Raw genomic sequence first — 57,671 nt, forward strand, 5'->3', positions numbered from 1 at the left:
CATTGAGCTTGCCGAGCGACCGCCGTTGTTAGCCGTGCCGCTTGTGAGGTTGGGTTGTCCGAGCGCAACCGTTGCCGCCGCGCCCGTTAGCGCCGTTGCCGCACTCGCAAATCGCAGAACGCGGTGGTTGTTTTCGTCAGCCACATACAAGTTGCCCGCCCCGTCGACCGCCACGCCTTATGGAAGAATCATCGTGCTTGCCGAGAGACCGACGTTGTTTGATGTGCCGCTCACAAGGTCGGGTTGTCCGAGCGCAAACGTTGCCACCGCGCCCGTTAGCGCCGTTGCCGCACTCGCAAAACGCAGAACGCGGTGGTTGTTTGCGTCAGCCACATACAAGTTGCCCGACCCATCGACCGCCACGCCGATTGGAAAATTCATTGAGCTTGCCGAGCGACCGCCGTTGTTAGCCGTGCCGCTTGTGAGGTTGGGTTGTCCGAGCGCAACCGTTGCCGCCGCGCCCGTTAGCGCCGTTGCCGCATTCGCAAAGCGCAAAACGCGGTGGTTGTTTTGGTCAGCCACATACAAGTTACCCGACCCGTCGACCGCCACGCCGGATGGAGCATTCATTGTGCTTGCAGAGAGACCGCCGTTGTTTGCTGTGTTGCTGAACAAATCGGGTTGTCCAAACGCCGCTTCCGCCGCGCTACCGGTCATCATTGCCGCCGCGCTCGTAAAGCGCAAAACGCGGTGGTTACTTTGGTCAGCCACAAAGACTTTGCCCGAAACAGGGTCGACCGCTACGCCGCTTGGTAAGTTAAAGCCCGCGCCGTCAAGACCGTTTGTCACGCCTGCTGTAAAGCCGCCTTGTCCCAAGACAACATTTGCCGCCTGTCCGGTTGTAAATTGCGCGGCTGCATTTTCTGCGATGAAAAGCAGTAATGAAATCAATAACATTTTTTTCATACTCAAGTAGTTTAAGTTTATTTAAAGATGAACGTACGGTTGTATTTGATTAGATATTCCTTCGAGATTAATGAATTACTCAAACAATAACCCAATTAATCTAAAATCTCTATTTGTGTTTTTCCATTTTGAAAATTTAATCTTCAAAAAACACGATTTGTATCGAGTCATAATGACCCTCTCTAAGACTCGCTTTGTCTTTGCTTAAAACATACTTTAAAACACCCTTAACCAAAGATTTACTTCACCAGCACCATCTTCTTTGTCTGCACAAATAAATTCACCTGCGAGCTTGCCGAGCTTACTTCAAGCCGGTAGAAATAAATCCCGCTTGATACATTGCTTGCATTAAAATTGGCTTGATAGCTTCCTGCGGCTTGGCTTGCGTTCACAAGCGTTGACACCTCTCTTCCCAACACATCATAGACCTTGAGGCTCACTGCGCCTGCCACCGGAAGTTGGTAGCCAATCGTTGTGCTTGGGTTGAACGGGTTGGGGTAGTTTTGACCCAAAGCGTAAACTTTTGGCCTCGGCATAACATCTATCTTTAATGTAACGGGTTCGTGCGCTGTCACCCTTCCCGAAAAGCTTACATCCTTCAATTGATATCGATATGTTTTTTCATAGACTGCCGTAGAATCAATAAAAGTGTATTCACCGGCATTTGTAGTTGTTCCTTTTCCTTTGAGTGAAGAATGTGTTGAGAATGAAGCCAAAAGAATCTCATCGCGGTAGATCGAATATCCCGTGTTTTCAAATTCTGATGCCGTTTTCCACTCCAATTTTGCTCCGTCTCCGGTTGCTTTTGCTTTGAAGGATAAGAGTTCAACCGGTAGAGGATTATCAACCACATTTCCTGAAATTGCAAATTCTCCGAAGCCCGTCATTCCGATTTGCGTTAGGATGGGAGAAAGAACTGTTCCTGAATTAGCAACACCTGTTCCGATACCGACATCACTCCACGATCCCGAAACCAGTCTCTTCGCAATTCTTAAGGTACTGAGGTTTGTAACTCCCAACATATTGTTGCTATTTAGTGTGAGGGTGTAAGTACCGGGTGAACCGCTTGAGGTGATTTGCCAATAAAACGGAGCAACGGTGGACACTTCTTGTCCAACCAGCGTTAGAGGTAAACCGGTTATGCCGGCAGAAAAATTGAAATATGAAAAACTGAGTGTACCTGAACCTGTCCCCGAAGTAAAGGCCACGGATGCTGAGCGATTATCACTGCCATTCAAATAAGGAAAACTGTAAGTATTGTCCCCATTGAATGCTCGGATGAGCGATCCACTACCCGAAACCGAACCGCTTCCTAAAATGGCGCTTGCCGCGGGATTAACGATTTGAATGGTATTCGAATTCAGATCAACCGAAATTCCCGGCTCTAATGTTAATGTACCATTCACGGTAATTCCAGCGCTCAATAACCCATTCATCGTAAACGTAACATTATTAAATGAACCGGGAGTGATGCTTGAAGGAGAGCCGGTGTAATCAGTGATATTATTAAACCGCAAAACGCGGTGGTTGCTAAAGTCAGCCACATACAAGTTGCCCGACACGTCGACCGCCACGCCGTATGGACCATTCATTGTGCTTGCCGAGCGACCTCCGTTGTTTGCTGTGCCGCTTGTGAGGTTGGGTTGTCCGAGTGCAACCGTTGCCGCCGCGCCCGTTAGCGCCGTCGATGCACTCGCAAAACGCAAAACGCGGTGGTTGTTTTGGTCAGCCACATACAAATTGCTCGACCCGTCGACCGCCACGCCGTGTGGAAAACGCATTGTACTTGCCGAGAGACCGCCGTTGTTTGCTGTGCCGCTCACAAGGTCGGGTTGTCCGAGCGCAACGGCTGCCGCCGCGCCCGTTAACGCCGTTGCCGCACTCGCAAAACGCAAAACGCGGTTGTTGCCTCTGTCAGCCACATACAAATTGCCCGACCCGTCGACCGCCACGCCGGATGGACTACTCATCGTGCTTGCCGAGAGACCGCCGTTGTTTGCTGTGCCGCTTGTGAGGTTGGGTTGTCCGAGTGCAACCGTTGCCGCCGCGCTCGTTAGCGCCGTTGCCGCACTCGCAAAACGCAAAACGCGGTTGTTGCTAAAGTCAGCCACATACAAATTGCCCGACCCGTCAACCGCTACGCCATATGGAAAATTCATTGTGCTTGCCGAGAGACCGCCGTTGTTTGCTGTGCCGCTCACAAGGTCGGGTTGTCCGAGCGCAACGGCTGCCGCCGCGCCCGTTAACGCCGTTGCCGCACTCGCAAAACGCAAAACGCGGTGGTTGTTATAGTCAGCCACATACAAATTGCCCGACCCGTCGACCGCCACGCCGGATGGAATACTCATTGTGCTTGCCGAGAGACCGCCGTTGTTTGCTGTGTTGCTGAACAAATCGGGTTGTCCAAACGCCGCTTCAGCCGCACTACCGGTCACCATTGCCGCCGCGCTGGTAAAGCGCAAAACGCGGTGGTTGCCTGCGTCAGCCACAAAGATTTTGCCCGAAACAGGGTCAACCGCTACGCCGCTTGGGGCGCTAAAGCCCGCGCCGTCAAGAAGGTTTGCCACGCCTGCTGTAAAGACGCCTTGCCCCAAGACGACATTTGCCGCCGCGCCCGTTAACGCCGTTGCCGCACTCGCAAATCGCAAAACGCGGTTGTTGCCTCTGTCAGCCACATACAAGTTGCCCGACCCGTCGACCGCCACGCCGCTTGGAATATTCATTGTGCTTGCCGAGCGTCCGCCGTTGTTTGCTGTGCCGCTTGTGAGGTTGGGTTGTCCGAGTGCAACCGTTGCCGCCGCGCCCGTTAGTGCCGTTGATGCACTCGCAAAACGCAAAACGCGGCTGTTGCTTAAGTCAGCCACATACAAGTTACCCGACCCATCGACCGCCACGCCGAATGGATTAGACATTGTGCTTGCAGAGAGACCGCCGTTGTTTGCTATGGCGCTCACAAAGTCGGGTTGTCCGAGTGCGACCGTTGCCGCCGCGCCCGTTAACGCCGTTGCCGCACTCGCAAAACGCAAAACGCGGTGGTTATTTTGGTCGGCCACATACAAGTTGCCCGACCCGTCGACCGCCACGCCGGATGGATTAGACATTGTGCTAGCCGAGAGCCCGCCGTTGTTTGGCGTATTACTAAACAAATTGGGTTGACCGAAAACCGCTTCCGCCGCGCTACCGGTCATCATTGCCGCCGCGCTGGTAAAGCGCAAAACGCGGTGGTTGCCTGCGTCAGCCACAAAGACTTTACCCGAAACAGAGTCGACTGCTACGCCGCTTGGTGAGATAAAGCCCGCGCCGTCAAGACCGTTTGTACTGCCTGCTGTAAAGCCGCCTTGCCCCAAGACGACATTTGCCGCCTGTCCGGTGGTAAATTGAGCGAGAGCAGACGAGACCCCTAAATGCAGAGATACAATGAATACGACTATTTTCATGAACAATAAATATTTGGAGGCTTTAATTAATAAGTAATAGGTCTATTGCACTGAATTACCTCTAACAGCGCAAAATTATCCGAATAAGAATCTTGAAAAATCACTTCAGTTGATTGAATCAATCTCTCTTGAAAAACACAAGAAAGTCCAAAAAGGATATTTCAAACGGCGCACGCTAATCACTAATCGCGCCAATGTTTTCAGCAATTATTTTTTTAGAAAAGAAATATCAGCCGTGGATTTTGAGTGATAAATAGCAGAACTCAAATATCAGAAATACAACGATAGAAGAGCGATTAATCTCTTAATGAAATGTTGAGTATGTGATGAGTAGAAAAAAGAAATGTAGGTTGAGTTAACACTCAGTGAAGCAGGCAGTATTGTTAACAACTGTTCTAATATAAACATCATTTGAGGAATAATGTCATCTCTGAAGAAAAATATAATCCGGTTTGGTTCTCAAGTTCGCTTAAAGAGCAGGGTTTACTTTATTTTTTGTGACTTGAAAAAAAGCCCCGACTATCGCCGAGGCTTCTGAAAAAATTGTAACTCCCTATTAGTTTACTTCACCAGCACCATCTTCTTTGTTTGCACAAATAAATTCCCCTGCGAGCTTGCCGAGCTTACTTCAAGCCGGTAGAAATACACCCCGCTTGACACATTGCTTGCATTGAAATTGGCTTGATAGCTCCCCGCCGCTTGGCTTGCGTTCACCAGCGTTGCCACCTCTCTTCCCAACACATCATAGACCTTGAGACTCACATCGCCTGTCACCGGAAGTTGGTAGCCAATTGTGGTGCTTGGGTTGAATGGATTGGGGTAGTTATGATGAAGGGCATAGGTTTGAGGTGAACCTTTTTGATTTTCTCTGATATTGCTGATGGAGTTATTAAACCGTAAGACACGATTGTTATTTTGGTCAGCCACATACAGATTGCCCGATGGGTCAAGAGCAACTCCGTATGGAATATTCATTGTGCTTGCTGAAAGACCGCCGTTGTTTGCTGTGCCGCTTGTGAGGTTCGGTTGGCCAAGCGCAATACTTGCCGCCGCGCCTGTTACTGCCGTTGCTGCATTCACAAAAAGCAAAACGCGGTTATTTTCTGAATCACCAACATATAAATTCCCTGAACTGTTAACTGCTACACCGAAAGGATAACTCATCGTGTTTGCCGTTGGAGAAGTGAGATTGTTGTTAAAAGAGCCGCTAAAAAAGTCGGGTTGTCCGAGAGCGATAGATGCCGCTGCACCTGTTGATACTGAAGCAGCATTGGCAAAACGCAAGACGCGGCTATTACCCGAGTCAACAACATACAAATTACCTGACCCGTCCACTGCAACACTGTAAGGTTGACTTAAGGTGCTTGCTGAAAGACCGCCGTTGTTTGCTGTGCCGCTTGTGAGGTTCGGTTGGCCAAGCGCAACACTTGCCGCCGCGCCTGTTACTGCCGTTGCTGCATTCGCAAAGCGCAACACACGATTATTTTCTGAATCACAAACATATAAATTCCCTAAACTGTCAACCACAACACCTGTTGGAAACGACATTGAACTTGCCGAGAGACCTCCATTGTTTGAGATTCGACTGGTCAAGTTGGGTTGCCCAAAAGCGATTACCGCAGCTGAACCGCTCGGTGCAGTTGCTGCATTCATAAAACGCAAGACGCGGTGGTTTTCTGAGTCAGCAACATACAAATTTCCAAATCGATCGACCGCGACACCGTACGGTACCGACATCTTGCTTGCAGTAAAGCCTGAGACATCAACCAAAAAATTGGGTTGTCCAAATACCGCTTCTGCTGAACTGCCGCTAATCATCGCTGCCTGACTTGAAAAACGCAAGATGCGATGTCCGGTTGCAACAAAGAGCTTACCCGACGCTGGGTCAATGGCAATTCCCCTTGGGCCCCCAAAATTAGTGCTATCGAAAGGTTTTATACCCCCGGTTGAAAAATTTGGTTGCCCCAAAACAACATTCGCCGCTTGTCCGCTAATGAATTGCGCTGTTGCCCTGATTGCTAATAAAAGCAGTGCGGAAATGAACAGTATTATTTTCATTACTATGAATTTATCGGAGGCTTTCTAAAGGTTATCTGTTGGAATTACTTCGCTTTGCCTCGATTAGCGGAGGAATTCCTTAAAGTTAACATCTTAAGTTAACCAATTTGGATTTTACCAGAAAGCGCTCTTTGAAAGTCAAGTTTGAATAATTTCTGAGATTAGAAAGCAAAAAGGCGCTCTGATTAACTCAAAGCGCCCTTCCCCTAATCCTTTGTTAAATAAAATAATCTTAAATGATTTACTTCACCAGCACCATCTTCTTTGTTTGCTTGAAGTTAACGGTTTGCAAGCCAGTTGAGCGTACTTCCATACGGTAGTAATAAACCCCACTTGCAATGCCGCTTGCATTAAAGGACACTTCATACACGCCTGCGTCTTGATTGGCATTCACCAACTCTTGAACCACTCGACCCAGCACATCATACACCGTTAAACTAACCAAACTTGCAGCAGGAATTTGGTAGCCGATGCGTGTACTTGGATTAAATGGATTCGGATAGTTTTGAAGCAATGCATAGGCTCTCGGCGTTCGCTTCACCGTCATTTCAAGGGTTATCGGTGGATGCTCCGTCACTCTTCCCGAGAAACTCACATCCTTCAATTGATAACGATAGGTTTTCCCATACACTGCTGTGGAATCCACATAACTGTAGGATTGCGCAACGCTCGTGGTTCCCTTTCCTTTTAAGCTTGCGGTGGTTGAAAACGATGCGATTGGATTGCCATCTCTGTAAATCAAAAAGCCGGCGTTCTCAAACTCCGAGGCCGTTCGCCATTCAAGTTTTGCACCGTCGCCCGTTGACCGCGCCGTAAATGATTGCAGTTCCACAGGAAGTGGATTATCTACGCCATCGCCCGAAATCGCGAATTCTCCAAACCCCGTCATCCCGCTTTGCGAAAGAACCGGCGCGCTTGTAGTGCCAGTATTCGAAACCCCCGTCCCGATTCCCGCATCGCTCCACGAACCTGATACAGCCCGCTTCGCAATGCGAAGTGTGCTGAGATTCGTTACGCCAAGCATATTGGCACCGTTTAAGGTGAGAGTGTATGTTCCGGGCGAGCCTGTGGAAGTGATTCGCCAGTAAAACGGCGCAACGGTGTTCACGGGCTGTGAAATGAGCGTAAGTGGAAGGCCTGTAATTCCCGGCGGGTCAGGAAAAAAGGAAAAGCTTAGCGTACCCGAGCCTGTGCCGCTTGTAAATGCCACTGTTGCCGAGCGGTTATCGCTTCCTTCTAAAAATGGAAAGCTGTACGACACATCACCATTGAAGGCACGCACCAAAGAGCCTGTGCCGAAAAGTCTTCCTGTGCCTGCAACTGCTCCAGTGGCTGTGTTATTGACGGTTATTGTATTTCCATTGAGTTCAACATTGCCGTTTAGCGTGAGTGTTGCATTAACGCCAAAAGATGTTGACAGTGGCAAAGTGCCGGCGGTGAAAGTGACATTGTTGTAAGTGATGGCTGAAATACCTGATGGTGCACCTGAGTAATTTGGGATTTGGTCGTTTAAGATGACTGAAACCCTATTGCTATTAAAGTCAGCAGTTAAAATGTCTGGCTTTCCATCTAAGTTTACATCAGCAACAAAGACACTTAGAGGATTTGTACCAACTGAAATTGAACTTAGACTTGAAAAACCACCTAATCCATCACCTAAACGAAACGACACCGAGTTACTTCCATTGTTTCCAGTAACAAAATCTTGCTTACCATCAAGATTAAGATCCGCAATAAAAACGCTGGAAGGTTGTGTGCCAACGGCATAATTTGTAGCTGTTGAAAAAGCCCCACCTCCTGTTGCTAATGCGACAGAAACATTGGCACTATTATTATTGGATGCAATAATGTCGGGATTTCCGTCATTATTAATATCCTTAGAAAACACGCTAATGGTAAAGATACCCGCAGAAATAGTTGACCCTGTTGGAAAACTACCTGTTCCATTTCCAATTCTAACAATAGCAGCATTTGCTCCACCGGATGCACTAATGACATCAGGTCTGGAATCATTATTAAGATCTGCAATAAAAACATTTCGCGGACTGCCGCCGGGCGAGAAATTAGAACCACCCGAAAAACCACCCGCCCCATCTCCAAGTCGAACAGACAGTGTTCCAGAAAAATTAGCAGTTACAAAATCAGGTTTCCCATCTTGGTTTACATCAGAAACAAAAACCGAAGCAGGGTTGCTACCAACTGAAATCTCAGTTGTCCCAGAAAAATTACCGGACCCGTCTCCAAGACGAACCGAAACCGTAGCCGCATTTTGATTTGCTGTAAGAATATCCGGCTTACCATCTAAATTCACATCTGCAACAAATAATCCAAAAGGTTGATCACCGACGCTTATTTCGGTTGTTCCTGTAAAACCACCTATTCCATCTCCAAGTCGTACAGAAACAGTATTGGCGAATCGGCCCGCAGTAAGTATATCAGGCTTACCATCCAAATTTACATCTGCGACAAATATTCGATTTGGTGTTGAACCTACACTTACACCATAAGCTGCGCCAAACGGGTTTAAGGTAATTGTTGTCGTATTTAATAAAACTGATACTGTATTATCGGCTGAATTGGCAACGAGCAAATCAGGCTTGCCATCTTGGTTTACATCAGACGCAACAATGCTTTCGGGGCTATTCCCGACACTAATGTTCGTCGCCGTCCCGAAACTTCCACTTCCGACTCCTCTTAAAATAGAAATTGAATTCCCTGTTCTGTTCGCTGAAACAATATCGATGTTCCCATCGAGATCAAGGTCAGAGGCATCAACCCGAGTCGCACCTCCACCAACGCTGTAACGAGAAACTGAAACCGTTGAAAATTTTCCGTCTCCCAAACCGAATCGAACCGTGACATCATTTGAAGTGCGGTTTGCGGTTATGAAATCTAAATTCCCATCCCGATTCACGTCTCTTAATATGACTGACCAAGGCAATGTGGCTCCGCCGATGTTCCAATTTTCAAAATCAACAAATGAAAATCCTCCTAATCCATCGCCAACCCTTGCTGAAACCACATTTGTGCCCGCCGCTGCTGCAACAAAATCAGGTTTTCCGTCTTTATTAATATCACCAACCGCTACCTGACGGGGCTGTGATGCAATATCGATTCGAGTTGTATCAGTTACTCCCCCCGTTCCGTTTCCACGAGCGAAATAAACTGAGTTGCTATTGCCTACCAAGTAATCTTGCCGCCCGTCTAAATCAATATCTGCCACAAAGACACCAAATGCGCCTACCAAATTAAGAGGAAGTAACACAACCGAAGTTCCTGTAAAACTGCCTGTCCCATCGCCCAAGCGAATCGATAAACTATTATTTATAGTGCCACCATTGGAGGTTACTAAATCGGGTCTGCCGTCGTTATTGACATCAGCGATAAACAAGTTGTTAGGAGGCCCGTCAACCGCAACGCTGGTCGTTCCGCTAAAACCACCTGCCCCATTACCAAGTCTCACCGATACAGAGTTGGATCCATTATCGGCAGTTAGCAAATCGGGGCGTCCGTCCAAATTTACATCTGCCACCACAAGGTCTCGAGGAGATGTTCCTACACTCACGGTCGTTGGCGCAGAAAAACTTTGCGCAATGCTATTTCGGTTTATTAAAATCAGAAAAAGATAGAGAAGCAGATATTTGGCAGCAGACACTAAAAATTTATTCATTGGCTTTGGCTTTGGATTGTTTTCATTATTCCAATTTACCCAAGCCTAAAAGCACGCTTTAACGCTTGTGTTGCATTCTTTAACACAGGTGTTGCATTTAGGACGATATTGGGAGGAAGTAAATAAAACCGAATCGACGATTTATTTTGTCGTGATGTCGGATGGAAGCATTCCAAAGGTTTCTTTGAAGACTTTTGAAAAATAACTGAGGTTTGAGTAGCCGACCTGAAAAGACACTTCAGAGACATTAAACCGACCCGATTTGAGCAAGTCTTTTGCTCGGTTCAGCCTTAATTCTTGTAGAAACTGAGAAGCGCTTTTTCCGGTAATGGCTTTGAATTTGCGATGCAGTTGCGAGCGCGAATAGCCTGCCTTTTCAGCCAAATCCTCTACTTGAAACGTTTCATCATGCATGTGCTTGATAAAAAGTGCTAGGATTCTTTGAAGAAATTGTTCATCGGCAGATCGGGCATGTTGCTCGGAAGTCTGTTCCCACGAAAGCCGAACCACTTGACTGAATTTTTCCAATAGCCGCTTTCGCTGCTCAATGAGATTCAAGGCACGAGCGCGAAGTTCAAGCGGGTCGCAGGGTTTAAGCAAATAGTCATCAGCACCCAGTTCAATGCCTTCAATCCGCTGACTTACCGTGGTTTTGCTACCGGTAAGCAAAATGACGGGAATATGATTGGTCAGTTCGTTGGATTTAAGGGTGCGACAAAGCTCAAAGCCATCGAGACCCGGCATATCCACATCACTTATCACAATATCCGGGAGTTCTTCCGCAATTTTTTGAAGGGCTTCTTTACCAGATTTGCATTCAATAATACTTCCAACTTTTTTCAATGTGCTACGGTAAAGATTCCGTGTTTCCTGATGATCTTCCGCGATGAGAAAAATCGGAGCGTCATGATCGGAAAATTGCGTCATCGAACTGCGTTGCTAATGGTTTCTTGAATTTAATCAACTCCCGCTAAACCATCTTTAAGGGGAAAAGAAATAATAAATGCTGTACCTTTTCCTTTTCCTTCCGACTCTGCCCAAATTTTCCCGCCTTGTCTTAGCACCAATTCCTTCGCAATCGAAAGTCCAATGCCGTGCGATTCCTCCCCATTGGTTGGCCTTGAGCTTAACGCCTGCCCTTTCTGAAACAACCGATGTCGGTCTTCCTCGCTGAGTCCCTGTCCATTATCCTCCACACGCACAAACCAAGCCGTTTTCGTTCGATTCACTTTCACTTGAATTGTCCCTCCCGGTTCAGTGTACTTTATGGCGTTGGAAATGAGGTTATCTAACACTTGAAATGTTTTGCTTTCATCAAGCAGCGCTTCTCCTTCAACACCATCTTTCGAATAAAACTCAAGCCTTTGCCTTTTAACATTTGCCGAACCCTGCCATTTTTCAACTGCTTCTTTAACGATGTGATCTAAACTGACGGGATTAAGCTTTACCGATAGTTCTCTCGCCTCATTCCTTTCAAGCAATTCTTCAACAAGCCCCACCATTTGCTTTGAACTCTTTTCAATGTTTTTGGCAAATGATTTTGTTTCACTCACTTCATCGGTTTCGCTGATGAGCCTCGCAAATCCAAAAATACTTTGAAGTGGATTTCGTAAATCGTGAGCTGCGATTTCCATCAACCGTGCCTTAAATGAATTCGCTTCAACCAAGTCTTTCGTTCGAACAGCAACCAACCGTTCAAGCCGCTCATTCTCTTGTTGAATTCTTCGTATCCGAAACTGAATAAAGAGCAAAATGCCAAGCCCAAGTAAAATGGCATAAAGCGCATACGCCCACACCGTCTTGTAAATGGGGGGGTGAATCGCGAATTGCAATCTTGCTTCGTTGCAACTTTCAATTCCCTCAAGACTAATCCCCTTTACTTTTATGTCGTAATATCCGGGTTCAAGTGAGAGAAACGAAAGAGTATTTCCATTGGTCTCTCGCAACAGATTTCCATTTACGCTGTAATAGAATTTTATTGATGAAAGGGGTTGAAAGGAAAACTCAGAAAGTGAAAGCGAGAGATAATTTTCATCAAAATCAAAATTCAAGTTACGGTCACCCGAAAAATCAAGCTCCTTTTCAAAAAGCTTCATTCCACCAATCGCAACTCGAAACCGGAGCGAATCTCGTTCAATTTGCTCTGGAAAAAAATAATTGAGCCCATTCGTTCCACCAAAGTACAATCGCCCCTCCGCATCTTTATGAAATGCTCTTCGGTTAAATTCGTGCCCTTGTAACCCATCTCTCAATTGATATTGGCGCACAGAGACATTTTTCTCTTTACTCCTCGGGTTAAAAGAAAATATCCCTCCATCGGAACTCACCCAGAGCCACCCGTTCTTATCTTCCAAAATGCCGTAACACTGCATTGAGGGCGTCTCAAATGTTTGATGACTTTCTTTAAAGAAATACGAACTGGGAAAGAGTTGATTGCCTTCAAGTTTCAGAATCCCATTTCCCTTTGAAGTAAACCACCTCTCACCATTTTGGGTCACTAATATTCCACAAATGTTATTTATTGCTTGTTTCTCGTTACCGTCAAACGCCTCATGCCATTGTTGAACTATATTTCCCTTTCGATCAAAGAGAAACAAGCCTTCTTCAGCGGCCACCCAAATTGAATCTTTCGTTTCAATAAACACATCATTGATAAGCCCCATTTTTATCAAATGACTCTCGCCAAATTTTTGAAGCACCGAGGGTTTTCCTTCTTCGCTTTTCAAAAGCCAAAGTCCTTCTCCACCAATGAGAAATTGAGTATCTCCAAGTGCTTGAATTACATAAGTTCTTTCAAGATTCGCGATTTTCTTAAACTGAGAATCGCTCGTATCTCTTTTTGGATCGATTAAATACAAACCGCTTAACGGTCCATTGAATCCGGCAATGAGCTTTCCATCTTCCCTTTCTTCAATCGCCCAAACATTGATAAGCTTACCCGTTTGGTTGTAATGCCAAACCCGCTCATCACGAAGCGACACCCGATTTACCCCTCCAAATTGCGTGCATACCCAAAGCTCTCCCGAGCGAGCTCGATAAATTGAGCGGATGTAATTATTCGAAAGAGAATTTTTTTTGAGAGGATATTGTCTTAATAGTGAAAAGGGTTTATGCTGAATCGGAAGAAAATTGATTCCAAAAGATTCCAGTCCAATCCAAAGCCCTCCGCGTTCATCCACTTTGACCGCAGTAACACGATTCCCACTCAATCCTTTCGGCTCATTGGGTTCATATACAAAATGCAAAAGTTCTTTTTCAGGCGCATTTCTTTTGATGCAGTAAGCACCATCTCGCCGCGTTCCTATCCAAATATCTCCGGCCTCAGTTTCAGAGAGATAGTTGATTCCTTCCATCATCAACCGTTTTTTCTCGGGGCTTTTATCAAGTTCTTCAAGAGGGTGAAAAAATGTAAAAGCCTTTTCTCCGACGGTTGGCATCACCAGAAGATTCGTACTGTTTTCTTGAATCCATCCGCCCAGCCACAACCAACCTTTTGAATCAACAAGCGCCGTAAAAACACTTGGCGATTCTTTCGGTAGTTTCTTTACCACTTGTAACCGATGATTCGCCCAGTCAACCCGTTCAACATTCCCCCGGTGAATGACCCAAAATTCACCACTCTGATTTGCTGTAAAAATGGGTTTGTCGTTTTCATCGAATTCCATCCTTAATGAATCTTCTATGATGTACTCAGTTCCTCCTATCTCAATCTTATAGAGGGTTTGCGCTTTTAGAAGCAAAAGAGTCTCTTTATTGCCTGTATTGGAATAAGTGAGGTAAGATACTTTTTCATTAAAGCCGGTGAAGATGTGTGGAGTCGGTAAACCATAGTCGATAAAGCCCGCCTGCTGAGATGTTCTAAAATAGATTCTTCCGTTTTTTCCGGCATAAATCTGCGAGAATCCTTCAGCCGTTTTAACTTTTGCACTTAGCTGAGTTCGGTAGTGCGTAAAGGTTTTACCATCATAGCGGCAAAGCCCTTTGTCAGTTCCAATCCAAATGAACCCTTTGGTATCCTGTTCAATCGCAGTTATGGTGTTGCTTGAAAGCCCGCTTTCAGTGGTTAAGCGAATAAACTCATGCCAATACTGAGTTACTTTCTTTTCCGTTTTGATATTTAGAGTTGCTTGCGCTTTAAGGTTTCCACAGTGAATTAGAAAAGTAAAAAGAAATAAAAAAAAGGTCCAAAAAAGCATTCCTCTTTTGAACCTTTTTCTTGCTCTTTTATCGGCGCCCTTTTTGCTCAAAACAACCTTCATTTTACTCCATAAACAATGGGTGAACTTAAGATTTGTTACTTCAGAACAGTCAATTGGCGAACCTCTTGCGCCCCATTGACCGTCAATCGATAAAGATAGCTTCCGCTGGAAAGCCCATACTCACTTGCCGAAAATGGAACACCATATCTTCCGGCTGGTCTTCGCTCATTAACCAATGTCGCAATTTTCTTCCCTGTAATATCAAATATCTCCAATACAACTGTTCCTTGTTCACGAAGTGTAAACGGGATTATCGTTGTTGGATTAAATGGGTTCGGATAATTTTGCTCAAGTATAAACCCACTGCTACGATTTTCTATTTCGCTTGCTCGCGAAGTCGAAGAAATCGTTACCACTTTATTAGGAGCATGATTCCACGCATCGCCCTGATTGCCATCGGCCCCATTCACACTATTGCTGGTTGCAAAAATCGTCGCTGTTCCCGTCTGTGAAGGAGCAACATAATTAAAGTTATATGTCACACTTCCTTGCACGAAATCTTTCGGTGCAGAGTGCGTTAATTCTCCACTCAAAAGTTGAAGCCCTTGATTTTGAATCAGCAAGAGTGCGCCACTCGAAGCGGCAATATTGACCCCAGCTTTTACCGCGGGTCCACCGGAAATTGAAACGGTGTATGTCGCGCTGGCGCCGGGCGCAAGGGTTGAAGGGCCATCAATACTGACTTGAACGGAAGAGTTCGGCGTTGAACTGTGGCAGCTGCATCCCGCACCGCCATCTTTATTCGTTCTCCCGGTAATTCCAGTGGGGAAGGTGTAAGAGTCAATCGCAAAAAAAGTAGTCGATATAATTAATGCAGCAATTATTATGGTTGTAAATTTTGCTTTCATCGCGCTTTTGTTTTGGTTTATTCGTTTTCAGGTAAAGCATCATCTGCTTCACTGTCTTCAGGGTTCTTAAAATGTTGAAACCCGCTTGAGCGCATCAAATCCACGCTCTCACCAAAAATGTCAGTCATTTTTGTACCGAAATCTTTCGGATAAATTGATCCGATTTCTGCAAACTCTTTTATCCCTTCAAGTTTTTTTGCATCCGTTTCGTTTACGGTAAAAAGCAATTCATAGTCTTCACCTCCAAACAAGGCATAAACCGACGCATCATCTTCAAATTCATCCGAAATTTCTCTTGTTTCTGAAAGAATGGGAATCTTGGTTTCCTCGATTAGTGCGCCCACGCCCGATTCTCGGGTCAGATGTTTTAGTTCTGAACCTAACCCATCCGAGACATCAATCATCGCTGTCGGAATAATTCCTTGCTCTTCAAAGAGCTTCACCACATCAATCCGTGCTTTCGGCAGCAAATGCTTTTGAATTGCCGATTGATATTCTTTTAAGTCAGGCAATAATTCCCGAAGCGATTCCGCATCGCTCGCGTCACCCGCCTCATAAGCTTCCATCATCAGCTTTCGCTCCCGCATCAGTACTTTCAGCCCGGCATAAGAACGACCTAAATCGCCACTCACAAAAATCCGATCGCCCACTTTCGCTCCGCTTCGATAGGATAATTTCTTTGGCGCTGCTTCTCCCACAACCGTTATCGAAATCACCATACCCGAAACCGATGCAGAGGTATCGCCACCGATAATCGAAACCCCATACTGCATTGCCGCATTTTTTAATCCGGTATAAAATGCTTCAATCATCTCAACCGATTGCCGCTCCGAAAGTCCCAACGAGATTGTTGCATAAAGTGGCTTGGCATTCATCGCGCATATATCGGATATATTCACCCCAAGAGCCTTTGCACCCAAATGCTCCATCGGAATCGTTAGCAAATCAAAATGAATTTGTTCAATCAATAAATCGGTTGAAATCACCATTGACCGTTCATCGGTAATTGCAACAACGGCACAGTCATCGCCGATTCCCTTTGTAAGACGAGGCGTTAAAGCCTCTGTTGCTTTCATTTGATCGTGAATCTTTCCGATTAATCCAAATTCTCCGATTTCTGAAATGCGTGTAAATGACATTGATTCGTGTAAAAATTTTATGAAAAGGTTGTACCGTGGCGCGATTTAAGTTGTTAAAGAATCGCTTCATTCCCACGCTCTTTGCAAAGATAGGTTACAAACAAGGTTTAATAAGTTATGTTTTTCTTCAATTTTCCTTTTTGCTACATTTAATTCATTCTCCCTAATTTTTTCCCTAGACTTCTCCTTGTTAGAATATCGAATAAACTTTGCGTAGTTTTATAACAGCGTAAATATGAAACCTTGCTGAATTAGTTAAGCAATGGTTCTTTAGGCCTTGTAACCCTAACATTTAAAGGCACTTTTAAGCGTTCTTTTTTAGTAAAATTTTTTGAAGTTAAGGAGTAAAAATATGAACGAGACAGTTCACACCGCCGAGCCATTGCTAATCGAGCGGGATGAAGTAACCATTCTCTTTGCCGGAGACTCCGGCGACGGAATGCAACTCACCGGCACCCAATTCAGCGAAACCTCTGCCTTATTAGGCAACGACATCAATACTTTTCCAAACTATCCAGCAGAAATTCGAGCACCCGCCGGAACACTTCCGGGCGTTTCAGGCTTTCAAATTCATTTTGGGAGCAAGCCCATTTACACTCCCGGTGATCAATGCGATGTGCTCGTGGTGATGAATGTTGCTGCGCTACGTGTCAATCTAAAAAGCCTCAAAAAGGGCGGAATGATAATTGCCAACACTTCAGGCTTTGATGAAAAAAGCCTTGATTTGGCAGGATTAAAAATTAATCCGCTTGATGATGAATCGCTTTCAGGATATGAAGTTCATAAAGTCGATGTTTCAAAGCTCACTCGCTTAGCCCTTGAAGGTACTGCGATGGGAACCAAGGAAATCGACCGTAGCAAAAATATGTTTGTTCTCGGGATGATTTATTGGCTTTATAATCGCCCGCTTGAAAATTCAATTAAGAATATCAAAGAAAAGTTTAAGAAGAAGCCGGAACTTGCCGACGCCAATCTTAAAGTTCTTAATGCAGGATTTAATTTTGCTTCAACGCTAGAAATTTTTTCAGCCCGATATGTTGTGAAGCCTGCGAAACTTCCGAGTGGAACTTATAGACATATCACAGGCAATGAAGCTTCGGCAATCGCTTTAATCGCGGCGTCTCAAAAATCAGGGTTGCCCCTTTACCTTGGCTCTTACCCAATCACACCCGCGTCCGACATATTGCACGAACTCTCAAAGCATAAAAATTTTGGAGTACGCACTTTTCAAGCTGAAGATGAAATTGCTGCCATTTGTGCGGCAATTGGTGCTAGTTATGGCGGCAGTTTGGCTGTAACTACCACTTCGGGTCCCGGAATGGATTTGAAAGCAGAAGCAATGGGGCTCGCAGTCTCCCTTGAGTTACCTCTTGTTATCATCAATGTTCAGCGTGGTGGCCCTTCAACAGGCTTGCCAACGAAAACCGAGCAAAGCGATTTGCTTTCAGCACTTTATGGCAGGCACGGCGAGTCGCCAATTCCGGTAATCGCCGCGCAATCACCTTCCGATTGCTTTCATGCCGTTTATGAGGCGGCCTCACTTGCCGTTCATTTCATGACTCCGGTCATTTGCCTCACCGATGGTTATATCGCAAATAGCACAGAGCCGTGGCGTTTTCCAACAGCTGAAACCCTAACACCCATTTCTGTATCATTTGAGAAATCACGAGAACTAAACGATCCGAAGTTTCAACCGTATCGCCGAGACGATAACTTGGCACGGCCTTGGGCAATTCCGGGAACAAAAGGTCTTGAACATCGTGTGGGTGGCTTAGAGAAAGAACATCTTTCTGGGAATATTTCATACGATGGTGAAAACCACGAACTGATGACGCGCCTTCGCGCTGAAAAAGTATCCAAAATTGCAGACGCCATTCCAAACGCTGTGCTCGATTCCGGCGCTGACTCGGGCAAAGTCCTTGTTGTCGGTTGGGGTTCAACCTATGGTGCCATCAAAACCGCAGTGACAGAATTGCAAGAAAAAGGAAATCTCGTCTCACATCTTCATTTGCGCCACTTAAATCCGTTGCCGAATGGATTGGGTGAGATTCTTTCACAATACCGCTATGTGCTTGTTCCTGAATTGAATTCGGGGCAACTCATTAAAGTTTTAAGGGAGAAGTATCTCGTCCCGGCTATCGGATACAATAAAGTACAGGGTCTTCCCTTTACTGTGGCTGAATTGAAAAATAAAATCAACGAACTCTTAACGAAGGAAAACTAAAATGGCAGAATTAATTGAAGGAACTGAGCCGATTGCATTATCGCCAATTCCACTATACACATCCAAAGATCTTGTTTCTGATCAAGACATTCGCTGGTGCCCGGGCTGCGGCGACTATTCCATTCTTAAGCAAGTTCAAGCAGTCATTCCCGAATTTGGCATTCCTCGAGAGAATCTTGTTTTCATTTCAGGAATCGGATGCTCCTCTCGCTTCCCGTACTATATGGAGACCTTCGGTGTTCATAGCATTCACGGTCGTGCAGCTGCAATTGCTTCGGGTCTAAAAATGTCTCGCCCTGAACTTTCTGTTTGGATTGTTTCCGGCGACGGCGATTCGCTTTCGATTGGTGCCAACCACTTTGTGCAATTGCTTCGCAGAAATCTGAATGTAAATTTGCTCTTGTTTAACAATGAAATATATGGGTTAACAAAAGGGCAGTTTTCACCGACTTCGCATGCGGGAATTGTCACTAAATCAACACCCTACGGGGCAATCGATCATCCGCTCAATCCAGCGTCACTTGCGCTTGGCGCCGATGGTTCATTTGTCGCTCGAACGCTTGATCGCGATGTCAAACATCTTCGCGAAACTTTGAAACGAGCCCAAGAGCATATCGGCACTTCTATGGTTGAAATCTATCAAAATTGTGTCATCTTCAACGATGGTGCTTTTGAACCATTTACCGATAAGGGGCAGAAAGCCACCAACGATATATTTTTGGAACAAGGGAAACCGTTGGTTTTTGGTGCAAAAGGAGAATTTGGAATTCGTTTAGATGGAATTAAGCCAACGGTTGTGAATCTCAATGATTCCGGTTTTTCTAAAAATGACCTATGGATTCATGACGAAACCGATCAATCAAAAGCTGCAATTCTATCGCGCTTCTTTGATATGCCCGGTGATGAAGGGTTTCTTCCTCGTCCTTTTGGGGTTCTATTTGCAAAACCAAGAGCATTGTATGAAGAAGATATGCAGAACCAAATAAACAATGCCGTTTCTACTAAAGGAGCCGGTTCATTGGATAAACTTCTCTCAGGAAGAGAAACTTGGGTCATAGAGTAGGCAATTGGATTTTTTTATAAACAGAAAAGGGGCGTATGATTACGCCCCTTTCTTATTTCACTTTTCACTTCCTCACTTATTCGAATGAACTAAAGCTTGGCAAGCATCTCAATAAATTCACCTAAATTATACGGCTTCTTAAGAATCCCGTTAATACCTTTTGCCTTAAGCCTTTCGAATAAATCTGCTTTAATCAAACCAGTTGCAAAAAAAATTGGAATAGAAGCATCTAATTTTCTTAATTCATCCAAAGTTTGCTCCCCATTCATTTCAGGCATATTACTATCAAGTAAAACAGCAAGAAGTTCTCCCTGATATTGCTTGAATAATTCAACCCCTCTTTTTCCGCTTTCTGCTAAAAAAACTTGATAATTTTCTGCTTCAAGAAAATCTGCCATTAAAACACGAAGCATTTCTTCATCATCGATAATTAGAATACCATTTTTCTTCATCTCGATTCATTATCAATGATTAAACAAAAAGGGCGTTCATATTGAACGCCCCTTAAAAAATACAATTGGCTCATTAATCGGGAAGTTCGTTCGGAACTTCTTCCCCTGAAGCCTGTTGTGAGCGTGAAACTTCTACATAATGCTCTTCGGTCGAAAGTCTCATCCTCAAATATTGACGAGAACCTGTACCGGCTGGTATCAATTTACCAACAATCACATTCTCTTTCAACCCTCTAAGGTAATCTTCTTTACCTTCAACGGAGGCATCTGTGAGAACTTTAGTTGTTTCTTGGAAAGATGCCGCTGAAATAAAGCTTTCGGTTTGTAGTGCCGCACTTGTAATACCCAAAAGGACATGAGACCAAGTTGCAGGCTTCGCTTTTTCAAAAGTCATCTGCTTTTTGCCTTCTTTCTTTAGCTCTTTGTTCTTCATCGTCACTTCTTCACGTGAGTAAAGCTCATTATCCTTGAAGCTTCTCGGAGCGTCTCCACGGTCAGTGACACGTACCATTTTTTCGACTTCTTGGTTTTCATCTCTTACTTCAAATCGGTCAACCAAATCACCGGGAAGTAAAAGTGTATCTCCTGCATCTTCAATCCGAACTTTTTGTAACATTTGCCGGACAATCACTTCAAGATGTTTGTCGTTGATTTCAACCCCAGCATTAAGCTGATATACCTTTTGAATTTCATTCACCAAATATTGTTGAACCGCATTCGGACCTTGAATGGCTAATATCTTTTCCGGTGAAATCACACCGTCTGTTAGCGCGTCTCCCGCTTTAACCTCATCCCCTTCATTGACCCACATTCTCTTTCCAATCGGAACAAGATACTCTTTGCGTTCTACCCGGTTTTCATACTCGAATTCGACAAAAACCTGTTTGTTATTACGCTTAGTACCGCCCATACGAATGGTTCCGTCAACTTCAGAAACAACAGCAGGATCAGTTGGATTTCGCGCTTCAAATAACTCCGTCACGCGAGGCAAGCCAGCTGTGATATCGCCACCCACTCGACCTGCATCTCTTGGAACTTTTGCAATAATTTGACCGACAGCAATCGAATCGCCATCTTCAATTGCAAGTGTTCCTTTGATCGGGATTGGATATGTCGCACGAATTTCACCATCTTCATCAACAACCTGAATCTTTGGTTCTTTCACATCACTTGCTTTTAGCTTTGAACGCCAGTTCACAATCACGCGTTCAACCGCACCAGTTTGCGTATCGGTTTCTTCTTTGAAAGTAACCCCTCTTTCGATATCGACAAACTTGGCTTTACCTTCGTATTCAGCAATTACAGGGATATTATTTGGCTCAACACTGTAAAGCACATCGCCTTTCTTTACCACCTGATTGTCTTTGCAAAGAAGTTTTGCACCGTAAGGAATCGGATATTTTTTTACAACTTTATCCGCTTTCTCATCATATACACTAATGACCCCGCTCTTTCGAACAGCCAACAAGCTGATATCTTCATCACCAGCATCATCATATTGAACCGAGGCAACCGTCTTGACATTTTCAAAAATCAAACGCCCATCATAGTTGGTAATAATTTCTGTTTCAGAAACACCACCCTGAGCAGCACCACCACCGTGGAAGGTACGAAGGGTCAACTGTGTGCCGGGTTCACCGATTGATTGAGCCGCAATAACGCCTACAGTATCACCGATTTCCGCCAGTTTATTCGTTCCAAGATTGACGCCGTAACACTTCGCACAAATTCCTCTTCGTGTTTCACAAGTTAGGACTGAACGGATTTCAACTTCTGTCACTCCATTGACATTATTGACTCTTTCAGCCATTTCTTCATTAATGAGTTCCCCGGCCTTAATAACCACTTCGCCCGAATTTACATCGATCACATCGCGCGCAGTGACTCTCCCTTTAAGCCGCTCGTGGAATTTAACTTTGCTTTGCGCTTCTTCTTCTGTCGGGCGGGTCATTGTGATACCGCGAGTTGTTCCGCAGTCTTTTTCATTAACAATCACATCCTGCGCAACATCGTGTAACCGGCGGGTGAGATAACCTGCATCTGCCGTTTTTAACGATGTATCAGAAAGACCTTTTCTTGCACCGTGAGTCGAAATAAAGTACTCCAAAACCGTCAACCCTTCTTTGAGATTTGAGATAATCGGGTTTTCGATAATTTCACCCGGCTGACCAGACATTGATTTTTGCGGCCGGGCAATAAGCCCTCTCATCCCTGTTAACTGACGAACCTGCTCGCGCGAACCGCGTGCGCCGGATTCCAACATCATAAAGAGCGGGTTGAATCCGTTGCGATCTTTCTTTAAAACCTCATAAGATTTTTCCCCTACCGTATTGTTGCAACGCTGCCAAACATCGACGATGTTGTTATACTTTTCGTTTTCTGTCATCGCCGCGGCATTGTACTGACGCAAGATTTGATTATTTCTTTCTTGAGCCTTCTTAACCTCTTCATATTTTTCGGTCGGGATAATCGCATCTGATAGACCAATTGAAAGCCCGCCACGCATAGCATAACTGAATCCAGTGGATTTTAAATCGTCAAGAAATACAACCGATCTCACACTGCCGCATTTTGAAATCACTTGGCCGATCAGATCTCGAACAGATTTTTTATCCATTACTTTATTCATAAATGGAATCTCTGTTGGAAGAATTTTATTGAACAAAACTCTCCCAACAGTTGTCGCGATATATTTCTTTTCCTGAATTTGCTTAAGCATCCAGTCGCGTGTGCCTTTTTTATCCTTGCTGTTGCCAAAGACAAAGTTTACAGCATTTTCGCCCGTAACGCTTTTTTCTTCACGAGCGCCTTCGTACCTCATGAAAATAAGTGAATGCAAGTCGATTGTGCCTTCATTGTAAGCAACCACCACTTCATCCGAAGAGTAGAAAATTTTACCTTGATGCGGAATCGTTTCGTTGTGCTTGGTCATGTAGTATATCCCTAAAACCATATCCTGCGATGGAACCACAACCGGCTTACCGGAAGCAGGTAGAATCAGGTTATGTGCAGAAAGCATCAGAATTGCTGCTTCCATTTGCGCTTCTTGCGAGAGCGGCACATGCACGGCCATTTGGTCGCCGTCAAAGTCGGCATTGAATGCCGTACAAACTAACGGGTGAATTTGAATGGCTTTTCCCTCAATCAAAACCGGTTGAAAGGCTTGAATACCTAAACGGTGAAGGGTTGGAGCACGGTTTAAGAGCACCGGATGTCCATCGATAACCTTTTCTAAAACATCCCAAATTGCGGGATCTTTACGATCAATCATTTTCTTGGCAGACTTCACCGATTTAGCAACTCCACGCTCAACCAATCTGCGAATCACAAATGGTTGGAAAAGTTCAATTGCCATTTCTTTTGGTAAGCCGCATTGATATAACTTCAATTCCGGTCCAACCACAATAACTGAACGACCGGAGTAATCGACTCTCTTCCCCAAAAGATTTTGGCGGAATCGTCCGGCTTTTCCTTTGAGTGAATCCGACAATGATTTCAGGGCGCGATTATTTTCACCTGATTTCACCGCATTGGCTTTACGAGAATTATCTAATAGCGCATCAACCGCTTCTTGAAGCATGCGTTTTTCATTACGCAAAATCACTTCGGGCGCTTTAATATCAATAAGTTTCTTCAAGCGGCTATTGCGAATAATCACCCTGCGATACAAATCATTCAGATCGGAGGTTGCGAAACGACCTCCTTCAAGCGGAACGAGCGGTCGAAGTTCCGGAGGAATTACCGGCACAACATCCATAACCATATATTCCGGTCGATTTCCATCATATCGGTAAGGCTCGGGAGCTTCAAGAGAAAATTCTTCTTTCTTCTTGGTTTCCTTAATGGTGATAAAACTGTTGCGGAAAGCTTCGATAACTTTCAACCTTTTTAACGCATCTGCTCTTTTTTGTTCAGAGCCTGATGTACGAAGGACTTCTCGCAGAATCTTCGCTTCTGCCGGAAGATCCATTTTCTTAAGGAGAGCTTTTATCGCCTCACCGCCCATCTTGGCGACAAATTTCTTTGGATCATCATCATCGAGATCTTGGTTTTCTTCGTACTCGCTGATAACCGTGTAAAACTGCTCTTCGGTCAAGCGATCCATAAACTTGAAGCCTTGCTTCTCCCCCGGCTCGCCGGGGTTGATGATCACATAAACTTCATAATAAATGATTCGCTCAAGTTCCTTCGTCGGAAGGTCTAATAAAGCACCAAGCTTACTCGGAACCGAACGGAAATACCAAGTATGAACCACCGGAACCGCAAGCGAAATATGCCCCATTCGTTCACGACGAACATTTTTGGTTGTCACTTCAACCCCGCAACGGTCGCAAATAATCCCTTTGTACCGCACACGCTTGTATTTTCCACAATAACATTCCCAATCTTTGGTTGGTCCAAAAATCTTTTCACACATTAAACCATCTCGTTCAGGCTTATAAGAACGATAATTGATTGTTTCAGGCTTTAATACCTCTCCTCGAGAGCGTGCAAGAATACTCTCAGGTGAAGCAATACTAATTTTTATTTTAGAGAAATCGCGTTTTGCCGCGACAGCTGGACTTGTCAAAAGTGCCATATTTGCTCCTCGTTTAGAATCTCTGTTTGATTCTCGGTTTCGATGTTATAAACTTGGTTCTTCTGTATGTATCAACTCTGCGTTGAAACTGAACGATATTCGCTCTTTGCCCTTATGGTACTCTATCATCTATACGAATTTCGAGACCAAGGCCCTGTAACTCTCTCACAAGCACATTGAAAGACTCCGGTACATTTGGTTCAGGTAAATTTTGACCCTTTACAATCGCTTCATATGTCTTAGTTCGGCCATTGACATCGTCAGATTTAACCGTCAGTATTTCTTGTAGAATATGAGCAGCGCCGTAGGCTTCAAGTGCCCAAACTTCCATTTCCCCAAACCGTTGTCCACCAAATTGCGCTTTACCTCCCAAAGGTTGCTGTGTAATCAGGGAGTATGGTCCGGTTGAGCGCGCGTGAATTTTGTCATCGACAAGGTGAGAAAGTTTCAGCATATAGATCTGACCTACAGTTACTTTTTGGTCAAACGCTTCACCTGTTCTACCATCGTAAAGTTGTACCTTTCCGTCAACCGGAAGTCCCGCCTCTTTCAATTTTTCCTGTACCTCTTGATAAGAAGCACCATCAAAAATCGGCGTCGCAAATTTCACACCTAATTTTTCAGCTGCCCATCCCAATGAAGTTTCAAAAAGCTGACCAATATTCATTCTGGAAGGCACACCCAGCGGGTTAAGCACGATATCAACCGGTGTTCCATCTTCCATAAAAGGCATATCTTCCATTGGAACAATCTTTCCGACAACCCCTTTATTACCGTGGCGACCGGCCATTTTGTCTCCTACTTGCAACTTTCTCTTTTGCGCGATATAAACTTTTGCAAGTTCTTCAATGCCCGGCTGTAATTCATCGCCTACATTGAGTTTGTACCGTTCATTTTCTAATTCATCATCAAGCTCTTTGTATCGGCGGCGATATTCATCGACCAAGCGACGGATAATGTTGTTCGTTTTCTTCGACTCCACAAAGCCGTTATCTAAATCAAGCCGATCTAAACGGGTAATTTGCCGATAGACTTCAAGATTTTGCTTCGTGAACGTTGTGCCTTTGCGAATCTTAATCTCATCCTTTTCGCGTACACCTACCGATTCTTTACCATCCAAATAGTGCATGAAGCGTGAAAAGAATTTTTCGAGCAATTCTTCTTTTTTCCGTGTGTATTCTTTTTCCAATTTTGCAATGCGCAATTTCGGATCTTCACCCAATTTCTTTTTTCGGCTAAAGAGTTTGGTTTTAATCACAACCCCATTCATTCCCGGCGGCGCATGAAGTGAAGCATCTTTCACATCGCTTGACTTTTCACCGAAAATGGCTCTTAGAAGCTTTTCTTCAGGTGTTGGATCGGTTTCTCCCTTCGGCGTAATTTTTCCGATAAGGATGTCCTTTTCTTTGACTTCAGCACCGATACGAATGATGCCGTTTTCGTCAAGATTTTTTAAGGCATCTTCGCTGACATTGTAGATATCTCGGGTGAATTGTTCTTCACCGCGTTTCGTATCACGAACAGTTAATTCAAATTCATGAATGTGGATGGAGGTGTACACATCGTCCGAAACCAACCGCTCGGAAAGCACAATGGCGTCTTCGAAGTTATATCCTCTCCAAGGCATGAAGGCAACGAGCACATTTTTACCCAACGCCAATTCACCATTTTCTGTTGAAGAGCCATCGGCAAGCACCTCACCTTTTTTCACTCTTTGACCTTCACTGACAATCGGTTTTTGATTAATAACCGTGTCTTGATTGGATCTAAAAAACTTCGTGAGTTTATAGGACTTAAGGGTTTCATCCACATCAATAAGGGAGCCTTCGGCTTCATCATCGACACGTTTGTCATATCGAACGACAATTTCATTTGATGTTACGGATTCAATAACCCCGTCTCCTTCGGCGGAAATCATTGTTCTAGAATCACGCGCAATTGTTGCTTCCAGACCGGTTCCGACAAGCGGAGCTTCAGCTCTGAGAAGTGGTACAGCTTGGCGTTGCATATTTGAACCCATCAAAGCGCGGTTAGCATCGTCATGTTCCAGAAATGGAATTAACGCAGCCGCTGCACTCACAATTTGATTTGGAGCCACATCCATAAATTGAACTTCCTTCGGTGACACAAGCGGGTAGTCACCTCTTCGTCTTGCTTGAACATTCTCACCGGAAATTTTTCCTCCATTATCAAGTTTTACTGTGGCCGGAACAGTAATCTTATTTTCTTCATCTTCTGCCGAAAGATATTCAACTTTTTGTTGAGGCACACCTTCTTTTACCGGGCGATAGGGTGTTTCGATAAACCCCTTTTCGTTGATTTTTGCGTAAATACAAAAGGACGAAATAAGACCGATATTGGGGCCTTCGGGTGTTTCAATCGGGCAAAGTCTTCCATAGTGTGTGTAATGGACGTCACGAACTTCAAACCCTGCGCGTTCGCGGGTCAATCCGCCCGGTCCTAAGGCTGATGTTCGGCGTTTATTTGTCAATTCAGCCAACGGATTGGTTTGATCCATAAACTGAGAGAGTTGGCTAGTGCCGAAAAATGAAGAAATTACGCTTGATACGGTTCTTGCATTTACAAGATCTGAGGGCGTTACTTTTTCTGAATCTCTTGCATTGAGTTTTTCTTTCACATTTTTCGCCATTCTCGCAAGCCCAACCAAAAACTGAGCTGAAAGCTGTTCACCGACCGACTTCACCCTACGGTTTGAAAGGTGATCGACATCATCAACATCAATTTTTCCATTCACCAACCGAAGCATGTAATACATAATCGCAATCATATCATATTGCGTCAGTACTACTTGTTCAGGATTAACTGATACTTTTCCATCAGGCTGTTTCAGATTGCCAATCTTTTCCTCAATTGGTGCAAAAAGTCGTTTTAAGTGCGCATCTTTACCAAAGATTTCTTGTATTTCTTTGTATTGGTCTGAAAGCTTTTTGTTAAGTCTATATCGCCCGACATCACCCAAATCATATTTTTTTGAGTTGAAAAATGTTCGGTCAAGTAGCCCACGTGCGGCTTCTAAATCCGGCGCCTCATTGGATCGAAGCTCACGGTAGATTGTTTCTAATGCTTGCTCTTCAGTTCTGGATTCGTCTTTGGTGAGTGTGGTTACAACCACCGACTTATCAAGATCGGTTTCTTTATCCAATCGGTTGACTTTTACCTTTGTAACACCAGCATCAATGAGTTGCTCGATTTCTGATTCCCCAATAATTACGCCTGAACTAATAACCTCGTCGGTTTTTTGATTAATGACATCATCTGCCAAATATCGCCCAATTAAATGTTCATTTTTTTCCGGATCTTTGAATACAGAGACCTCCTCAAGCATATCAAACGCGCGAAGAATATCTTCGCTTCTTGGAAAGCCGACAGCACGAAGCAATGTGGTTGCTAAAAACTTTTTCTTTTGATCGATATAAACATAAAGCAGATTGTTAATATCGGTTTGGAATTCAATCCAAGATCCTCGCAGAGGAACAATCTTGGCTGAATACATTTTCTTCCCGTTCGGGTGAGTGGCATCTGAAAATACAACACCCGGGGAACGGTGCAACTGAGCAACAATAACACGCTCAGCTCCGTTAATAATAAATGTGCCGCGTTCGGTCATATATGGAATCTTCCCCAAGTAAACTTCTTGCTCTTGGGTTTCTTTCCATTCTGTTTCTTCTGGTTCATCCTTGTATGAAAGCCTCAATTTAGCTTTGAGAGAGACTTCGTATGTTAGCCCTCGTTCAATACATTCTTCAATCGTATACCGAGGTTTATCAATTGTATAGCTGACATACTCTAACAAGTACAATTCTTTGGTATCTGTAATCGGAAAGCTGTTCCTTAATACCTCTTCCAATCCCTTTCTTTTGCGACGCTCAGCTGGGACATCATCTTGCAAAAACTCACGATATGAGCGCAGTTGCACTTCAAGCAAATCGGGTGCAGTGAGCAATTGCGGAATCTTAGAAAAGGATACTCTTTCGGCTTTCTTTTTTGGAGATTTGGTTCTCACGATAGCCTCTCTTTTGGATAAATTTGTGAAATAGCAGAATGAAAATCTTCAGCAACTAAAGAAACAACGGTTTTGATTAACGCTCTTTTTCAAAGAAAGCGTTCCCAAAGTCTCTTGCCACTTGAAAAATGCTCGTGTGAGATCACTGTAGGATTATTTGTTTCTGAACGAAGTTAACAAATTAATTAAAATTTCCGATTCCTAAGTTTTTTCTCACTAACTGCAGAAATTCAAGGCTCTTACAATAGAAACAACAAAAGCCCCGCGCCATTTCGGCGCGGAGCCTTAAAATAAAATGAATTCAAATATTTATTTGAGTTCGACTTCGGCGCCTGCTTCGCGCAATTCCTTTGCGAGCTTTTCGGCATCGGCCTTTGGCATTGCCTCTTTAACGGTTTTCGGTGCGCCATCAACCAATTCTTTGGCTTCTTTGAGGCCAAGATTTGTTGCCGCGCGAACAACCTTGATGACGTTAATTTTGTTTGCTCCACCGCTCTTCAAAATCACATCAAATTCAGTTTTTTCTTCAGCAGCAGGTGCAGCAGCAGCGGCGGCCGGAGCTGCGCCACCGGCAACCATTACAGGTGCAGCAGCACTGACGCCAAATTTGGCTTCCAATGCCTTTACGAGTTCAGACGCTTCGGTAAGCGTAAGTTTACCAATTTCTTCTACGAGTGTTTCAACAGATGCCATTTGAGCTTATCCTTGATAAATGATTAAAAAAATAATACAACAAAAATGTAAAGGTAGAAGCGATCCTTTACAAAAAAGTTGAGTGCGTAAGTTCTAATAAAATTATGCCGCGGCGTTTTGCTTTTTTGCAACTTCGTTAACAGCTTGCATCAAACTGCGAATGACTGCGTTCATTGATGAAGGCACACGAACAATAACTTGATTTACCACGCCAATTGCTTTAGCGATGTTTTCCACACGGCCAGCCATCCCGGCAATTTCATTCAGTCGGCTTGATTCAAAAACAGTGCCTTCAATTGAAGCCATTTTGAATTTGAGCTTATCAACCTCACCGGAGAACTGCTTAATAATCTTTGCAGGTGCAATCGGATCGTCGTAGCTTAAGGCTAATGCGGTCGTGTTTTTTAAGCCACTGACTAACTTATCAGAAAGCTTAGCCTCCTTAAGCGCTTTCTTAATAAGCGTATTTTTGACAACCTTATATTCAATACCGGCTTTTCGAAATTGATTACGAAGATTTGAAACTTGTTCAACAGTTAATCCACTGAATTCGGTCAAATAAACCCCGTTTGCTTTTTTGAGCTTTTCGGTTACTTCTGCCAATATGACGGCTTTATCTTCTTTTTTCATACTTGTCTTTATCTAAATGATTAGCGTTCCTTTTCAATTATTGCGTTGCCAACAGCGTATCTTTCTTAATGCGCAAAGATGGCGACATTGAGGAAGAAACAAATATTGACTTCAAATATTGACCCTTCGCTGCAGCTGGCTTCGCACGAAGAACAGCACTGACGAATGCATGAAGATTTTCTGAAATCTTCTGATCACCGAAAGAAAGTTTTCCTACGCCTGCATGAACAATCCCTGCTTTATCTACACGAAACTCTATCTTACCGGCTTTTAATTCGCGTACTGCCTTGCCAACATCCATCGTTACAGTTCCTGATTTTGGATTAGGCATTAACCCTTTTGGACCAAGAACCTTACCAAGTTTACCAACTTCAGCCATTACATCCGGCGTGGCAACAATGACATCGATATCTGACCATCCACCTTGAATTTTCTCTACATAGGTTTGCAACCCAAAGTGATCGGCACCTGCTGCTTTGGCTTCTTCTTCTTTATTGGCTTTACACATAACGAGGACACGAACCGATTTACCAACACCGTGCGGCAATACCACTGTACCACGCACCAATTGATCGGCATGCTTTGGGTCAACACCGAGCCGCATCGCGACTTCGACGGTAGGGTCAAATTTTGTGTAGCTGATTTCCTTTAGCTTTGAGGCAGCTTCCTCGATGCTATATTCAGCATCGGGATTGAGCATCCCAAATGCTTTGGTGTATTTCTTTCCTGACATTTTAAATAAAATTGTGGTTAACGAATAACGATGGAAAAACCATCTCCCACTAAAAAACTTACTCTATAACCGTAATTCCCATACTTTTAGCGGTACCTGCAACCATACTTTCGGCTGAGGCGAGGCTTGTAGTGTTTAAATCCGGCATTTTCAATTGAGCGATTTTCCGCACTTGCTCACGCGTCACTTTGCCCACCTTCGTCCGATTCGGTTCAGCTGATCCTTTTTCAATTTTTGCTTCTTTAATAAGCAAAATCGAAGCTGGTGGCGTTTTTGTAATAAAAGTAAACGACTTATCTGAAAACACCGTAATTACAACTGGGATAATAAGACCAGCTTGAGAAGCAGTTTTGGCGTTAAACTGCTTACAAAATTCCATAATGTTAACCCCTTTTTGTCCGAGAGCCGGACCGACCGGCGGCGCAGGATTTGCTTGACCCGCTGGGATTTGAAGCTTAATATATCCGGTTATTTTCTTAGCCATTGCTTTACGATAGTCGTTTCTATTTTGTAATAAACTTTAAGACCGTTGTTTGTTAGTTAACCACCGGTTTCACTTGTGAAAAATCAAATTCTGTTGGAGTACTTCTTCCAAAGAAGCTTAGCAAAACTTTAACTTTCATTTTCTCAGTATTAACTTCCTGTACTGTTCCTGTCAGTGTTGCAAATGGACCATCGGTTACTTTAACCGATCCGCCGATTTCAAAAGGCGACTTTATTGAAGAACGCTTATCAGCATCTTGGTCAGGCTCCATAATTCGCTTTACTTCATCAGGGCGCAGTGCTTGGGGCTCATCCTTCACACCTAAAAACCCTACAACAGAAGGAGTTTCGAGAATAACACTCTTAGTTTGCTTATCTAAAAGAGCTTCTACTAAAATGTATCCCGGAAAAGCATTTTTTGTACGACTGGTTTTTTTTCCGTCTTTTACCTCTACAAACTTTTCATATGGGATATAAACTTGCGCGATTTTTTCAGCGATTCCGTGCTTTTCGATTTCACGGTCGATATGTTCCTTTACCTTTCTTTCGTGCCCAGAATACGTGCGCACCGTGTACCAGCGGCGCTTAGATGCAAGCCCACCTCCTGCCAATGCAGCAGACTGAAGTGCCACACTTGAATCAAGGGGTTTTGCTTCTTCAACCGGATTTTCAGATGGAATTTGATCTTCTTCTCCGCCGGTGGTACTTAACTCTTCGTTTATCATTGAAATCGTTTCGCCTAATTCGTTACAAAGCGTGCTTTACCCTAACTTAACCAACTGCTTGATCACAAAATTAATGGTTTCATCAGTCACAAATGTAAATAAGGCCAATAAGCCTGAAACCGTTAGTACAACTATCGTTGATTCCTTCAGTTCTTCCTGAGAAGGCCAAGTTACCTTCTTCATTTCCGTCACTACTTCAGATGCGTACTGCTTTATTTTATCAACCATAAATTCAACTTTCTTTTTCCTCGTGAAGCCCAATAAGGGTACTCTACGAGTGAAATAAATTCAAGAAATCCTAGATCAAAACCTCGCGCTTCAACAAAAAAGAAATCATCTGACGAAACATGTCTTTTGAAAATCTTTTGTAAATCGAAGCTAACTAAATGAAGAGTTTGGTTAATCCGACACAAGAGTTCTAATCAAAACAAATTCAACCCTTATCGATTCAACTTACCCCACGAGGTAACCTTGCACGGGCGGTAGGAATCGAACCCACAACCAACGGTTTTGGAGACCGCTACTCTACCAATTGAGCTACGCCCGTAAATAAATAACAAAAAGTGTGAATCATCTCGATTAGCAAGTATATCCTCATTTGATATGATTCAGCAGCTTGAGCTGATGACCGGGATTGAACCGGTGACCTCGTCCTTACCAAGGACGTGCTCTACCAACTGAGCTACATCAGCAAACAGAATGTCAAAGATCAGTGGGCAGAGAAGGATTCGAACCTCCGAAGACAGAGTCAGCTGATTTACAGTCAGCCGCGTTTGGCCACTTCGCTATCTGCCCAAACTTTTTCACTGAGCTGGTGGAGGGATTTGAACCCCCGACCTACTGATTACAAATCAGTTGCTCTACCAACTGAGCTACACCAGCGAAATTTAGAACTAAACTTTTCAAAAAACCAACTCGTGATTTTACCCTTCCCCGATAAACCTAAAAACAGGTACTTTTGATTGCATACAGCCCGCATCGCCTTTTCGGTAGGCCATTTACAGGCCTTTCGGCCTTTCAAGTGAAGTTATTCGGAAAGCGAAAAGGCCACAAAGATACGTGAGTGAAAGTAAAATTCAAAATAGATTTCTTATTTACTTATCAAATTTTTGGGCGACTTTGCGCTTTTACAATGAGTTTCATTCACATTTAATTATAAGCTTAGTCAAAAACGATTTCCATTGGTGCATGATCTGAGCTTTTTTCTTCGGTATGAATTCGCCCAATTTTTGCGTTTTGCGCCATTTTTTCAGAAGCATAAAGGCAATCGATTCGCCAGCCTAAATTTTTTTCGCGGGCACCCTTCCAATAAGGCCACCACGTATAGAGTCCTGTCTGACCGGGATTCATTTCTCGAAAAACGTCCTTGAGCCCAAGTTGCAGCCACGCGTCAATTTCTGCCCGTTCAGGTGGTCGAAACCCAACGGCATCGTCGCTTTTTTGAGAATCGTGAAGATCGATGGGTGTGTGAGCCACATTGATATCGCCGCAGAGCATTACTTCTCTGCCATTTTTCATTTCAAGCGAAAGAAACTGCCCGATTTTTTTGAAAAAATCCAGCTTTACTTGATAATGATCATCTTTTTCTCCTCGAGGCATATAAACACCGAGAAGCGTGAATTCATCAGTCTGCAACCCTACCAAGCGGTTTTCCAAATCGAATGGGGGAATAATAAAGATTGGATTTTTTAATGATTGAAGTGTGCTTTTCTTCACAAAAAGCGCAGTTCCACTGTATCCGCCGCGAACGGTCGAATCATTCCAAAAAATTTCGTATCCATCAACATTTTGAAATGAGATCGGAATTTTTGTTTTGTCTGCCTTGATTTCTTGGAGGCATAACACATCGGGCAATGATTTTTGGAGCCATTGATGTAAAGCAGCTTCACGGGCGCGAATCCCATTTACATTCCAAGTAACGACAGAAAAAGGCATAGGTTGACTTTTGAAAAATGAGTTTTGAAATCAAGTTCTATTCACTACGAACTTACGATAACTTTGAAAAGAAACCGAAAAAGACGCTTGTAGATTTCTATGTGTTCATTATATTTGCAGCCCTTTTCTTAAAGGGTTTCGCTCTGCAATTTCTTTTTGATTTGTTTTAGGCAAAATTCAGGCCTACTGCCGACTTTCAGAAAATGCGCATTTGATATTAGTTTTACACATCGCTTTGATAGATAGCGAATGGCTCACCGAAAAATTTAAAAAAATTTATAAGATTTACTACTTAACACTTGATATAACTGACCTAACGCATGCCAAGACATAAATCTGCCGAAAAGCGTGTTCGCCAATCAAAGCGTCGCAATGTTCGCAACCGTAATAACAAATCAGAAGCAAAGAAACTCATTAAGGCTGTTGCAGCGGCTGTCAAAACGGGAACCAGTGCTGACGAAACTGAAAAGGCCTTAAGAGCGGCTGTTCAAAAACTTGACCGAATGGAAGTCAAGGGATTGATGCATCGCAATGCGGTTGCTCGCCATAAGTCTCGCCTTGTAAAGTCTGTCAACGCGACAAAAAAAACTGCTTCAAAGTAAACACGCGTTAATTTCAAGACTTTTTGTATTTAGCCATATCGATATGCGGTATGGCTTTTTTTTTGACATTTTCATTCAATGCCGCGCCTTTTCTCTCATTCAAATGTAATTCACATGACATCCAATCGATTTTTATTCTTTACTCTCATAACGCTGAGTATCATTTTATTTTCAGGGTGCGACGGTTGCAGCAAAAAGCGAGAATTAACCTTAAACCGCCCAGACAGTTTAATTGAAATGAGAGCTGAAGAAACCCGAAGGAAATATCAGGAGGCGATGAAGGAAGCTAACGAAGCGGCGAAAGCGAAACCCCGCCCTGCTTCGCCTAAGGTCACTAAGCCACCCAAGCAAGCTGAACCCACAGAGCCGGAACCTGAAATGCAACAAGTTCAGACGATTTATGTTGAGCCCGGCATTGATTACTCAGCGATGGATAACACGATTTCAGTCATCGAAGATAAGGTTCAAACAACGGTGGAATCGGCGAAGAGGCGGCTAAATAATAAAACCGGGTATATTCAGTATCAAATTTTTGTTGCGCCTACGGGACAAGTCAAGTCGGTTTCGATTTTACACAACGACCTTGACGCCGCCGCCGGGGCAGCCATTCAAGCAATTGTTCGCTCAACCAGTTTTAAGAAATGGAATCCAGCAGCAAATTCAGAGAATGAATACAAGTCGCCGTTGCTGAAATCAGTGTTCTGAAGAGACGCAATTTTAATGGCTATCTTTTGTATCGTTAAGATTTAAAGTATCTTTTTGCCGTTAACGATGTCTTATTTGATTATGAAGATAAGTTATGCAACTCGACCGTATAGACATAAAGGGGTTTAAATCGATAAACTCACTTTCACTTCATTTGAAGCCCATCAACATTCTCATTGGAGCAAATGGAGCGGGAAAATCAAATTTCATTTCGGTATTTAAACTTCTCAATGAATTAATTAAAGAAAATCTTCAAAAATATATTCAGGTTGAAGGTGGTGCCAATTCGCTCGCTCATTTTGGTGTTAAAGTCACACATAAAATTGAACTAACTCTCGGTTTTGGCATCAATACCTATCACTTATCTCTATTACCAACACAGAATGATATATTATTGATTGATATTGAACGGTGTACCATACACGACAAAACCAAGTACACAGAACCCTATCATCAATACACGACAGCAGATAGATACGAAACAAATCTCACTCGTGATTCTTCTGGTGTAGCACAATTTGTAAGAAAATGTTTTCAAGAATGGCGTGTGTATCATTTTCATGATACCAGTTCGAACTCGGCCGTTAAAAGAACTACAGATATCAATGACAACCTTCACCTTCGGCCGGATGGAGGAAACTTAGCGGCGTTCCTCTATCGATTGAAAGTTGCAGAGTATGATTCCTATCGCAATATTCGAGATACTATACGCCTCATTGTGCCTTATTTTGATGACTTTCTCTTGCGAGCAAATCCCGTTAACCCAAATACCATAAAATTAGAATGGTATTCCAAAGGCTCAGATTATCCATTTCAAGTTTACCATCTCTCTGATGGAACTTTGCGATTCATTTGTTTGGCAACCCTTTTTTTGCAACCTGCTCATTTAATGCCATCCACGATTTTAATTGATGAGCCCGAATTAGGACTTCATCCTTATGCCATTAATTTACTTGCTAGTTTCATCAAAAGCGTCAGTTCCATTAAACAAGTGATTATCTCAACGCAATCAGTTTCGCTTATTAATCATTTTTCAGCGGAAGATATTATTGTGGTTAATCAAAAAAATAGAGTCTCCTCTTTTGAAAGGCTTTCTGAGGAAAGACTTAGCAATTGGCTTGAAGAATATTCGCTAGGAGAACTTTGGGAAAAGAATGTATTTGGCGGAAGACCTGAATAAAATGGTACGGTTGAATTTTTTAGTGGAAGGAGAAACGGAAGAAACTTTTGTAAGAGATTTGCTTACGCCTCACTTTTCACAACTCGAAATTTACTGCACCGCTAGGCGGGTTGAAACCAAAAGAGCGAATGGAAAAATTTATAGGGGAGGAATAACTAATTATGAAAAAGTAAAAAAAGATTTACTGAGGTGGATGAAAGAAGATACAAATGCTCATTTTACTTCAATGTTTGACCTTTATGCACTCCCTTCAGATTTCCCAAAGTATAATGAATCGTTAGGAATCCGTGACCCATATAAAAAGGTTCAATTTCTTGAACAATCGTTCTTTGAGGATATTGAATACCGCCGTTTTACGCCATATATCCAATTGCATGAATTTGAAGCTTTGCTTTTTTCAGATGTCAATATCATTGAGCAGAGGCTAAAACCTTTTCAACCCCGCACAAAGTTAGAAGACTTAAACAAAATCTTATTTGAATGTCATTCGCCCGAATTAATTGATGATGGAATCCAAACGGCACCTTCAAAAAGACTCTTGGTACTTTACCCTGCTTATCAAAAACGACTTTATGGGAGTTTAATTTCCAAAGAAATTGGATTAGCCACGATTCAAAGTAAATGCCCACACTTCCATTGGTGGATAACGACATTGCAAGGTCTTAAATAAAACTCATAAACCATTGTATTGTAAAAGATTTCTATTAGGGAAACTTCGATTTTGATTTGAGGGTTGAAATCATTAACTATTGGTGAGCGATTGCTTCACGCTTCGAGACTTCATGACCACAGCCCGTGCCCACGGCAACGACACCATTCATTCTTTTATTCATTTTTACAGATTCACTTTAACTGAAGTTTTTCACAAGAACTAACCGACTTTACACATATATGGCTAACATCAATTTTGGTTTTGAGCATCATGCATCAAAATTGTTTCATCCGCGCATCGAAAATAGTATCAATCATCTTCAAGCCTCAGCGCTGCAAGGGCAAGCAACTAACCCGATGATGAATATGCTCGTTCCGATGGTTATTGAAACCTCTGGAAGAGGCGAGCGCGCATTCGATATATTCTCACGATTGCTTCGTGAACGCATCATTTTTTATGGCAATGTGGTTGACGACCACTCTGCAGGTTTGGTGATTGCACAGCTGATTTTTTTGGAATCGGAAGATCCGGAGCGCGATATCTATCTCTACATTAATTCGCCCGGAGGCAGCGTTTCGGCAGGGCTTGGCATTTATGATACAATGAATTTTATCCGTGCCGATGTGGCCACTGTGTGTGTTGGAATGGCGGCTTCGATGGGTGCGTTTTTGCTTTCATCGGGTGCGAAAGGCAAGCGTGCATCACTTCCACATTCACGCATTATGATTCATCAACCTTCGGGTGGGGCGCAAGGTCAGGAAACCGATATTTTGATTATGGCCGATGAAATTCGCAAGACGCGTGTATTGCTTGAAGAGATTTTAGCAAAGAATACGGGTCAAACGGCTGACCAAGTGCGAAAAGATTCAGAACGAGACCGTTGGATGTCGGCACCGGAAGCGAAGGCTTACGGGCTGATTGATGAAATTTTTGAAAAGCGGCCTGCTTCAACCGAAAAGAAGTGAGGCTTATCTTGGAAAGGCATGAGAGGGCGACATTTTGTCGCCCTTTTTGTTAAATTTCATTAAAAGCATTTCTAAACATCCAACTCCATTAATGTTCAATTCTTATGCATGATTGGGAAACGCTCATCGATTCAAATCCTCAAATATTATTTGGGAAACCCATTATTAAAGGAACTCGGATTCCTGTTGAGCTTATTTTGGAAAAACTTTCTCTTGGAGAAACTGTTCAAAGCGTCCTAGACGCTTACCCTTCTATTCAAGAGCATCAGATTCGTGCTTGTTTAGCTTTTGCTGCTGCTTCCTTAAAAAATGAACGGGTAACTTATTTTTAGACTCAATACTTTTGTTATGGTATCCTTTTTAGCTGATGAAAGTGTGGATTACCGAATTGTTCAATATCTAAGAAATGCTGGCTATTCCGTGAAATCAATACAGGAAATCGCACCTTCCGCCACGGACGAACAAGTTCTAACAATTGCTGAAAATGAAAAATTAGTTCTTGTAACTGAGGATAAAGATTTTGGGGAATTAACTTTCAGATTAAAAAAAAATTCTACCGGTATTGTTCTTCTACGTTTTGAAACAATTGATCTTGAATCTATATGCACTTCACTCTCGAAAGCTTTTCGTGATGCGGAAAAACTTTTTAATAATTTTACCGTGATTTCGTTAAATAAAATCAGAATGAAACTCATACGGGTTCAACCGTAGATTATTGATTCAAGCCCAATTGATGAATCACTTTCTGCCCTAATCCATCAAAACTGCCATTGCTTAAGAGTATGACCACATCGCCGTCGCGCACTTGTGCGGTGATAAAGGCGGCGAGCAAGTCGATATGATTTTCAGGAACGGGAATAGGCGTGGCATAAGCCGCTTTCCCATTTTCATTTAACGCCATCTCCAATTTTTTGGGATTGAGTCTTTCAGACTCTGAATACCGCTCAGGGCGATTTACCGCACCAATTCCGACAACCGATGCCAATTCAAAACACAGGGCGAGTTCCGTTTGAAAAAAACTTCGCGTGGTTGTATTTGAACGCGGCTCAAATGCAGTCACAATGCGCCTTTGAGGGAAGCGCTGTGCAAGTGCTTTGAGCGTTTCGCGAATTGCGGTGGGGTGATGTGCAAAGTCATCGACCACCGTGATTTGCCGACGCGAGTTATCAGCAATGACTTCCAGCCGCCGTTTTGGGCTTTTGAAATGACTCAATCTTCCGGCTATCTCGCTCACTGACTTCTTTTTTTCTCCGGCATGATAGACGGCTGCAATCGCTGCGAGCGCATTGGAAACATTGTGATAACCTGCAAGAGGTGAACTTACCTTTGCGACTGATTCACCACGAAAGAAAATATGAAAGCGTGTTTCGCCACTATCCAATTCTATTTCTCCGGCTTCCCACTCCGCCTCTCCTAATGGTTCTCTATCTGTACATACTTGAAACTGCTCAACGGGCGCAAGCGATTTCTTGGCAAGTGCTACAGCGCGGGAATCGGCGGCATTGACGAGTAAGATGCCGTTTTTAGGAATGAGGTTGATGAAGCGACGAAAGGAAAGTTCAATTTCTTCGATGGAGGCAAAAATATCGGCGTGGTCGAATTCGATATTATTGACAATGGCGATATCGGGGCGATAGTGCAAGAATTTGCTGCGCTTATCGAAAAAGGCGGTATCGTATTCATCGCCTTCAATAATGAAGACGCCCGATGCATTGGGGTTTGGAACCGGGCGTGCGCCGTAGCCGAAATTTTCGGGAATACCGCCAATGAGGAAGCCGGTGTTTAATCCAACGGCATCGGCAAGAAATGCGGCGATTGAAGTGGTCGTAGTTTTTCCGTGCGTTCCTGTTACCACAAGCGATGTGTGGCTTTCAATCAGTTTTGTTTTTATGATCTCTGACATTGAAAGGAGTGGCAAGCGAAGATTCAATGCTGCCTCGAGCTCAGGGTTACCGCGGCTAATCGCGTTGCCAACCACGATGTGAGAAGCGCCTGAGTTTAGAATCTGTTCTTCGCTGTAAGATGTGTGATAAGGAATTCCTTGAGATTGAAGAAAGGTGGACATTGGCGGGTAAACGCCGGAATCAGAGCCTGAAACGGTTTCGCCGCTTTTGGCTAAGGCTGATGCGACCGAGGCCATTGCCGTGCCGCCGATGCCGATGAAGTAGTAGTGATGTTTGGACACGAAGTGCAGAGATTGTAATTTCTTATTGTCGTACTTTCATATATAACGATTTTAGTCATATTGTTGTAGTTTTAGTGACATCCTTTTATTATCCTTTGCGAAAAAAAACTGAGTTTATTTTAACTATAAAAAGTAAAAACCTTTAATCGCAACCTTTAAACTTCATTGCTGACTCAATTCAAATTTCCTCTATTCTATGTTTACTCAAGGTCAAATAGTTAAGAATATTTTGATTAATGAACCTGTAAAGATAACGCAGGTTCAAAAAATAGGCACTGATTATGCAATTACTTTTTCGGGAATCAATTCTAATCAAGTTGGAAAGAAAATGCTTTCTGAAAAGGAAATTGAACAATGTGAAATTATCAGTTCTGATGGCTTATTTGATTTTACTGGGAATCCACTTCATTTTAAGTTGTTTGCTGAGGCAGAACGAATACACTCCGCTTATCAATTTGATCCGCTATATGCTGTCAATTGCAGTATAGTTGACCCACTACCCCATCAAGTTGAAGCTGTTTACAAACATTTACTCCCACTGCCCAAAATACGTTTTTTGCTCGCTGATGATACAGGAGCCGGAAAAACCATCATGACAGGTTTAATACTAAAGGAACTACTTGCTAGAGGGATTATAGAACGCATTTTAATTATAACACCGGGTGGCCTTACTAAGCAATGGCAAGAAGACGAATTAGGGTTCAAATTTAATATGAACTTTAAACTTGTTAACCGAAGTATTTTCACAGCTGAACCAACGGTATTTCATTTTTCAAATCGTGTGGTTTCATCAATGGATTTTATTTCAAGGCCGGAAATTATGGAGGTTCTCATTCAAACCCATTGGGATATCATAGTTTTTGATGAAGCTCATAAACTTTCTGCATATACATACGGGAATAAAAAATATTTTTCACAACGCTATCAAGCTGCTTACCAACTTTCTAAGCAGTGTGAACATTTGTTATTACTTACGGCCACACCGCACCGAGGGCGCGCTGACACATTTCAAATGCTTCTTCAACTACTTGATGAAGATATATTTGCCACCAATGATTTAGCAGAAACAAGAGTAAAGGAAATCGAGCAAAATGGAATAAATCGTTTTTTTATAAGACGATTGAAAGAGGATATGAAGGATTGGAATGGAAAACCACTCTATAAAGATAGGTTTACCCAAACTGTTTCTTATGAATTGACGGAGGAAGAAAAACAGTTATATGATGAAGTAACAAACTATTTAACCAAACGAAAGGCTGAAGCCGCTGAAGAAAAAAATATTCATGTCTCACTTGCATTAACTGTAATGCAGAGACGATTAGCGAGCAGCTTATTTGCTATAAAAAATACCCTTGAAAGGCGGTGGAAGTCATTGCTTAGTCTTGTGGAAGATCTTGAAAAAAATCCATCTCTTTGGAAAGAAAAGCATAAACTAGATAATTTTGATATCACTAATGAAGATGATTATGATGACTTGGAAGATGAAGAACGGGACCTATTAGAAAGACTGCTGAATGATCCAAAAAAATTCAAGCTCTTTACAACATCAAAAAATATCGATGAAATCAGGACTGAGGCGAATGAATTAAAACGTCTTTTTGAGATGGCCAAAGCCTTGGTTGATCGAAATCAGGAAGAAAAAAAGTTTCATGAAGTACAAAAAATATTAAGAGATAAAGGTGTTTTAGAAAACAAAGAAAAACTCGTCATTTTTACCGAACATAAAGATACTCTTGATTATTTAAAGGATAGACTATCAAAAAGTCACGGGTATCAGATTGCTACGATTCACGGAGGAATGTCGGTAGATGAACGAAGACAAGCGCAGTTAGAGTTTTATACACCTGATGTTTCTATACTTATTGCCACTGACGCAGCCGGTGAAGGTATAAATCTCCAATTTTGCAGGCTCTTAATTAATTGGGATATACCTTGGAATCCCAATCGTTTAGAGCAACGAATGGGTAGAATACATCGATATGGTCAGAAACAAGATGTTTTTGTTTTTAATTTAGTTGCTTCCAATACAAGAGAAGGCGCTGTACTCAAAAGACTACTCTCAAAACTCGATAATATACGGCGGGCAATGGGAGATGACCGCGTTTACGATGTTATTCAAGATGTATTAGAAAATATTCCTTTGGAGAAAATCTTACAATCTGTACTTAATGGAGCTGAAAATGAATTCTCTCAATTTTTAAGCAAAAGCGATGATGATCATTATCAGATTTTTCGAGAAAAAATAAATAACCAAAAAAAGGAGCTTGCACGTTCATCTGTTGATTATAAAGAAGCAAGAGAATTGAAGGATTTAAGTGACGAAAAAAGATTACAACCGATTTACATAAGACTTTTTTTTGAGACAGCTTTCAATTCATTGGGTGGAAAGTTTACCGAAGTTAGAAAGGGAATTTATAGAATTGAATATTTGCCATCACTAATTTCTGAAATTCTGAAAAATGAATACAATCTAAATCCTGAGATAATTTCTTCTATCAAATTCTGCTTTGACAAACAGATTTTTTTAGAATTTCAAAACTTTGGGGACATCGGCCGCTTACAGTTTATCAATCCGGGCAATATCTTATTTGATTCACTTTTGAGAGTTGTTATACAACAATATCGGGAGAGTATGCTAAAGGGAACGGTTCTTGTTTCTGCAGAAGATACACATGAACACTTTGCGTATTTGGTTAAATCACAAATCACGGACAATAGATCAAATAACAACGGAGAAAGTGTCGCAGATGAAAAGCTCAGCTTAGTCTTTCGAAATCAGACAAACACTTGGGAACAGACTTCCCCTGCCAAAATTATTGACTTAAAACCCCCGCTTGTCTTCGCAAAGACTTATCTACCTCCTTCTCCAGTTCAACTTAATGATATTGAAGAGTGGAGTTATTTAAATATCACAAAGCCGCAGTATGATGAAGCACAATCAAGGATAAGAGCAGATATTGATAGTAGAAAACGAAATATTGATGAAGCATTTACCCAATTACTTATATCGATACAGCAAGATATATCAGATTTACAGGGAAAATTGCTTTTCGGTGATCCACGTTCTTCTGAGAAGCTGATTGAAAAGGAAAAACGCTATAAGGAGCTTATTGATCGAAAAAAAGTTCGTTTATCCGATTTGGAGCGAATGACTGAACTTAGTAAAAAGCCACCAGAAGTTTTGGGTTGCGCTTATATTATCCCACTTTCAAAACTTGAGTACGAGTCTTTCTTTGGAATGAGCCGTGATGAAGAGGTTGAGACAATTGCAATGAATTTTTCTATGGATTTTGAAATGAAAGATGGCTGGGTACCCACAGATGTCAGTAAGCTTAACGAAGGGTATGATATTCGTAGTCTTTCACCTGAACACTTAAAAAGATATATTGAAGTAAAGGGTCGAAGCGACCAAGATGGTAATGTGTTCTTAACTGAAAATGAAATGAATCGCTTAGCGCAACTTGGAGAAACAGCGTGGTTATATATAGTTTTGAATTGCAAGTCTATACCTGAACTTTATCGAATTCGAAACCCAGCAAAGGTTCTTCAATTTACTCCTAAAGGAAAAGGGATTCAATATTTTTTAGCTATGGAGGAATGGAAAAAAGTAGTTCGATAAGCACCTTAAATTTTCTTTTGGTTCGCTCTCTTTATAATAACCACACAATTTTTTGAAAATGAAGGCATTGAGAAAACGCCCAAGCAACGTTCGTGGCAAACGAAGAAGCGTAACATCTTTTGTAACATCTTTGGAAAAGTTAGCCAAAGATAACAAGCCCAATGTATTTGTTGCGCATTTTGACGGAAAATGGGTCGTTTGGAACTCCGCTAACTTAGATCGACAGTTTGAGTATGCTTCACTATCTAGTGCTAAAAGAAAGGCAGTAACTATTTTCCCTAAGCAAAATATTCATTGGGTAAAAAAAGATGGGACAATTATAACACTTAAACCTAACCAATTATCTCGGTTAAGTGGTTCTCCTAAATCCGTTAGGCTTCGGAAAGATGTAAACACTGTTACAAGTGAGGGCATCACTGTTTAAATCAACCTATTCCCTTTTCCTACAATGGGTAGACTACCTAATGTGAACTCTGTCTTTATTAATTGCCCCTTTGATGACGATTTTTTTTCACTTCTGAAGCCACTTCTTTTTACTGTTATATATTCGGGATTTGAACCCAAACTTTCTTCAACAAAAGATTCTTCGAAACCTCGCTTAGAAACTATTGTTGAACTTATGAAAGGCTCATTGTATTCCATTCATGACCTTTCTCGTGTAGAACCTAATTCAAAAGGACTACCTCGTTTTAATATGCCTTTTGAATTTGGCATTGATTATGGGTTAAAAATTTCGGGTAACAAACAGTGGAAGAAGAAGGAAATGCTCGTTTTTGAGAGAAGCCCTTACGAAGCGAAACCCATTCTTTCCGATACGGGTGGGTTTGACTTTTCAGCCCATAACAATAAGCAAGACCATATTGTAAAATCCGTCAGAAATTGGTTATCTAACAAAAACCCCTCTATTCCAAAAGACAAAGCTATCTTTCAACTTTACTTGAAATTTAGTCATGACTACGCCATTGTTTGTAAAGAAGAAGGTTATAACCCTGACCGTTTTGATGAGCAGCCGATTGATTCCCTCATCATAGAAATAAAAAAATGGATCGAAGCCAATAAACAGTCTAATGCCTGAACCAAAAAAACTTATTGAAGTCGCACTTCCAATTCAAGAAATTTCTGCCGAAAGTGTGCGAGATAAATCCATTCGCCACGGACATATTTCGACCTTGCACTTATGGTGGGCGCGCCGACCGCTCCCCGTTTGCCGTGCCGTCGTTTTTGCAAGCCTCGTTCCTGACCCTGACGATGAATACTGCCCGACTCCTTTCCGAGAAGCCGTTTCTAATTTGCTTGATGAACGATATAAACCAAATCAAGCCACGCCTGACACCCGCCGCAATCGGCTTTTAGCCTTCATTGGCAAATTCTCTGATACGTATTTAAAAAATGAAGACATAGGCAAAACCACACCACCAAAAAAAACACTTTCAGAAAACTCTCTCATTAAGTGGGAGAACAAAAACAACGAACAAATATTAACGCTTGCACGTAAACTCATTTTTGTGGCGTATCAAGCTACGTTACCTGAAAACCGTGATACGCCATTTTCCCAGCTTTCAACGCAATTTGATTCATTGTATTCCGCAATTAAAACAGTAGAAAAGGCTCTTTACGACATACCCAACCGCCATATAAACACGCCAGAAATTGCCAAGAAAGAGAATGACCTTCATCAAGCAATTGAAGTTTTCCTTAATGCAATGCCAAGCGTTTTTGACCCCTTTGCAGGAGGCGGCGCTATCCCTTTAGAAGCGGCAAGGCTTGGATGTAGAAGTTATGGGAACGACCTTAACCCTGTTGCTCATATCATACAAAAAGGGAGTTTGGAATACCCTCAGAAGTATGGCAAACCAATAACCTTTACCAAAAGTGAATTCATTGCACGCTACGGTGAAAAGGAATGGCATGTGCAAAACCCTGATTTTCCTGATAACCCTACCATCACCATCCCTAACCGCTTAGCATTTGATGTAGAATTTTTTGCGAAGAAACTTCTTGCCAAAACCGAAGCAGAAATTGGCCATTATTACCCAACCGTAAATGGGAAAAAACCGATTGCCTATTATTGGGCGCGTGTGGCAACCTGTGCTAACCCCACTTGTGGCGCAAAAGTCCCGCTTCTGAAACAATTTTATTTGGTTAATACCAAAACCAAACACATTTATCTAAAACCCAATATTGAAGGCAAATCCATTTCGTTTGACATTGTTCAAGGGAAATATGATGAGAAAAAACTTGAAGGATGGAATAATAGAGGAAATCTAAAATGCCCTATTTGTAACAGCGTAACAGACGTAGTAAAAATTAAAGACCAAAGTATTCAAGGAAAATTAGAGGAAGTGATTCTTTCCGTAATTGAAGAAGGTGAAAACGGCAAATCATATCGTAAATCAACGATGTTGGAACAAGCCATTGTTAAAGAAATACCCAATGTTTCACCGCCAAACGAGAAAATGCAACGGAATTCTGCCGGAGGAGATACATTTAGTTGGGGCATCTCAGAATGGGGACAACTGTTTTCTCCGCGGCAATTGCTTGCCTTACAGACCTTGGTTAAACACCACCACAGTCTTTGCGATGAACTTAATGCCAAAACCGATGACTATGGTAAAGCCATAGCGGCATACTTGGCGATTTTGATTGATAGGGTTTCTATTATCAATACTACTTTTGGAAGATTAAATATCAGGCGTGAAACACTTGAACATCCCTTTTCAAAACAAGCTATCCCAATGATTTTTGATTACCCTGAATCAAATCCTTTTTGCAATGCCACCGGCAGTGCCTTAAATCAATTGGAATGGATTACCCGATATATTGAATCAGAAAGTCAAATTTCAATTTGGAGTAACTTAAAACAAGCCTCAAGCGGTGAAAAATCTCAATTTCCTGAAAAATCTCTTACCGCGGTCATCACCGACCCTCCCTATTATGATGCGATTGCGTATGCCGACCTTTCCGACTTTTTTTATGTATGGCTCAAGCGAACTCTTGGGGAGGTATTTCCTGAAAACTTCGCCACACCCCAAACGCCGAAGATGGAAGAATGTACGGCGCTCAAGCACCATCGCAATGGCAGTGAAGAAGATGCTAAAACTCATTTTGAAACAAAATTACGCCAGATTTTCGATGCTCTTGAGCATCAAACCCGCGATATTGTCAGCATTATGTTTGCCCACCAAAGCACGGAAGCGTGGACAACGCTGTGCAATTCCATTCTTGGCGCACGGATGAATATCACCGGAAGTTGGGCGATTGATTCAGAAATGCAAAACCGTAGTTTAGCCCTTGCAGGCAACGTGTTAGAATCTTCAATCACGGTTCCCTGTAAGCCATCATCGCGCGTTGGAGTTGGTAGTTACCAAGAGGTTCGGGGGTTCATTGAAAAGCGCATTCAAAAAGAAGTCAACGAGCTTTTTGCGTTAGGGTTTCGTGGCGCCGATTTGTTAACGGCGTGTTTTGGGCAAGCGGTGAGTGAATTTGGGAAATATGAACGTGTTGAAAAGGGCGATGGCAGTGTGGTGTCGGTGGCAGAGCTATTGGATTTGGCCAAAGAAAGCGCATTTAATGCCTTGGTTAAAGGCTTTGAAGGTGATGATTATACGAAGTTTTACATTTCGTGGCTGCAACTGTATGGCTTTAGCGCTTCTGATTTTGATGATATTACCAAGTTGGCTCGCGTAGGGCTTAATATTGATGCCAAAGATTTGGTAAGCGCCGGTATTCTACCTAAAACGACATTTAAGCCGGCAACCAAGCCAAAAGATGATGATAACGACAAGGAAGAACAAAATAATAGACCGCCACGTAAAAAAACGGGCGAAACCATCCATAAATTGGGGACATGCCTTGAGCGTTTCCGCGCCTTTCCTACGCTTGGTACAAGGAATGAAGAGCCTTTGATCAATATGGCGCATCGGGTAATGGCACTTTATCAATCGCAAGACCGTGCTGCACTTTTATCCTACTTGGCGAGCGTGACAGAAAGTTCAAACGGAACGGTGTGGCGCGTTCTCAATTCGCTCGGCGAAGTGTTGCCAAAAGGAACGGAAGATGCAAAATGGGTAGTGGATTTGCTTCTTCAGCGAGATAGCCTTATGAGAGAGGTTAAGGCACTGCGTTCAAAAGCAAACGATAGAGATCCGGATAATCAAGGCTTCCTATTCAATTGATACGAATATTTTCAAATACGGTTAAACACCAACCACCTTTACATTCATGACTTACATCAATAACCATCAACGCGATATTCTTTTTAAGGCATTTGGCACATTTTTGGAGGCAATGCGAGATTACTTTTCGGGTAAATTCAGCAATGCTTTTGGCGTGTCTTGGCCTAAAGAGTATGAAAGGATTTTGAATAGTGGGCAGTTACAAAATTGGCAAGAGGGCATTGCAGGTGGAATAAATCCTAAAGGGTTGATTGATTATCCTCATTTAAAGCAAATTGCAATTCAGTTCAAAGAACACCTGAGAAGTGACTTTAAGAACGATGTTACGCAGCTGCCAACGCATTTTGAGACGATGAAAGATGTGCGCGATAAGTTGGCACACTTTCAAGATATTAACCAAGATGAATACAATGATGTGTTCATTCAAATGAAGAAAGTCCTCGGTAAACTCAAATTGGATGAATTGAAGGCAGAGCTTTCCCTATTACAAGATGGAAAACCTGAGGCAAGTACAAAGAAAGCAAAACCAAGCCCAACCTTATTTCAAACACAACCTTGGTTTAATGTCGTAAAACCTCATAGTGATATTGCACAAGGGCGTTTAGATGAATCAGTATTTGCCGCAAATCTCAGTGAGGTTGCATTAGGGAGCGGCCCTGAAGTGTATAACAATCCCGTTCTCTTTTTTTCAAAAACACATATCACTGAGGGGTTAAAAAATTTAGCAAAACGTGTGGTTATGGGGCTTAATGGTGATGAAGAAGCCGATAACCGAACTATTCAGCTACAAACCAATTTTGGCGGTGGGAAAACTCACTCACTGATTTCCCTCTTGCATTTATGCAAAAACGGAAACCGGTTAATTGAGGGTTCGCAGGTTGTTAATGAGCTTTTTAATGGAATCGCCGCTCCCAAGTTTGAGAAAGCCAATATTGCAGTATTTACGAATGCAACGAATGATGTTTCGAACGGGCGCCGCGTAGGCGACCTTCATATTCAAACCCTTTGGGGAGAATTAGCTTATCAATTATGTGGAAAAGATGGGTTTGAGATTGTTCAAAAAAATGACAAAGAGTTGATTTCGCCGTCTTCGGAAGTGTTTAAACAAGTTTTAATAAAAGCCCAGCCTGCACTGATATTGATTGATGAACTCACGGATTATTGTGTAAAGGCATCGGCTCGTGTTGTTGGTAAAAGCACATTGGGTGAGCAAACGGTTTCATTTATGCAAGCCCTAACCGAGGCTGTAACACAAGTTAAGCAAGCCGTTTCGGTAGTAACACTGCCATCGAGTGCAGAAGAAGCGGGGACCTCAGATGCTTCTATCGCGATGTTAACAAGTTTAAGTAAGCGGGTTGGGAGACTTTCAAACGATACAATGCCTGTCTCTGATGATGAAATCTATCAAGTTATCCGCCGTCGGCTTTTTGACTTTGCCGGTAATGAAGAAGATATAGTTCAAGTTGCCTCTCAGTATGTCGATTTTTATCAGACAATTGCAAAGGAAGTGCCAAGCAATGCCAGTAAATCGAATTATAAAGATCGTATTCAAAAATCATACCCGTTTCACCCCGAACTCATAGATATTTTTAAGAATCGTTGGGCAAGCAGTTCACAATTTCAAAGAACTCGCGGCGTATTGAGGCTTCTTGCACTTTTGGTGAGTGATTTGTGGAAAAGGAAGGACTCTCTTTCAGGTGGTAACCTTCTTATTCAAACCAGTGATGTCAACTTGGATAATTTAGAAGGGTATCGTGCACAAATTCAGAGATTATATGGAAACGGATTTAGTGCGGTTTTGTCTGCAGATGTATTGGGTTCAATATCAAATTCGGCTAAACTAGACTTAGAGAAAAATGGGTATGGAAGCGGTCGGTTCGCCCAAACAGTCACATCTTGCATTTTGCTTAACACGATTGGTGCGGATGGGGCAAATAAAGGGGTATCTGTTCAAGAGTTAAAACTACAATTGCTTTCACCAAATGGTATTAATCATAACACAGTCAATACGGCGTTAGATGATTTAGAAGCCTGTGCTTACTATTTGTACTATGCTCAAAATGGGAACCAAAAAAGGTATTGGTTTCATATTAAGCCAAATCTTAACATTTTAATTAATCAGGCAAAGTCAGACATTTCTACCGATGAAATTTATGCTGAAGTTATTCGCCGAATTAAGGACAAAACGAAATCGGTTCAACACTTCAATATTTTAGTTGACCCTTCAACTGATGTTTCAGAGCAAAAAAAACTCACCTTAATTATCTTAAATCCAAGACATACTTATAGCAATAGAAGTTTTGTTCATGACACCCAAACACAAATCACCTCTATAGCTACCAAAAAAGGGTCAACAGCGCGGACTTATGCTAATACAATTCTTTTTTTGTTGCCTTCAGAAGAAGCAATGTTGAAATTGAACGAATTGGTTCGAGTCTATTTAGCAGCAGTCAAGGTGAATTCAGAATACATAGGGCAATTAGAAACCGAGCAAAAGCATGAATTAAAGAAGAAAATCGAGGATTCATCAAAAATTTTAGAGTCAGGAATTTCAACTGCTTATTCAGTCGTTGCAAAACATCACACGCGTGAAGGCATTAAAATATTGATTTTAACTGAACCTAAAGACAGTTTGGATTCACAAATTGATTTCACACTCAAAAAAAAGTTGATTGAAGAAGAATGGTTGCTCGAAGGAATTGGGATTAATTTGATGCAACGATTAAATGTTTTTCCAACACCTGAAAAATCCATTCGTCTAACAGACTGTTATGAAAGTTTTTTGCGTTATAACGACTTCCCAATGATTCTTAATGAAAGTGTGTTTTCAAACTCTATTCTTCTTTATTGTTTGAACAAGCAATTTTGTATTGGTTCAGGCGACGGAAAAACTTGGAACAAAATCTACTTTGGTGAAACTATCCCTTTTCTGAAAATAGATGATGAGAGTTATTGGATTTTGGATAAAAGTTCATTTGTTGAACCATCAGTTTCACCACAACCTATTCCAACACCAATTCCTCGATCTGAAAATCCATTACAACCTCCCGTGCCATTACCGCCAGTTGAACCATTAAATAAAATCAATAGGCTTACAGTTTCAGGGGATGTTTCTTTAGAACATTACACAGAACTTTTCAGGTGTTTCATTGCTCCCTTTACTAAAAACGGGCATAAAGTTGATATTTCTATAAACTTTACCATTAAGTCTAGCGAATCAAATTCATTAGAGGAAAATAGTCCACTTGTGAATGCTGCAAAGGAAGCTGCTATGCAGTTGGGTTTAAGACTTATGAAAGAGTAGTTCCTTAATCTTTATTTGATTAAAAATGAATGTTTCTGGGCGAGTTTACAGATTTTAACTGCGTTTATCTCTTTCAGCATTCATAGACCAATTTCCCTTTTTCGAGGATAAGACTTTCTAACAATGCATGAACCTTTCTTCCTTTTTCAATTTCTTCAATTGTTTTGACCAAAATGTCTTTTGGAATTGGAATATCTCGTAGGGCTTTTCTTGCTCGAATTCTTCTTTCCTTTGGCGTTTCTTCACTTGAGTCGAGAATTACACATAAATCAATATCACTATCTTCGGAGGGAATCCCCCACGCTTGAGATCCAAAAAGGAATATTCGCTTCGGTTTAAATTCATTCACTAAACGAGTAACCAAAAGTGATATTTGCTGCTCCTGTTTTTCCATATTCTTTTTGGGAAATTTATAAAACCTGTAACGAAAATCACCAAATCAAAAAGGCACCCGAAGGTGCCTTATTTGTTTGCCGAAGATTGGCTTAGGAAACGAGAACTTTTTCAGCGTGGCGGAAGTCCACACAAAGCCAATGGCCTTCGAAGTAGGCTTCATCGGATTTGAGGCCTGCAAGGAAGATGGGCAGTGTAACGGTTTTTTGGTTGTCTCCGATTCGCACCGTGAGGTCATCGCCTTGCTGTTGCAATTGAATGTTCATACCAACGGTATTGGCAAAGGGTAATTTCATCCGCAATTGGAAATACCCTTCAGGTTGTTTTTTGATTTCAATCGGGTTTTCGGAGAAGAAAACCTTCATTGGATCATTGGTACTATAGACTTCATTGGCCATTAAGCGTAGTGCATCAAGCCCAACAACTTCGTGAGAGAACAGCGGCACTTTTGAGATGGGGATTGGTGCAAACGCATGATGAATTTCATCCACATATTTATGCTGCACTTTTTTCCATTCATTGAGGTAACCGGAGTCTTTTTCTTGAGGAAGCACACGGTTGATGATAACGCTATCGACGGTAATTCCATACAAGTTCAAGTAAGTCAGTGCTCGCATTGATTCTTTGATGACCATCTTTTCGGGGTTCATTACTAAGCGAACCGTGCATTTCGAGTTATCGGCTAAAAGATCAATAATGCCTTCTGTTGCGGTAAAGAGATTATCGATTGCGCTGAAGACGGCTGCCGGAGCCACAACTTTTTCGGTTTTGCTGGAAATTTTTGAAAGCGGCCGAATGAGCGGTTTAACGGCAAAACGCTCGACATTGCGGAGCATCTTCATAACCCATCCAAAGGTTTCGGGAAGCGAGAGCAGACGCAAGGTTTCGCCGGTTGGCGCGCAGTCAACGACGAGCAAATCATATTTACCTGATTCATTGTGCTGTTTGATGTAAGAAAGCGAAAAGAGCTCTTCCATTCCGGGAAGGATTCCGATTTCTTCGGCATAAACACCGTCGACTCCTTTATTACGCATGAGTTCGGCAAAGTGAGCGCGAACGACTTCCCAATTATGATTGAGATCGCTAAACACGCTGACTTCTTGAGCATCCAAATTTTTTGTGATATTCATTGGGGATGGCCCGAGTTCGCGATCGAGTGAATCTCCGAGGCTGTGTGCCGGGTCGGTGGACATAATGAGGGTTTTGTAACCCATTTCTGCAGCGCGTAGAGCGGTGCACGCGGCGGCCGATGTTTTTCCAACGCCGCCTTTTCCTGTAAAGACAATAATTCTCATAGTTTTTTCTTTTTCAACTGCAAAATACTTCAAAGAGCAGATGGGTTAATAGCTGTAATAATTTAAAAAAAAATAATTATCGATTGTACCCCCTTGGTTTGGTCTGTTTTGGAAATCCGGAATCACCCCCGGGACTGTTTGTACTCGTTTTTCTTGGCGGCCGCCGTTGCTGACGAACTGTTTTGACGAAATGTGGCAATGCGGGTAAAATAATTTCAAGCGCAAGTTTTGCATTCTCAGGGCTTCCGGGAAGATTCACCACAAGTGATTGATTCCGAATACCACTCACCCCACGCGAGAGCATGAGGGTGGGATGCGTTTCACGATAAGAAAGACGAATAGCATCTGAAAGTCCTACAACTTCGCGTTGTAAAATTTTGAATGTGGCTTCTGGTGTTACATCACGAGGTGAACACCCAGCGCCGCCGGTGGTTAGTATGACATCCACTCGTTCAATTTCTGCACATCGAACAATTTCATTTGAAATGGCATTGGCTTCATCCGGAACAATTCGTTGAATGGCCACTTCGTAAACATCGGCTGGGAATGCAGCGGCGACTTTTGGACCCGATTCATCCTTATAGATACCTTGATAAGCTCTATCGCTAACGGTAATTACTGCAACTCGAATCGCTCGGGGCTCGGCGGCGTATGAAATTGCGGCAGTAACGGTAGATGTTGTTGTCGTCATTGGTGATTCATTTTTTCATTTTGTTCATTTTCATTTTCAACCAAATGGGTTCGCACAGATACTTCACGACTACAACGAACTTTTCAGAATAAGCGGCGATTAATCCTTATTTTAAGGATTCAATATACTCAGAGTCGTTTTCCTTTTTTTGGTTACGAATTAATTTTTCTATGAAAAATGAATTTGACGAAAACGCCCAAAAAGGCCGTAGAGAAAGGGGAAATATTCTCTAAGTTGGTTGGAAAAAATGCTTCATTTACTTCTTGATGAAAGAGAAGATTTTTAGAAAAATGGGTTTTTGAATCAATGAACGGAAAAAACTTTTTGAAATAAAGTGCTCTTTTTACTTCACCTTATGACTTTTTTAACACATATCGGGTTATCGAAAAATTAGAAATATGACGGAGTCGCAACAGCAGCCGGTTTCACACCTTGAAGAATTAAATGATCAAATGCTTCGCCGCCGTGAGGAGTTACAAAAACTTCGCGAAATGGGCGTGAATCCATATCCGCCAAAGTATGAAGTAAATACGAATGCTCTTGAAATTTTAGGGTCATTTATTGACGGAGAAAGTCGGGATGTAAAAATAGCGGGGCGAATCATGACGATTCGAAATATGGGAAAGGCTGCTTTTTTTCATTTGCAAGATTCGCACGGCCGAATACAGGTATATGTAAAAAAGGATGATGTGGGTGAAGAAACCTATAAGATGTTTAAGATGCTTGACATTGGTGATGTCATAGGGGTTGATGGATTTACATTTAGAACCAAGATGGGAGAAATTTCGGTTCATGCGAAATCGTTAGCCTTGCTAGCGAAGTCGCTCCGTCCGATTCCCGTTGCTAAAGAGCAAGATGTGGATGGAAAGAAAGTGATTTATGATGCTTTTGCCGATAAAGAAATGCGATACCGACAGCGTTATGTCGATTTAATTGTTAATCCACAAGTTCGTGAAGTGTTTCGCAAGCGTTCAACCATTATACAAACAATGCGGCGTGTCATGACGGACGCCGGTTACCTTGAAGTTGAAACGCCAATTTTGCAATCGATGTACGGAGGAGCCTCTGCCCGCCCGTTTACAACCCATTATAACGCTCTTGATTCGACATTTTTTTTGCGTATTGCCAACGAGCTTTATCTCAAGCGGTTGATTGTCGGTGGTTTCGATGGTGTTTTTGAATTTGCGAAAGACTTTCGGAATGAAGGAATGAGCCGTTTTCATAACCCTGAGTTTACGATGCTTGAGCTCTATGTTGCTTATAAAGATTATGTGTGGATGATGGGATTTGTTGAAACGCTTTTTGAAGAAGTTGCAAAAGCGGTTAGCGGAGGAACAACGGTTCAAGTTGGTGAACATAAAATCCATTTGAAAGCACCCTTTGCTCGATTAACAATGGCGGAGTCGATTGAAAAATACACGGGTAAAACGATTGAAGGAAAAACGGAGACTGAGCTTCGAGCAATTGCAACTGAATTAGGCCTGAAGCTTGATCCGAAGATTGGAAGTGGAAAAATTATCGATGAAATTTTTGGTGAATTTGTGGAGTCAAAGTTGATTCAACCGACATTTATTACGGACTATCCAATTGAGATGTCGCCTTTGACAAAAAAGCACCGTTCAAAGCCGGGCTTAGTTGAGCGCTTTGAATTGATTGTTGCCGGAAAGGAAGTTTGCAATGCCTATACAGAACTCAATGACCCGCTTGACCAAAGGCAACGCTTGGAAGAGCAAGCAGGGCTTCGCGAGCGGGGTGATGAAGAGGCAATGGGCGTTGATGAAGATTTTCTTCGTGCTCTTGAATATGGAATGCCACCAACGGCAGGTATTGGAATTGGAATTGACCGATTAACAATGCTCATTACGGGTCAAGAGAGTATTCGAGACGTAATTTTTTTCCCACACTTAAAACCCGAATAAAGTGTCCTCAAAAGCAATTGAAACGCAATTAAAGCGCGGAAAAAATCCGCGCTTTTTCTATTTTCCCAAGTAATCCGTTAAAATCTATTTTTGCGTGAGTTATTTAATCGGATATTGAATACACTTACACGGCTTTCTACTTCCTTATGAGACAAAAAACAGACGCTGAACTTGCTCAACGAACGAAAGTTCTTCTTGGCCGATTGGCGAAAGAGCCTAAAGCCCCTGCAATTATTGGTATTGCTGAGGTGCTTTTTTTACAAGGAAAATTTAAGGAAGTGATTACGCGACTTCGTGCGGTGGCGGATGTTTATGAAGATCACTCGTACCGTTATCATATGATCTTAGGGAAAACTTATGCCGCGACCGGAGATTTGATTCGAGCTCGGCGTCATTTTGAGCATGCCCTATCGATTGCACCGCAAAGCGAAGTTGCACCTTCGGAGCTAATTAAAGTTGAAACCAGTCGATCTTCAGAAAATCTGGGACTTAAGGAAGAGAGTAGCGATTTATTCATTGATGAAAAGCCGATTTTGCCCAGTGAGCCTGCGATTCACCCTGAACCTCAACTTTTTGAAAAATCCATTGATTTCGGTTACGACCTTCAATCGAAGCAAAAGCCACAGCCACCAATGGGTCAAGAGAATTCGGGGGTTAGTATTAACACAACAAAGGTTAGCGAAGCACTATCGAATTTGACCGGGCGAATTCAATCGACGGGATCGCCAAAATCAACGGCGAGCGCGCAACCGATTTCACCGTTTCTTCAAAAAGAACTTCCAAAATCGATACCGCCTTCGAGTGCTTTGAATTCTTCAGTTGCAAATACCACTCCGGTTGAAATCCCTCAGCATCTGCGCGAGGCACTGATTGGCTTCAGCGACGATGAAATACGGGAATTTCTGAAAATGGATCCGTCAATGGCAGAAATGGCGTCATCGCAACCTGCTGCTCGACCGGCGCCAATAGAAGAAGATAAAGCGTTTGATGTCGTTTCTTTACCGAAAGGCAAAATACTTGACCTACAAAAAGTGGCACTGGCCTTGCCAAACATTTCAAAAAGTTGGAAAAAAACTTATGTGGGCTTACCAAAATCGAGTCATTTCAACGAAGTGAAATCATCTGTTTTGGAAACAACGGCGAAAAAACCACTTGTCGATGAGAAATCTCTGAAAACCCAAATGCCTCTCTATTCCTCTCCAAGCGACAAACAAGAAATTAAAACTCCCGAAGAATTGCAGGCTGAAGCAATGAAGCTTTTAGAAGCAGAACTTGGGATTGTGTTAGACCCAATGGCGGGTTTTGAAAAAAACCCAACTGAAACGAATATCCCTTCAGAATCGACAAGCAACCCTGTTTCTTCCAATACTTTTCAAGACCCAATGAATCTTAGTTCACTTGAGCTTATCGAAAAAGAGCTGGGCGCCTCACTGGATCCATTAGCAGATTTTGAGAAACCCGTGTATGCACAAGATATTCCTCTTCCAACTTCACCGATAGGCGAGTTTGACACTTCGAAACTAATGGAGGCTTTGAAAAATCTTACCCCTCCGCCAATACAAGCTCCAGAGGTTAAAAAGGATGATTTGAATTTTTTTGATCAAGAAAAGTTCAATCAGTCCTTATTAAATATTCCTTTACCAAATATTCCTGTTCCTGCAATTCCAGAGGTGCCAAATTCAAACTCCGATATATCGGCTACGGGCAATTTGGCTGATTCACCGAAAAATGATTCACAGCCAAATTTTTCTGGTATAAATTTTGAGGACCTTTCCAAATCGCTTTCTAACATTAGCCTTCCCCCGATTTCACCAAGTGTTTATTCGCCCGAATTAGATTTAGATAAATTGGCAAAAACCCTTTCTTCGATAAAGCTTCCGCCGGTTTATGAAACGGGAAATCCAACACCAATTGAAGAGCAGCGAAAACCCTTTGATGATGATGATGAAATTAAAACCCCGACTCGTAGCCTTGCTGAAATTTTTACAGAGCAAGGTGCATTAGCGAAAGCAGTGAAGGTTTATGAGGCTCTACAAGTACTCGAGCCCGAAAAGCGTGGTGAATACGGCATAATGATTACCGGCTTAAAGGCCCAAATGATGATGAAGAAAAATGGTGGTTTAGGTTA

At 42.5% G+C, this 57,671-nt stretch carries 38 protein-coding genes and 4 tRNA genes (1 of these 42 running past the window's edge); 16 read left to right on the plus strand and 26 right to left on the minus strand.

The genetic code is table 11. The features are described 5' to 3' along the window. Positions 1-177 precede the first annotated feature (177 nt). The 8 genes from SFU91_07285 to thiL all read right to left on the minus strand — a co-directional run bounded on the left by SFU91_07285 (position 178) and on the right by thiL (position 16,317). On the minus strand, positions 178-906 hold the full coding sequence (locus tag SFU91_07285; protein ID MDX2128823.1) for an NHL repeat-containing protein: 729 nt from the start codon (positions 904-906) through the stop codon (positions 178-180). 239 nt (positions 907-1,145) lie between these two features. Further along, entirely contained in the window at positions 1,146-4,343 is a 3,198-nt protein-coding gene (locus SFU91_07290; GenBank protein MDX2128824.1) for a T9SS type A sorting domain-containing protein, read from the minus strand. 561 nt (positions 4,344-4,904) lie between these two features. Beyond that, entirely contained in the window at positions 4,905-6,401 is a 1,497-nt protein-coding gene (locus SFU91_07295; protein ID MDX2128825.1) for a T9SS type A sorting domain-containing protein, read from the minus strand. A 241-nt stretch (positions 6,402-6,642) separates the two neighbouring features. Continuing rightward, positions 6,643-10,071 (minus strand): FG-GAP-like repeat-containing protein, encoded by a 3,429-nt coding sequence (locus SFU91_07300; protein MDX2128826.1) that lies wholly within the window; start codon positions 10,069-10,071, stop codon positions 6,643-6,645. Positions 10,072-10,212: 141 nt separating this feature from the next. Next, positions 10,213-10,998 carry a response regulator gene (locus SFU91_07305; protein ID MDX2128827.1) on the minus strand — a complete coding sequence of 262 codons (786 nt, stop codon included), beginning with the start codon at positions 10,996-10,998 and terminating at the stop codon, positions 10,213-10,215. A gap of 29 nt (positions 10,999-11,027) precedes the next feature. Continuing rightward, on the minus strand, positions 11,028-14,330 hold the full coding sequence (locus SFU91_07310; protein ID MDX2128828.1) for a two-component regulator propeller domain-containing protein: 3,303 nt from the start codon (positions 14,328-14,330) through the stop codon (positions 11,028-11,030). A 35-nt stretch (positions 14,331-14,365) separates the two neighbouring features. After that, positions 14,366-15,178, minus strand: a complete 813-nt coding sequence (locus tag SFU91_07315) for a choice-of-anchor V domain-containing protein (protein ID MDX2128829.1) — start codon at positions 15,176-15,178, stop codon at positions 14,366-14,368. A gap of 17 nt (positions 15,179-15,195) precedes the next feature. After that, complete coding sequence (gene thiL / locus SFU91_07320; GenBank protein MDX2128830.1) at positions 15,196-16,317, minus strand: thiamine-phosphate kinase; 1,122 nt, start codon at positions 16,315-16,317, stop codon at positions 15,196-15,198. Between the two features lie 352 nt (positions 16,318-16,669). Here thiL and SFU91_07325 point away from each other — a divergent pair, with 352 nt between their 5' ends. Next, positions 16,670-18,541, plus strand: a complete 1,872-nt coding sequence (locus tag SFU91_07325) for a 2-oxoacid:acceptor oxidoreductase subunit alpha (protein ID MDX2128831.1) — start codon at positions 16,670-16,672, stop codon at positions 18,539-18,541. 1 nt (position 18,542) lies between these two features. Then, a complete protein-coding gene (locus SFU91_07330) occupies positions 18,543-19,604 on the plus strand; it encodes a 2-oxoacid:ferredoxin oxidoreductase subunit beta (protein ID MDX2128832.1) in 1,062 nt (353 codons plus the stop codon). Between the two features lie 89 nt (positions 19,605-19,693). On the opposite strand, the gene SFU91_07335 is transcribed toward SFU91_07330, so the two are convergent. From SFU91_07335 to SFU91_07400, 14 genes are all read right to left on the minus strand, one after another. After that, positions 19,694-20,056, minus strand: a complete 363-nt coding sequence (locus tag SFU91_07335) for a response regulator (GenBank protein MDX2128833.1) — start codon at positions 20,054-20,056, stop codon at positions 19,694-19,696. A 73-nt stretch (positions 20,057-20,129) separates the two neighbouring features. Next, positions 20,130-24,635 (minus strand): DNA-directed RNA polymerase subunit beta', encoded by a 4,506-nt coding sequence (gene rpoC, locus SFU91_07340; GenBank protein MDX2128834.1) that lies wholly within the window; start codon positions 24,633-24,635, stop codon positions 20,130-20,132. A gap of 112 nt (positions 24,636-24,747) precedes the next feature. Then, a complete protein-coding gene (rpoB, locus tag SFU91_07345) occupies positions 24,748-28,659 on the minus strand; it encodes a DNA-directed RNA polymerase subunit beta (GenBank protein ID MDX2128835.1) in 3,912 nt (1,303 codons plus the stop codon). A gap of 309 nt (positions 28,660-28,968) precedes the next feature. After that, a complete protein-coding gene (rplL, locus tag SFU91_07350) occupies positions 28,969-29,352 on the minus strand; it encodes a 50S ribosomal protein L7/L12 (protein MDX2128836.1) in 384 nt (127 codons plus the stop codon). Between the two features lie 102 nt (positions 29,353-29,454). Then, a complete protein-coding gene (gene rplJ / locus SFU91_07355; GenBank protein MDX2128837.1) occupies positions 29,455-29,982 on the minus strand; it encodes a 50S ribosomal protein L10 in 528 nt (175 codons plus the stop codon). 37 nt (positions 29,983-30,019) lie between these two features. Further along, positions 30,020-30,715 carry a 50S ribosomal protein L1 gene (gene rplA, locus SFU91_07360; GenBank protein MDX2128838.1) on the minus strand — a complete coding sequence of 232 codons (696 nt, stop codon included), beginning with the start codon at positions 30,713-30,715 and terminating at the stop codon, positions 30,020-30,022. A 58-nt stretch (positions 30,716-30,773) separates the two neighbouring features. Next, positions 30,774-31,199 (minus strand): 50S ribosomal protein L11, encoded by a 426-nt coding sequence (gene rplK, locus SFU91_07365; protein MDX2128839.1) that lies wholly within the window; start codon positions 31,197-31,199, stop codon positions 30,774-30,776. A 52-nt stretch (positions 31,200-31,251) separates the two neighbouring features. Next, positions 31,252-31,923 (minus strand): transcription termination/antitermination protein NusG, encoded by a 672-nt coding sequence (nusG, locus tag SFU91_07370; protein ID MDX2128840.1) that lies wholly within the window; start codon positions 31,921-31,923, stop codon positions 31,252-31,254. 36 nt (positions 31,924-31,959) lie between these two features. After that, entirely contained in the window at positions 31,960-32,151 is a 192-nt protein-coding gene (secE, locus tag SFU91_07375) for a preprotein translocase subunit SecE (GenBank protein ID MDX2128841.1), read from the minus strand. Between the two features lie 246 nt (positions 32,152-32,397). Further along, positions 32,398-32,470, minus strand: a tRNA-Trp gene (locus SFU91_07380). 72 nt (positions 32,471-32,542) lie between these two features. After that, a tRNA-Thr gene (locus SFU91_07385) sits at positions 32,543-32,615 on the minus strand. A 21-nt stretch (positions 32,616-32,636) separates the two neighbouring features. Beyond that, a tRNA-Tyr gene (locus SFU91_07390) sits at positions 32,637-32,718 on the minus strand. A 14-nt stretch (positions 32,719-32,732) separates the two neighbouring features. Further along, positions 32,733-32,805: transfer RNA gene (locus tag SFU91_07395), tRNA-Thr, on the minus strand. Between the two features lie 279 nt (positions 32,806-33,084). Then, the gene (locus tag SFU91_07400) at positions 33,085-33,858 is read right to left on the minus strand and encodes an exodeoxyribonuclease III (protein MDX2128842.1); all 774 of its coding nucleotides are present in this window, start codon (positions 33,856-33,858) and stop codon (positions 33,085-33,087) included. Positions 33,859-34,178: 320 nt separating this feature from the next. On the opposite strand from SFU91_07400, the gene rpsT reads away from it, so the two are divergent. From rpsT to SFU91_07435, 7 genes are all read left to right on the plus strand, one after another. Further along, on the plus strand, positions 34,179-34,460 hold the full coding sequence (gene rpsT, locus SFU91_07405) for a 30S ribosomal protein S20 (protein MDX2128843.1): 282 nt from the start codon (positions 34,179-34,181) through the stop codon (positions 34,458-34,460). Positions 34,461-34,574: 114 nt separating this feature from the next. Further along, positions 34,575-35,165 (plus strand): hypothetical protein, encoded by a 591-nt coding sequence (locus tag SFU91_07410; GenBank protein ID MDX2128844.1) that lies wholly within the window; start codon positions 34,575-34,577, stop codon positions 35,163-35,165. A gap of 94 nt (positions 35,166-35,259) precedes the next feature. Continuing rightward, on the plus strand, positions 35,260-36,345 hold the full coding sequence (locus SFU91_07415) for an AAA family ATPase (protein ID MDX2128845.1): 1,086 nt from the start codon (positions 35,260-35,262) through the stop codon (positions 36,343-36,345). Between the two features lies 1 nt (position 36,346). Beyond that, a complete protein-coding gene (locus SFU91_07420) occupies positions 36,347-37,015 on the plus strand; it encodes a DUF4276 family protein (GenBank protein MDX2128846.1) in 669 nt (222 codons plus the stop codon). Positions 37,016-37,236: 221 nt separating this feature from the next. Next, entirely contained in the window at positions 37,237-37,962 is a 726-nt protein-coding gene (locus SFU91_07425) for an ATP-dependent Clp protease proteolytic subunit (GenBank protein MDX2128847.1), read from the plus strand. A 104-nt stretch (positions 37,963-38,066) separates the two neighbouring features. Further along, on the plus strand, positions 38,067-38,294 hold the full coding sequence (locus SFU91_07430) for a DUF433 domain-containing protein (GenBank protein ID MDX2128848.1): 228 nt from the start codon (positions 38,067-38,069) through the stop codon (positions 38,292-38,294). 16 nt (positions 38,295-38,310) lie between these two features. Next, a complete protein-coding gene (locus SFU91_07435) occupies positions 38,311-38,673 on the plus strand; it encodes a DUF5615 family PIN-like protein (protein MDX2128849.1) in 363 nt (120 codons plus the stop codon). A gap of 1 nt (position 38,674) precedes the next feature. On the opposite strand, the gene SFU91_07440 is transcribed toward SFU91_07435, so the two are convergent. Further along, complete coding sequence (locus SFU91_07440; GenBank protein MDX2128850.1) at positions 38,675-40,147, minus strand: Mur ligase family protein; 1,473 nt, start codon at positions 40,145-40,147, stop codon at positions 38,675-38,677. A 196-nt stretch (positions 40,148-40,343) separates the two neighbouring features. On the opposite strand from SFU91_07440, the gene SFU91_07445 reads away from it, so the two are divergent. The 5 genes from SFU91_07445 to SFU91_07465 are packed head-to-tail and all read left to right on the plus strand — an operon-like array spanning position 40,344 to position 51,245. Beyond that, on the plus strand, positions 40,344-43,766 hold the full coding sequence (locus SFU91_07445) for a helicase-related protein (GenBank protein MDX2128851.1): 3,423 nt from the start codon (positions 40,344-40,346) through the stop codon (positions 43,764-43,766). Positions 43,767-43,824: 58 nt separating this feature from the next. After that, positions 43,825-44,190 (plus strand): hypothetical protein, encoded by a 366-nt coding sequence (locus SFU91_07450; protein ID MDX2128852.1) that lies wholly within the window; start codon positions 43,825-43,827, stop codon positions 44,188-44,190. A gap of 24 nt (positions 44,191-44,214) precedes the next feature. Then, complete coding sequence (locus SFU91_07455) at positions 44,215-44,841, plus strand: hypothetical protein (GenBank protein ID MDX2128853.1); 627 nt, start codon at positions 44,215-44,217, stop codon at positions 44,839-44,841. Further along, positions 44,834-47,941: a DUF1156 domain-containing protein gene (locus tag SFU91_07460; protein MDX2128854.1), complete on the plus strand. Its 3,108-nt coding sequence runs from the start codon at positions 44,834-44,836 to the stop codon at positions 47,939-47,941. Before SFU91_07455 ends, SFU91_07460 begins: the two co-directional genes overlap by 8 nt. 46 nt (positions 47,942-47,987) lie before the next feature. Then, positions 47,988-51,245, plus strand: a complete 3,258-nt coding sequence (locus tag SFU91_07465) for a DUF499 domain-containing protein (protein ID MDX2128855.1) — start codon at positions 47,988-47,990, stop codon at positions 51,243-51,245. A gap of 73 nt (positions 51,246-51,318) precedes the next feature. Here SFU91_07465 and SFU91_07470 read toward each other — a convergent pair whose 3' ends face one another. The 3 genes from SFU91_07470 to SFU91_07480 form a co-directional block, all read right to left on the minus strand. Next, the gene (locus SFU91_07470) at positions 51,319-51,639 is read right to left on the minus strand and encodes a nucleotidyltransferase domain-containing protein (GenBank protein ID MDX2128856.1); all 321 of its coding nucleotides are present in this window, start codon (positions 51,637-51,639) and stop codon (positions 51,319-51,321) included. A 91-nt stretch (positions 51,640-51,730) separates the two neighbouring features. Next, entirely contained in the window at positions 51,731-52,933 is a 1,203-nt protein-coding gene (locus SFU91_07475; protein ID MDX2128857.1) for an ArsA family ATPase, read from the minus strand. Between the two features lie 76 nt (positions 52,934-53,009). Continuing rightward, complete coding sequence (locus tag SFU91_07480; GenBank protein MDX2128858.1) at positions 53,010-53,624, minus strand: MogA/MoaB family molybdenum cofactor biosynthesis protein; 615 nt, start codon at positions 53,622-53,624, stop codon at positions 53,010-53,012. A 398-nt stretch (positions 53,625-54,022) separates the two neighbouring features. Here SFU91_07480 and lysS point away from each other — a divergent pair, with 398 nt between their 5' ends. Together lysS and SFU91_07490 are read left to right on the plus strand one after the other, a co-directional pair. After that, on the plus strand, positions 54,023-55,543 hold the full coding sequence (gene lysS, locus SFU91_07485; protein ID MDX2128859.1) for a lysine--tRNA ligase: 1,521 nt from the start codon (positions 54,023-54,025) through the stop codon (positions 55,541-55,543). A gap of 146 nt (positions 55,544-55,689) precedes the next feature. Further along, positions 55,690-57,671 carry the 5' portion of a hypothetical protein gene (locus tag SFU91_07490; protein MDX2128860.1) on the plus strand. 1 nt of this gene lie beyond the right edge of the window, so only the first 1,982 of its 1,983 coding nucleotides appear in the window; the start codon lies at positions 55,690-55,692; only part of the stop codon is in view: it crosses the right edge, with 2 bases visible at positions 57,670-57,671.

The organism is Chloroherpetonaceae bacterium (assembly GCA_033763895.1).
GTDB lineage: Bacteria > Bacteroidota > Chlorobiia > Chlorobiales > Thermochlorobacteraceae > JANRJQ01.

Bases quoted from the DNA above. Each gene is read 5' to 3' on its own strand.
- SFU91_07285 (MDX2128823.1), bottom strand. From the start codon at position 906: ATGAAAAAAATGTTATTGATTTCATTACTGCTTTTCATCGCAGAAAAT.
- SFU91_07290 (MDX2128824.1), bottom strand. From the start codon at position 4,343: ATGAAAATAGTCGTATTCATTGTATCTCTGCATTTAGGGGTCTCGTCT.
- SFU91_07295 (MDX2128825.1), bottom strand. From the start codon at position 6,401: ATGAAAATAATACTGTTCATTTCCGCACTGCTTTTATTAGCAATCAGG.
- SFU91_07300 (MDX2128826.1), bottom strand. From the start codon at position 10,071: ATGAATAAATTTTTAGTGTCTGCTGCCAAATATCTGCTTCTCTATCTT.
- SFU91_07305 (MDX2128827.1), bottom strand. From the start codon at position 10,998: ATGACGCAATTTTCCGATCATGACGCTCCGATTTTTCTCATCGCGGAA.
- SFU91_07310 (MDX2128828.1), bottom strand. From the start codon at position 14,330: ATGAAGGTTGTTTTGAGCAAAAAGGGCGCCGATAAAAGAGCAAGAAAA.
- SFU91_07315 (MDX2128829.1), bottom strand. From the start codon at position 15,178: ATGAAAGCAAAATTTACAACCATAATAATTGCTGCATTAATTATATCG.
- thiL (MDX2128830.1), bottom strand. From the start codon at position 16,317: ATGTCATTTACACGCATTTCAGAAATCGGAGAATTTGGATTAATCGGA.
- SFU91_07325 (MDX2128831.1), top strand. From the start codon at position 16,670: ATGAACGAGACAGTTCACACCGCCGAGCCATTGCTAATCGAGCGGGAT.
- SFU91_07330 (MDX2128832.1), top strand. From the start codon at position 18,543: ATGGCAGAATTAATTGAAGGAACTGAGCCGATTGCATTATCGCCAATT.
- SFU91_07335 (MDX2128833.1), bottom strand. From the start codon at position 20,056: ATGAAGAAAAATGGTATTCTAATTATCGATGATGAAGAAATGCTTCGT.
- rpoC (MDX2128834.1), bottom strand. From the start codon at position 24,635: ATGGCACTTTTGACAAGTCCAGCTGTCGCGGCAAAACGCGATTTCTCT.
- rplL (MDX2128836.1), bottom strand. From the start codon at position 29,352: ATGGCATCTGTTGAAACACTCGTAGAAGAAATTGGTAAACTTACGCTT.
- rplJ (MDX2128837.1), bottom strand. From the start codon at position 29,982: ATGAAAAAAGAAGATAAAGCCGTCATATTGGCAGAAGTAACCGAAAAG.
- rplA (MDX2128838.1), bottom strand. From the start codon at position 30,715: ATGTCAGGAAAGAAATACACCAAAGCATTTGGGATGCTCAATCCCGAT.
- rplK (MDX2128839.1), bottom strand. From the start codon at position 31,199: ATGGCTAAGAAAATAACCGGATATATTAAGCTTCAAATCCCAGCGGGT.
- nusG (MDX2128840.1), bottom strand. From the start codon at position 31,923: ATGATAAACGAAGAGTTAAGTACCACCGGCGGAGAAGAAGATCAAATT.
- secE (MDX2128841.1), bottom strand. From the start codon at position 32,151: ATGGTTGATAAAATAAAGCAGTACGCATCTGAAGTAGTGACGGAAATG.
- SFU91_07400 (MDX2128842.1), bottom strand. From the start codon at position 33,858: ATGCCTTTTTCTGTCGTTACTTGGAATGTAAATGGGATTCGCGCCCGT.
- rpsT (MDX2128843.1), top strand. From the start codon at position 34,179: ATGCCAAGACATAAATCTGCCGAAAAGCGTGTTCGCCAATCAAAGCGT.
- SFU91_07410 (MDX2128844.1), top strand. From the start codon at position 34,575: ATGACATCCAATCGATTTTTATTCTTTACTCTCATAACGCTGAGTATC.
- SFU91_07415 (MDX2128845.1), top strand. From the start codon at position 35,260: ATGCAACTCGACCGTATAGACATAAAGGGGTTTAAATCGATAAACTCA.
- SFU91_07420 (MDX2128846.1), top strand. From the start codon at position 36,347: ATGGTACGGTTGAATTTTTTAGTGGAAGGAGAAACGGAAGAAACTTTT.
- SFU91_07425 (MDX2128847.1), top strand. From the start codon at position 37,237: ATGGCTAACATCAATTTTGGTTTTGAGCATCATGCATCAAAATTGTTT.
- SFU91_07430 (MDX2128848.1), top strand. From the start codon at position 38,067: ATGCATGATTGGGAAACGCTCATCGATTCAAATCCTCAAATATTATTT.
- SFU91_07435 (MDX2128849.1), top strand. From the start codon at position 38,311: ATGGTATCCTTTTTAGCTGATGAAAGTGTGGATTACCGAATTGTTCAA.
- SFU91_07445 (MDX2128851.1), top strand. From the start codon at position 40,344: ATGTTTACTCAAGGTCAAATAGTTAAGAATATTTTGATTAATGAACCT.
- SFU91_07450 (MDX2128852.1), top strand. From the start codon at position 43,825: ATGAAGGCATTGAGAAAACGCCCAAGCAACGTTCGTGGCAAACGAAGA.
- SFU91_07455 (MDX2128853.1), top strand. From the start codon at position 44,215: ATGGGTAGACTACCTAATGTGAACTCTGTCTTTATTAATTGCCCCTTT.
- SFU91_07460 (MDX2128854.1), top strand. From the start codon at position 44,834: ATGCCTGAACCAAAAAAACTTATTGAAGTCGCACTTCCAATTCAAGAA.
- SFU91_07465 (MDX2128855.1), top strand. From the start codon at position 47,988: ATGACTTACATCAATAACCATCAACGCGATATTCTTTTTAAGGCATTT.
- SFU91_07470 (MDX2128856.1), bottom strand. From the start codon at position 51,639: ATGGAAAAACAGGAGCAGCAAATATCACTTTTGGTTACTCGTTTAGTG.
- SFU91_07475 (MDX2128857.1), bottom strand. From the start codon at position 52,933: ATGAGAATTATTGTCTTTACAGGAAAAGGCGGCGTTGGAAAAACATCG.
- SFU91_07480 (MDX2128858.1), bottom strand. From the start codon at position 53,624: ATGACGACAACAACATCTACCGTTACTGCCGCAATTTCATACGCCGCC.
- lysS (MDX2128859.1), top strand. From the start codon at position 54,023: ATGACGGAGTCGCAACAGCAGCCGGTTTCACACCTTGAAGAATTAAAT.